The following is a 55,345-nucleotide window of genomic DNA, read 5'->3' on the forward strand; positions in this document are numbered from 1 at the left end:
GTCTCTCCTCGCGATGTTCGAGGAGTGCCCCGCGTACCGACTCGTCGTGAGCGTCTACGGCGCCAGCGAGGAGAGCTTCGACGGACTCACCCAGCGTCGGGGATCGTGGAAGTCCTTCAAGCGGGGCGTCGACGCCGCCCGCGAAGCGAATCTGCCTGTGCGGCTCAACCTCATTGTGACCGAGGACAGTGCCCGTGAGGTCGACTCCATGGTGGCGATGGCAGAGGCGTGGGGCCTGAAGCACCACGTCTACACGAACATGACCCCGACGATCTACGGTGGGCCCGAATCGCTCCTGGCGCAGTCGAGCAAGCACCTTCGCGAGCGGACTCCGTTCCAGGGCTGCAACGCGGGCCACACGTTCTTCCACGCCGACCCTCACGCCAAGGTCAGCATCTGCAAGGTCGGACGGGACGATCAGATCGACCTCATGGCCGAAGGAATCGAGGGGTTGCGGCGGCTCCCCGGGGTTGCCGACAAGTTGATGCTTCGCACCGGGGGCTGCGCAGGGTGCAAGCTGTCCGGCTCGTGCTTGGTGTGCCGGCCGCTGGCCAAGCAGTTCCAGGAGGCGAAGGCTCCGCTGGCGAACTACTGCCAGCACGGACAGCCGAAGAAGGAGATGGTGAATACATGAGCGCCGTATCCGTCAGCATCGCAAAGACCCGGCCGCCCGGCCAAGGGGCGATCGTGGCGACGCAACAGGTGGTCCAAGTAGCCGATCTGGACGACCTGTTGGAACGGGTTGAGTGCTCGTGCAGCGGAAGTGACGACAACCCTCACTAGCCGCTGACCGGACACAAACGCTCAGGCCCTGGCGCATTTTGCGCTGAGGCCTGAGTCATGTGGTGAACCCGGGTAGGGTGCCGACATGCGTTTCCGTTGGGACTGGCTTCGCCCAGTGGTGACGGTCCCCTTCGTGCCTACTATCGGCCCCGTTCACCCCTCCGTGCTCACCGAGGATCTCTTCACGGACACCCTGATTGCCGCGTCCACGGACCGGTTTCTGCGGTACGACAAAGACCTTCGCTGGTCCGACGCGAAGGACGAGACCGTTCTTGTCGAAGACGTGATCCACAAGCCGGGAGAGACCCTGATCCCGACGCTCTCGCGCCGCGGCTCCGGCACGGTCAAGGTGCACGTCTATGGCGTCCAGCCGGGCACTCTCCTCGTGGCGTCCGAGCTCGCACAGAAACTGTGCGCCGTGAACGGAGCCGCGAAGGCCCGGATCGTCCGATTCCTCGGTCCCGAGTCTCCTTGGGGACGGGGCACCCGTATCCAGCTCAAGGACTTCAGAGCCCAGCCCTGCCCACCGCCAGCCGGTCCAGTCCGCAGCTTCACGGAATGGCCCGCATCGGTGCAACGCACCTTCGCGGACTTCGCAGAAGAGATGGCTGCGGACGGCTTCGCCTTCCTCTACGGTCGGATGCAAGCCGGAGCGGTTGGCCCCGTCCTCGTCGCCTCCGCGATCGGCAAAGTGGCCGGCGCGATCGGCCCCATGGAAATCCGCCCGGATGCCATCGGCGTCCAGCAACTCATGCCGCAGTATTTCGGCGTACGAGTCGACCATCGCGGACAGGGCCTCGGGCGCCTTCTGTGGCGCGCCGCAATGCACTGGGGACAGTCACACGGTGCCGCCTACCAACTCCTTCAGACCGAGGTCGGAGGCGCCTCGGACCGGCTATGCCGCGCCGAGGGATTGCAGTCTCTCGGCTTCACCTACTCGCAGCCCGCATAAGCTGAGTTGTGCCTGCCGACAGGGCTCCGGGTCCCAAGCCCGGCACTCCCCTTGCTGGGCACAAACACTCAACGCCCGGAATAGGGCCGCACATTGCCCGTCGGCCGGTCCGCGTCTACACGGGCTGACCGATCGGCCGGATGATCAGCGTATTGACGTCGACGCCGCTCGGCTGGGTGACGGCCCAGGCGATCGAGTCCGCGATCTGGTCGGCGGTCAGCATCCCCCCGTCCGGAACGCCGCCGATCGCGTCCCAGAAGGGGGTCTCCACCCGCCCCGGGGCGATCAGTGTCACGCCGATTCCATCGGCGGTCACCAGGCGTCGGGTGTTCTCGGCGAGCCCCGTCACCGCCCACTTGGTCATCCCATAGACATTGCCCGGCGAGTTGATGAAGCCCGCGACGCTCCCCACCAGGACGATTCGTCCCCGCGATTCCTTCAGCGCGGGCAGGGCGGCCCTGATGAGCAGGGTGGGACCCAGCACATTGGTCAGGACCATCTCCCGCCAGCCGGCCGGATCCCCGTCGGCCACGCTGTCGTGGGTGGCGAAGCCCGCGTTGGCGACGACCGTGTCCAGCCGGCCGAACTCCTTGACGGTGAACTCGACGGCCGCTTCGACCGCTTCGTAGTCGGCTGCGTCTCCGGCGAGAGTACGCAGCCCGGCCGGATGGTCCAGCGTCTCGGCGAACCGGTCGAGGCGTCCCTGGTCGCGTCCCGTGACGGTGACACGGTGCCCGTCCTCGAGCAACCGGCGGGCCGCCGCCGCTCCAATGCCGGTGGAGCCGCCTGTGATCAGAGTGACAGGTGATTCAGTCATGGGGCGCACTGTAGGAGTTGGAGTTCGCTCTATGTCAACTCCCGGTCAGCTACCCGCCAGCCGCTCCACCAGCAGCAGTCCGCCGATCACGATCATCGCGGCCCCGGACACCCGCGTGACGAGGAGCGCCACCGTGGGCCGCGCCCGTAGCACCGTACGGGCCAGGGTGCCGACGCCCAGGTAGATGAAGCCGCAGGCGACCATGTGCAGCAGGCCCAGCGTGCCGGTCTGGGCGGCGACGGGCCAACTGCCGCGCCGGTCGACGAACTGCGGCAGCAGGGAGAGATACAGCAGCAGGCCCTTGGGGTTCAGGCCGCTGGTGCCCACGCCCTGGAGGAGTACCCGCAGAGGCGAGGGGGCCGTTGTGGCGGCCGTGGCGGAGGCGCCCGGAACGGCGGGCCTGGCCAGGGTGAGGACACCGAGCCGGACCAGATAGGCGGCGCCGAACACGGTCAGCGCCGTCAGCAGACTGGGGGTGGCGGCCACAATGGCCGCCACTCCCGCCACGACCACCGCCGTGAGAGCCGCATAGCCGAGCATGAGGCCGCCGACGGCCGGTATGACGGAGCGGTCCCGCAGTCCGGCGCTGATCGTATAGGCCCAGTCCGCGCCGGGGACGAGGATCAACAGCACGGATACGGTGAGAAAAGCGGCCATGGAGCCGACGGCCATGAGGGAGCCCTTTCTTCCCAATTTCCTTTCAGGGAAGGAAGGTTATGGGGATTGCCTCGGAAGGTGTTCCCAACTTTTCCCCGGCATCCAGATAATCAGGGCAGAATCTTCGCCATGGACAACGTCGACCGGAAAATCCTTGCCGAGCTGCAGCGCGACGGCCGTCTCACCGTCACCGAGTTGGCGGCGCGGGTGCGGCTGAGTGTGTCGCCGTGCCATCGGCGGCTGCGCGAGCTGGAGCGCAGCGGGGCGATACGCGGCTACCGCGCGATGGTGGACGCGAGCGCCGTCGGCTTGAATTTCGAGGCGCTGGTGTCCATCACCATGCGTCAGGAGGATCGCGGCACCGTTGCCGATTTCGAACGGGCGGTGGCGGCCATTCCGCAGGTGCTGCGGGCCGAGCGGCTCTTCGGCGATCCCGATTATCTGTTGCGCATCGTGACCTCCGACCTGAATGCCTTCCAGCGGCTGTACGACGAGCAGTTGGCCACGTTGCCGGGGGTGCAGCGGCTGGATTCCACGATTGTGATGAAGCGGGTGGTGGAGGAGCGTCCGCTGCCCGAGCGGTGACCCGGGCGCACCCGGACCGCCTGGGGTGGGGGCGGTCCGGGCGCGGTGGTCAGCCGATGTTCACCACCGCGTGGGCGCTCAGGGTCTTCATCCCGTCGGAGGTGCAGTCCGCGCCCTTGATGGCGGGGGCCACAACATCCGAGTCACCGTTCAGCGCACCGCTGGTGATGTTGCACTTGAAGGTGACGGTCCCCTTGGCCGGGTCGGTGTTCACCGTGAACGAGAGCCCGCTCTGGGTGTTGGCGGGAGACCAGGTGATCGTGCCGGTGCCCTGTGCGGTGAACAGCACCCCGCACGGCCCCGGGCCACTGGCGTTGGAGCTGGCCGTGCCGGTCGCCTGCGCCGTGCCGGATTTCAGGTTGGGGTACTTGCCGTCGGCCGAAGTGCAGCCGCTCAGCGTGCCGGTGACGCTGACGTTCGGTGTTCCGCCGGGCTTGAGCGCCGGGCTGAAGGTGAACTGGAAATCCACCGAGCAGGTCAGGTCGCCGGTGGCCGCGTGTGCCGGGACCGCGGCGGGCCCGGTGGCCAGCGCCGTGGCCAGCAGGGCGGCGGAGCCTGCCCAGCCGCCGAGTCTGCGGGCCGTCCCTCCGGACCTGAACCGCCCGGTGGTGTGTATCGGTATCTGGCGCATCATGCATCTCCCTTCGGGTTGTGCGCTACGAGTGTGTGCCGGAGCGTCGATTCCGCCACCGCGCGTGCAACGGCGCACAGGTGACCCGCCCGGCGCGTGAACCCCCAGGTGGCGCGTGCGGCGCCGGGGCGCGACCCCGCCATACCGAACGTGGCGCAAACGGAAGGGCGCTCCGGCCGAGGCGGCCGCCTGCTGTGCACTCGCGCTCGAATGGTCTTGCCCCGAACCGGAGTTCACACGGGGTGTGCGCCGGTGACCCGTACTCACCCTCCGCACACGCTCCCGTGCCGGGCCCGCACGCGATTGACTCGCCCTGTCGCACTACCCAGCAGACGGGGGCTTCCCGGAAGGAGTACGGACCGTGACCATCCATGCCGAGCACGCCGCCAAGGCAGGTGAGCTCGCGGAGCTCCGGCGCAGGGTCGATGTCGGCGTCGTCCGCATCGACGGGGACCTCGCCCTGCTCACTCAGCGCAGTGACCAGACGGAGCGCGAGATCACCGAGGTGGCCGAGCGGGTCAAGGCGTTGGAGCACGGCCGGTGGCCGTTGCCGTCACTGGCCGCGCTCACCGGCCTGGCCGCCCTGGTGCTCGCCATCTGGCAGGCGGGGGTCGGCCGGTGAGCGCGGGGGGACCATGTCCGCTTCAGCGGCTGAGCGAGGCTCAGCCGAGCCTGATGTGGTGCAGGAGCAGCAGGGCGGCCGCCATGTTGGCGGCCGGCACCTCGCCGCGGGCGATCATGTCGGGTACCAGCTTGAGCGGCACCCAAGCGCGGCGGTCCGACTCGAAGTCGTCCTCGGGGTCACCGATGTGCTCGGCCTCGTCCGTCCAGTAGATGTGGTGCCGGGCGTCGGTGAGCCCGTTGGAGGGCTCCACGGACATCAGATGCCGCAGCGGGCCGGGCCGCCACCCGGTCTCCTCCTCCATTTCGCGGGCCGCCGCGCGGGCAATGTCCTCGCCGTCCTCGACGACGCCCGCCGCCAGTTCCCAGCCCCAGTTGTCGGTGATGAACCGGTGCCGCCACAGCAGCAGGACCTCATTGGCCGCATTGACCACCGTGGCCACGGCGACGGGCCGCAGCCGGATGAGGAAGTGGTCGAGGTGACGGCCGTCGGGGAGTTGGACGTCCGCGAGGTTGACCCGGAACCACCGGTTCTCGTAGACGGTCGACTCCTTGAGATTCTTCCAACGCACGTGTCTGCCACCTTCCGCCGAGGTGGCCACCTACCCGGGCGCTGTCCTTACATGGCCGTCACAAGGGCACGCGCAACGCCCCGTCGATCATTTCGGCGGCCTCGGCGGTGGCCGCGCACCCGCTTTCGATCAGGTGCTCGCGCACCGCGCGGAGCCGGTCGCGTAAGCGCTGCGACTCCATGCCCCTCGCCTGCTCGGTCATTTCCTGAGCGGTGGCCACCGCCTTGTCCGCGTCTCCCTGACGCAGCTCGATGTGCGTGAGCATGGCGAGCCGGTGGACACGGCCCCGGTCGTGCGCGGGGGTGTCGACGGCCCGGTCCGCGTGCTCACGGGCGGGTCCGAGGTCGCCGAGGCTCAACAGGGCCTCCGCCACCTGTACGTTGACCAGGCCGGGTTGGACATAGCCGGTTTCGGCGGGTTCCTGGCCGCGGTGGATGCGCTCGGCGGCGGACTCGGCCCGGCGGATGCAGGCGAGCGCTCCGGCGCCGTCGCCGAGCCGGGCGTAGGACTTGGCCTGCATGGCGTAGAGGTCGGCGGCCAGTGCCGGGGTGAGGTGTGGGCCCGCGGATCTGAGCGCGGACTCGGCGAAGGCGACGGCCTGGCGGTACTCCCCCATGAACAGCGACTGGTTGACCAGGAGCGCTATCACATAGGCGCCCAGGCCCCGGTCGCCGCTGGCCTTGGCCAGCCGCAGCGCCTGGTGGAAGTAGCGCTGGGCGAGGCCGTGCGCATCGGAGTCGTATGCGCAGATGCCCGCGACGGCGACCAGCCCGCCGGTGGCGCGGTGGAGTTGGCGGCCGGTGGGGTCGGAGTAGCTGCCGCGTAGCAGGGGGGCGGCCTCGGCGTTGAGGAAGCCCACGACGCGGGCCCGGGTGGCGACGCCGCCGGCCTTGCGGTACATCTGCTCGTAGTGGGTGCGGGCGGCGCGCAGCATGTCGATGTCGCCCATGGAGACCCGGGTGAGGCCGCGCCGGGAGACATCGGCGTCCTCGGGCGGGTTCTCCCATTCCCAGACCGGGATCACGGCGTGGGTGCCGGTGACGGCCGGGGCCCGCACGACGTGTTCCCGCTGCTGTTCGTCGGAGCGCCACAGGGCGGTGGCCCGCTCGACGAAGCCGGACAGCGGGGTGCCGGGGGCCCGGGGGGTGCCGGGGGTGCCCAGGCCTATGTCATCGAGGGTCAGGGCGCGGTGCAGGCGCTCGCCGAGGACCTCGCAGATCAGGTCGGGAACCTGTCCGCGCGGCCGTTGGCCCTTCAACCAGCGGGCGACCGCGGTGTGTTCGTAACGCAACGCCAGTCCTCGGGCCCGGCCCGCCGCGTTGATGTGGGCGGCCAGTCCGGCGTGGGAGATTCCCGCCTCGTCCAGGACGGCGTCGAGCAGTGTGTTGGGCTCCATGCCGCACTCCGTTGCGCTCGGTGGACTCAGGGTAGTGGGGAGCTGTTCGCACGGGGTGTGAACCGGCCACGCCCTGGCGTCACTGCTGGGCGCAGGGCAGGGCCAGCGGAGTGGGTTTGCGCTGGCGGTCGTTGCGCAGGGCGAGCAGGGCGAAGTCGTCGGTGAGCAGGCCACGGGTGTGGCGCAGCAGGGCGGCCTTGACCCGCTCGACGAGCATGGCGGGCACGATGGGGGCCTGGCGGGCCGCCTCGGCAAGGGCTGCGGCGAGCGGGAAGAAGGCGCCGGCCGCGTCTCGGGCGTCCTCGGCGCCGTCGGTGTGCAGCACCAGGGCGTCGCCGGGCAGGAGTTGGGTGAGCAGCACGGGAGGGAGCTCGGCGGGCAGCGGGAAGAGCCCGAGCGGGGGCAGTGGGTCGGTGGGGGCCAGGGCCTCGGCCGCAGTGCTGTCGTCAAGGGTCCGGGAGAGCCGGTGCGGCCAGGGGTGGCCGCAGTTGAGGGCCATGACCCGGCCCTCTTCGAGCACTTCCAGCAGCAGTACGGTGGCGAACTCCTCGGATCCGCTCGGCGGGAGGGGCGTGGACAGGGCCCGCTCGTTGAGGTGTCGTTGCAGTGCGCGCTCCAAGCGGCGCAGTACATCGGGGAGTTCGGCCTCGTCGTGGGCGGCCTCGCGGAAGGTGCCGAGCAGTGCGGCGACGGTGGCGATGGCGGGGATGCCGTGGCCGCGTACGTCTCCCATGACGAGGCGCACCCCGTGCGGGGTGGAGAGCGCTTCATAGAGGTCGCCGCCGATCAGGGCCCCTTCGCTGGCCGAGAGGTGGACGCTGGCGAGGGTGATGCCCTCGAGCCGGGGCGGCAGCGGGCGCAGCACGGCCAGTTGGGCGGTGGCCGCGATCTCTCTGAGCCGTTCCAGTTCGCCGAGGATCCGCAGCCCGCGGCCGCTGGTGAGGTAGCTGGCAACGACGACGGTGAGGATGGCGCAGCAGGTGCCGAGCCTGGTGTCGGCTTCGGTGCGGGTGCCCAGTGGCAGGAGCGCGAACAGCGCGCAGGCACCGCCGAGTACCACGCATCGTTTGCGGCCGGTGCCGGCGCAGGCGATGGCGGGTGCGGCGGCGAGCAGCTGGACGAACTGCGTACCGAGGGGGCTCGCGAAGTCCCAGATCACCACGGCGAACACCCAGAGGCCGGGCAGTACGAAAACGAAGGCCCGTCGGCACCACAGAGCTCCGGTACGGATCATTCCCGTCGGTCCCCCTAGCGCAAATGACGCGCATGATTCTCGCGAGCGGTCACCGGTTTGTAAGGGCCCAACCTCCCGATTCCACCCTATTGAGTGATATTCGGAATGTGCTGACGTGACGGCTGGTGACATGCGGGAGGGGCATCCCGGCCATCGGGATGCCCCTCCTGGGTGTGACCCGCGTAACGGACGCGGAGTGTTGTGCAGGGTGTTACGCGGGAGTGTTACGCGAGGTGTTATGCGCCGCGCAGCACCGCGCCGGTGCGCTCGACGGCTTCGCGCACCGCGGCGTCGCGGGCGGCGGAGGCCTCGTCGGCGGTCAGGGTGCGGTCACCGGCGCGGAAGCGCAGGGCGTAGGCCAGCGACTTCTTGCCCTCGCCGAGTTGTTCGCCGGTGAAGACGTCGAACAGGCGGAGGGATTCGAGGAGTTCGCCCGCGCCGGAGCGCAGTGCGGTCTCGACGTCGGCGGCGGCCACCGAGGTGTCGACGACCAGTGCCACGTCCTGGGTGGCCACCGGGAAGGCGGACACCTGCGGGGCCTCGACCGGGCCGGTGCCCGCCCGCTCCAGGCGGTCGAGGTCGATCTCCATGGCGCAGGTGCGCTCCGGGAGGCCGAAGGCCTTGATGACGCGCGGGTGGAGCTCACCGGCGTTGCCGACGAGCACCTCCTCGCCGTCGGTGATGGCGAGGAGTGCGGCGCAGCGGCCGGGATGGAAGGGTGCCTGCTGGTCCTGGCGGACGATCAGCTCGACGCCTGCCGCCCGTGCCACCGTACGGCCCGCCTCGACGGCGTCGGCCCAGGTGGCGGGGCGGCCCTGGCCCCACCAGCCGGTGCGCTCGCGCGCTCCGGCGAGGACTGCAGCGGCGCGGCGCGGCTGGTCGGGCAGCGCGGCGTCCAGTCCGGCGATCTCCTCGTCGGTGGGGCGGCGGTCCACGGGGAGGCGGGCGGCGGGGCGCTCGTCGCCGGTGGGCCGGAAGACCAGGCCGGTCTCGAAGAGGGCGAGGTCGTGCTCGCCGCGGCTGTCGTTGCGGCGCAGCGCGGCGAACAGGCCCGGCAGCAGGGTGGTGCGCAGCGCGGGCTCGGCCTCGGAGAGCGGGTTGGCCAGGCGCACGGTGAGGCGGCGCGGGTCGTCGGTGGCCAGGCCGAGGTGGTCCAGGGCCCAGTCGCCGATGAAGGGGTAGTTGAGGGCCTCGACATATCCGGCGCCGGCCAGCGCCCGGCCGACGCGGCGGTGCAGGCGCTGCCGCTCGGTCAGGCCGCGGCCGGCGGGCGGCTGCGGGAGGGTGGCGGGGAGGTTCTCATAGCCCTCGAGCCGGATGACCTCTTCGGCGAGGTCATTGGGGTCGGTGAGGTCGGGGCGCCAGCTGGGCACGGTGACGATGAGTTCGTCCTGGCCGTAGACGTCGCAGCCGACCTGCTGGAGGCGGCGGACGACGGTCTCGCGGCCGTAGTCCATCCCGGCGACCCGGTCCGGGTGGTCGGCGCGCAGCGCGATGGTGCGGGGGGCGCTGGGGGCGGTGAACTCGGTGACGCCGGCCTCGGGGGTGCCACCGGCCAGCAGCACCAGCAGGTCGACGGTGCGCTGGGCCGCGGCGGAGGCGGCGGCCGGGTCGACGCCGCGCTCGAAGCGCTTGGCCGCCTCGGAGGTGAGCTTGTGGCGGCGGGCGGTGCGGGAGATGGAGACGGCTTCGAAGTGGGCGGCCTCGATGACCACTTCGGTGCTGCCCCGGCCCTCGGTGTGGTCCGCGATCTCGGTGCCGGCTCCGCCCATCACACCGGCGAGCCCGATGGGGCCGCTGTTGTCGGTGATGACGAGGTCCCCGGCGTCCAGGATCCGCTTGGTGCCGTCCAGGGTGGTGAGCTTCTCGCCCTGTTCGGCGCGCCGGACGCCGATGGGTCCGTCGAGGCGGGAGCGGTCGTAGGCGTGCAGTGGCTGGCCGAGTTCGAGCATCACATAGTTGGTGACGTCGACGGCCAGGGAGACCGGGCGCATGCCGGCCTTCTGCAGGCGGCGCTGGAGCCAGATCGGGGAGCGGGCCTCGGGGTCGAGGCCGGTGACGGTGCGGGCGGTGAAGCGGTCGCAGCCGGCCGGGTCGGCGATGTGGACCGGGTGGCCGTGGGCGTTGGGCGCGGGCACGTCCAGCAGGGCCGGGTCGCGCAGCGGCAGGCCGTAGGCGGTGGCGACCTCGCGGGCGATGCCGCGCATGGACATGCAGTAGCCGCGGTCGGGGGTGACGTCGATGTCGAGGACCTCGTCGACGAGTTCGAGCAGCTCGATGGCGTCGGTGCCGGGCTCGTACTCGGGCGGCAGCACGATGATGCCGCCGGTCCCTCCCCCAGACTCCGTCTGGGGGGACCCCCAGTCGCCCATGCCCAGCTCCTCGCCGGAGCAGATCATGCCGTGCGAGACCTTGCCATAGGTCTTGCGGGCGGCGATCGCGAAGTCGCCGGGCAGCACGGCTCCGGGCAGCACCACGACGACCTTGTCGCCGACGGCGAAGTTGCGGGCGCCACAGACGATCTCCTGTGGCGCGCCGGTGCCGTTGGCGGTACCGACGTCGACGGTGCAGAAACGGATCGGCTTGCGGAAGCCCTCCAGCTCCTCGATGGTGAGGACCTTGCCGACGACCAGCGGGCCGGTGAGGTCGCCGCCGAGGTGCTCGACTCGCTCGACCTCGAGGCCGGCCGCGATGAGCTCGGCCTGTACCTCACGGCCGGTGGCACCGGCCGGCAGGTCGACGTATTCCCGCAGCCAGGAAAGCGGGGCGCGCATCAGATCTCCATCCCGAACGGCCGGGTGAAGCGCACGTCACCCTCGCCCATGTCTCGCATGTCCTCGACGTTGTGGCGGAACATCAGCATTCGATCGATGCCGAACCCGAAGGCGAATCCGCTGTACTTCTCCGGGTCGATGCCGGCCGCGACCAGCACCCGCGGGTTGACCGTGCCGCAGCCGCCCAGCTCGATCCAGCCCTCGCTGGAGCAGGTGCGGCAGGGGCGGTCGGGGTTGCCGACCGACTCACCGCGGCAGACATAGCACTGCATGTCCAGCTCGGCGGACGGCTCGGTGAACGGGAAGTAGTGCGGGCGCAGCCGGGTGGTGAGGCCCTCGCCGAACAGCGAGCGGACCATGTGCTCGATGGTGCCCTTGAGGTCGGCCATGGTCAGGCCCTCGTCGACGGCGAGGAGCTCGACCTGGTGGAAGACCGGGGTGTGGGTGGCGTCCAGCTCGTCGGTGCGGTAGACGCGGCCGGGGCAGATCACATAGATGGGGGGCTCGCGGTCGAGCATCGTACGGACCTGCACCGGGGAGGTGTGGGTGCGCAGCACGACCCCGGTCTCGTCCTGGGGCTTCTTGCCCGCGACGAAGAAGGTGTCCTGCAGGGCTCGGGCCGGGTGGTCGGGCTCAAAGTTGAGGGCGTCGAAGTTGAACCACTCCGCCTCGACCTCGGGTCCCTCGGCGACCTCGTAGCCCATGGCGACGAAGACGTCCTCGACGCGCTCGGAGAAGGTGGTCAGCGGGTGGCGGGCACCGGCCGGGACCCGGTCGTAGGGCAGGGTGACGTCCACTGCCTCCTCGACCAGCACCCGGGCGTCGCGCTCCGCCTCCAGCTCGGCCTGGCGGGCGCCGAAGGCCTTGTTCACGGCGCCGCGGGCCATGCCCACGCGCTTGCCCGCCTCGGCCTTGGCCTGCGGCGGCAGGGCGCCGATCTCGCGGTTGGCGAGCGCGAGCGGGGAGCGGTCGCCCAGGTGGGCGGCCTTTGCCTCGCGCAGGGCTGCGAGGTCGGTGGCCGCGGCGAAGGCGGCGAGCGCCTCGTCCCGCCTGCGCTCGATCTCTTCCGGTTTCAGTGCCTCGACCTCAACAGGGTCGTACGACTTATTGGGTGCCGACATCTCTTCCCGTGCTTCCGGTTGGCTGGTTTGGCGTGGCTTGGCTGCGCGCCCGCGCTCGAGTGCTCGGTGCGCCCGACAGCTTTGGTGCCGAAGAGGCTGGTGCCAAAAAGGTGCCAAAGGTCGAGTCTAAGGGGCGCCGGGGGCCGGGTGAGCCCGTGGGGCGGCCCGTCAGCTCTGGGAGAGGAAGGCCGGGGCACCCACGGGCAGGGTAAATCGGAACCGGGCGCCACCGTGGGCGGCCCGCCCCACCGTGACCGTGCCACCGTGCGCCTCGACGATGCCCTTGACGATGTAGAGGCCCAGGCCGGTGCCGCCGCGCTTGCTGCCGCGCCAGAAGCGGGTGAAGACGCGGGTCATCGATTCCTCGGGGATACCGGGGCCCTCATCGCTCACGGTGACCGCCGTCCCCTCCATGCGGGTGTGTGTCAGTGCCGGTGACACCTCCATGGTCACCGTTCCCTCCCCGTGGCGCACCGCATTTTCCAGGAGGTTGCCGAGCACCTGGTCGATCTTGTCCGGATCCGCCCACAGCGGGGGCAGCGGCTCCGCAACCTTGATCACAAACCGGTCGGGCCGCTGCCCGCCGGTGACATGGGCCCGTACGTGCCGGCGTACGGCGGCCGCCATGTCGACGGGCTGGCGGCGCACCTCCAGCCGTCCGGAGTCGATCCGGGAGATGTCGAGCAGCTCGGCGATGAGCCGGGTGACCCGGTCGGCGTCGGCGTCGACGGTCTCCAGCATCAGCCGCTTCTGGTCGTCGGTGAACCGCTCCCACTTGGCCAGCAGCGTGGCGGTGAAGCCCTTGACGGAGGTCAGTGGCGAGCGCAGCTCATGGGCGACGGTGGCGATCAGCTCGGCGTGGCTGCGCTCGGTGCGGCGCCGGGCCTCGGTGCCGCGCAGCTGGACGACCAGCCGCAGCACGGGCCCGTTCGGCCGCTCGCGCACATAGCGGGCGGAGACCAGCACCTCGCGGCCGCCGGGGAGCAGCAGATTGCGCTCGGGCTGGCCGACCCTGGTGGTGAGCCCGCCATAGGGGTCGGTCAGCGCCCACCAATGGCGGCCGTCCAGGTCCTCCAGCGGCAGGGCGCTCTCCAGCGGACGGCCGAGCGCATCCTGCGGGCGCGTCGCGGTGATGCGGGCGGCGGCGGCGTTGAAGCAGGTGACGCGGCCGGTGGCGTCGGCGACGACCAGGCCGTCCGGCAGGTCGTCGGGGTGCAGCCCGCTCGCGGCGGTGTGGTCCTCGGTCGTGCGGTCCTCCACCGTGGCGGCCACGCTCTTCGACGACATGTGCACACTCACACCCGGCACCCCCTTCCGCCCCCGCGGCGACACCCTACTAGCTGGAGGTCACGGAGCGGCACCCGCCGGACGCGCGCTGCGCACGGGCGGACGCGTACAGGCAGACGGCGGCGGCCGTGGCGAGGTTGAGGCTCTCGGCCTTGCCGTGGATCGGGACCCGCACCACCTCGTCCGCGAGCGCCCGGGTCTCCTCCGGCAGGCCCCAGGCCTCGTTGCCGAAGATCCAGGCGGTGGGGCCGCCCATGGTGCCGTGGTCCAGCTCGTCGTCCAGGTCGCGCTCGCCCGCGCCGTCGGCGGCGAGGATCCGTACGCCCGCCTCGGCCAGGCCGTGCACCGCCCGCTCCACGGGGACGCCGACGGCCACCGGCAGGTGGAAGAGCGAACCGACGGAGGCCCGGACCGACTTGGGGTTGTAGAGGTCCACCGAGGCGTCGGTGAGCACCACGGCGTCGGCCCCGGCGGCGTCGGCGCAGCGCAGGACCGTGCCGGCGTTGCCGGGGTCGCGTACATGGGCGAGGACGGCGACCAGGCGGGGACGGGCGGCGAGGATCTCCTCGAACGGCGAGTCGAGGAAGCGGCAGAGTCCGACCAGCCCCTGCGGGGTGACGGTTTCCGACATCTCCGCGATGACCTCGTCGGTGGCGGTCAGCACGGGCACCCCGGCGGCGCGCACGGCGGTCACGATGTCCGCGTGCCGCCCGGCCGCGTCCGGCGTCGCATAGAGCTCGATGAGGTGCTCCACCGCCTCCCGGACGGACTGCGGGCCTTCCGCCAGGAAGCGGCGCTCCTTGGCGCGGAAGTTGCGCTTGGCAAGACGGCGGGCCGCGATGACACGGGGCGATCGCAGGGACGTCAGCTCGGGGGCCGCCATGGGCTCGCTTTCGGTTGCGGGGCGCCCGGCACGAGGCCGGTTGCTCATCGTGGTGGGGTGTTCCGGGGCCGGACACGACCGGACCCGCAGGCCCAAGGCCTGCGGGTCCGGTCGTTGGCCTGCGGCGCCGGGATCAGGCGGCGGCCTTCGGCGCGTTGACGTCGGCCGGCAGCGCCTTCTGGGCCACCTCGACGAGCGCGGCGAACGCGTTCATGTCGTTGACCGCGAGCTCGGCCAGGATCTTGCGGTCCACCTCGATGTTGGCGGCCTTCAGACCCTGGATGAGGCGGTTGTAGGTCATGCCGTTCTGGCGGGCAGCGGCGTTGATGCGCTGGATCCACAGCTGACGGAAGTCGCCCTTGCGCTTCTTGCGGTCGTTGTAGTTGTAGACCAGGGAGTGGGTGACCTGCTCCTTGGCCTTGCGGTACAGACGCGACCGCTGGCCGCGGTAACCGCTGGCCTGCTCGAGGATCGCCCGGCGCTTCTTGTGCGCGTTGACTGCGCGCTTGACGCGTGCCACTTGTTAACTCCTTGTAGCGGGGCCGCGGTTGACTCACACGGCCCGGAAACGATTGGGTCCCGGTTTCCGACGCACACCCCGGGCTCCGAGGAGCGGGGTGCGAAGCGTCACTTGCCGAGAAGCTTCTTGATCTTCTTGGCGTCGCCCGGGGCCATCTCGGCGTTGCCGGTCAGGCGACGCGTCAGACGGGACGACTTGTGCTCGAGGTAGTGGCGCTTGCCGGCGCGCTCGCGCAGGACCTTGCCGGAGCCAGTGACCTTGAAGCGCTTGCTGGCACCACTGTGCGTCTTGTTCTTCGGCATCGCGCCGTATCTCCTCGTCGGTGGCGCCCCCGGCCCGCGGTGCGGGCGCATGGGAGCGTCAGCTGTATCGATTGCTGGCCGGGACCTCACGGACCCGGAGGTGAACCGGGGCCAGGCCCCGGAATCACGCCTCTGCGGCTTCCTCGGTGGCGTCCGCCGCGGCGGGTGCGCCCTGGCGCTCCGCCTTGCGGGCGGCCTGTGCCTCGCGGGCTTCGGCCATCGCCTCGGTCTTCTTCTTGTGCGGACCGAGGACCATGATCATGTTGCGGCCGTCCTGCTTGGGGTTCGACTCGACGAAACCCAGCTCCTGAACGTCTTCCGCGAGCCGCTGCAGCAGTCGGTAGCCCAGCTCGGGCCGGGACTGCTCGCGACCACGGAACATGATCGTGATCTTGACCTTGTCGCCCTGCTTGAGGAACCGGACGACGTGACCCTTCTTGGTGTCGTAGTCGTGCGGGTCGATCTTCGGCCGGAGCTTCATCTCCTTGATGACCGTGTGCGCCTGGTTCTTGCGCGCCTCACGGGCCTTCATGGCCGACTCGTACTTGAACTTCCCGTAGTCCATGAGCTTGCAGACCGGCGGGCGTGCATTTGCCGCCACCTCGACCAGGTCGAGGTCGTACTCCTGCGCAAGCTCCAGGGCCTTGGCAAGCGGCACAATGCCGACCTGCTCGCCGCTGGGACCGACAAGTCGCACCTCGGGAACGCGAATCCGGTCGTTGATGCGGGGCTCGGCGCTGATGGATCCTCCTCGGTAGCACCACACGGCGGCCTGGCAGACTGCCGCGTAACGTCTTTCAGTAAGACCAACCGCGCCGATGCACAAAAAATGCCCCGGACGGGACACAGGCGGGGCTCCATACAAACCGGAACACCGCCACGGTGATCCCGTGGGGCGCTATCGGACGGCTTCCATCGTCCGTACGGAACGATGGGCGCCGCCTGACCGGAGACCTGTCGGCCCGGGGCCGGCGAGGTGGGAGTTCGGAGCCTCCACTTGTGGGCCGGGCACGCGAGTGTCCGGCCGGTCGCAGTCCAGCATAGCAGCGCCCCGGGGTGGTCGCTCCCCGGGAGAGCCCTGGCCATAGGCTGAGGCCACAGTTCCAGTGGAAACCAGCGGAAGAGCGACCATGAGCGACCCCACTCCCGAGACGGCCGGCACCCCGGACTCCAGCGACATCACCCGGGACATCGCGGAGGTGCCCGCCGTCGAGGTGATCACAACGGTCGCGGTGCACCTGATGAGCGCGGCCGCCGTCAACCTCGGCCTCGCCGAGGAGGGCGACCGGCACCAGGACCTGGACGAGGCCCGCAAGCTGATCACCGCACTCGCCGGGCTGGTCACCGCGGGCGCCACCGAGGTCAGCAACTTCCATGCGGGGCCGCTGCGCGACGGCCTGCGCTCGCTCCAACTGGCCTTCCGCGAGGCCTCGCTGGTGCCGGACGAGCCGGGCCAGGGGCCCGGCGAGAAGTTCACCGGGCCGGTCTTCGGCTGAGCGGCGGCTCAGCCGTCGCCGACGTCGTCGTCGCGCCCGGGCTCGTCCCGCAGCTCCTCGTGCCGGTGACCGGGCACCGCGCGCTCGTCCGCGATCAGGACGGGCGCGCCCCGGGGCTGGGTGATCTGGTGCGCCACGGCCGCGAGCGCCCCGCCGATCAGCGGGGCGACGATGAACAGCCACAGCTGGGACAGTGCGCCCCCGGTCGCGAAGAGCGCCGGGCCGATGCTGCGGGCCGGGTTCACCGAGGCGCCGGTCAGCGGGATGCCGACCAGCTCGACCACCACCAGCGCCAGCCCGATGGGGAGCGCTCCAAAACCGACCACGGCGACCTTGTGCGTCACCGCCAGCCAGACGAACACCAGCAGGAAGGTCAGCACGACCTCGGCGAGGAACGCTCCCCCGGTACCGAGGTGCACCGCCGACCGGTCGGCGTAGCCATTGGTGCCGAAGGCACCGTGGGTCTTGAGCCCCGGCACCTGCTTGGCGAGCAGGAGCAGCAGCGCCGCGCCGACGATGGCACCGAGCAGCTGGGCGATCCAGTACTCGATGGCCGTGCGCAGCGCGATCCGGCCCTCCAGCAGGAAGCCGAGGGTCACCGCCGGGTTGAGGTGGCAGCCCGAGACCGGGCCCAGCGCATAGATGAGGGCCACCAGAGTGAAACCGAAGGCGAGGGCGATGCCGAGCGCACCGATGTAGTCGGCCGCGAGGACCGCGGAGCCGACGGCGAAGAAGACCAGCAGCAGGGTGCCGATGAATTCCGCCGCCACGGTCCGTGTCTCCACGGGGTCCAGCTTCCAGGTGTCCAGCTTCACGTCCATGGCGTCCTCCCGGGGAAACTCGTGGACTGTCCTCGCATTGTCGGACGGTCCACTCCCGGGCGCCTGTCGGAGATCAGCCGCCGCGACGGCCGCTCAGCGGCGCAGCAGCGGCTCCTCGGGCAGCTCCACCCCCGGATTGAGCAGGGCCAGGTCCAGGCCCCGCACCAGCCGGGTGCGCAGCACCTCGTCGGTGGCCAGCACCTTGACCACCCGCTCGACGATCGGGGGCGGGAAGGCGCCCTCGGCGAGGCCGAGGGTCAGCGTCCCGTCGACGTCCTCGCCCGGGGTGAGATAGGCGCGCACGACGTCCGGCTCGGCCGCCAGCGCCTCGCGCAGCACCGTGGTGACGGCCGGGTCGGCCAGCGGATCGGCGCTGGTGCGGCCCTCGGCCACCGCCAGCAGCGCCGGGCCGGTCAGCGAGTAGGCCACCGGACCGGCGAGGTCGAGGACGATGGTGTCGGCCTTCTCGTGCGCGGCCGCCTGCAGCGCCTGGTGCAGGGGCACGGCCACCGGCCGGGCGTCCGCGCGCCAGCGCGCCAGCGACCCCACCGAGGTGAAGGCGGGCAACGCCCGGCGGCCGTCCGGCGCCTGGAGGGTGGGGACGGCCATGTCGCTGGTCTTCTCCCGCTTGAGACCGTCCGGTCCCTCCTCCGCCTCGCCGAGCACGGCCACCACGGGAACCAGCAGCCGCGCACCGGGCAGGGCCGCCAGCACCTGTGGCTCGGCGGACCGGTCGGCGGACCAGGCGGCCAGCGCCTCGGTCAGCGCGGGGTCGGCGGAGCCGTCGTCGTCGGAGAATCCCGGATCGGGGATGTTCTTGAGCGCCACCCGCCGAGCGTATCCAGGCCGGCCGCTCCGCTACGACCAGGGGTCGCGCCGCCGCCCGCCCCGCCACAGCACCACCGCGGTCACCAGCAGCACCGCCCCCGCCGCGCCGAGGGCGAGCGACACCGGGCCGGGACGCCGGCCGTCCGGGCGGGCGGGGACGGGACGGGGCCCGCCACCGAAAAACCGCGGGGCGGACGGCTGCGCCCCGGGCGCCGCCTGGAAAGCACGGGCCCGGGCGATGGCCGCCGCCGGATCGACCAGGCCCGCGCCCAGCGCATCGCTGCGCCCGCCGACCGGGGCGTCCTGCGCGGTCTCGGCCAGCAGCCGGCGCACCCGGTCCGGCCCCAGGCCGGGATACGCGGAGCGGACGAGCGCGGCGGCCCCCGAGACGAACGCGGCCGCGGCGCTGGTGCCCCAGCCCTCGTAGTAGCGCCGGTCGGGGTCGGCGATGACCACATCGACCCCGGGCGCGCTGACGGCGGCGTACCAGCGGCGGGTGGAGAACGGCGCCCGCTCGCCATAGCGGTCGACGGCGGTCACCGCGAGCACGCCCGGGTAGGCGGCCGGATAGGAGGCGCGGTCGCCGTGCTCGCCGCCATTGCCCGCCGACGCCACCACCACGGCGCCCTTGTCCAGCGCATAGCGCACGGCGGCGTCCTCGCCCGGGTCCGGGTGCGCGGTGTCGCTGTCGTCCCCCAGCGACAGGTTGATCACATCGGCACCGTGGTCGGCGGCCCAGCGGATGCCCTCCGCCAGCGCGCCGCCGCGCGCCCCGCGCGCCTTGGGCCGTGAGGGGTCGGCCTCCTCCAGGATCACCCGCACCGGCAGGATCCTCGCCTCCGGCGCCACCCCCACCACCCCGTCCGTGTCGCCCGTGCCATGCCCTCGCCCCGCGATGATCCCGGCCATCGCGGTCCCGTGCCGCGCCCAGGCCCGCTCCCCGCGCCCGGCACCGAACCCGACGAGGTCCTTGCCCGGCAGAACCCGCCCCCGCAGATCGGGATGGTCCGTGTCCACCCCGGTGTCGAGCACCGCGACCGTCACCCCCGCTCCCCTGGTCGTCCGCCAGGCCTCCTCGATGTGCAGGGCGTCAAGTCCCCACTCCTGGGCCCTTATCGCATCGGCCCGCGCAGGCGCGGTGCCGACCGCGGCGAAGGCCACGGCGAGCGCCAGCAGCCGCACCCGCTTCACCGGCGCGCCTCCCGCCCCGGCTCGCGGGCCGCCGCCCGGTAGCCGCGCTCGATCCGTTCGGCGAGCGCCGTCGCGTCATGGCCGAGCCCCGCCTGTGCCGCGGCGGTCGTCGCACCGGGGCTGACCGCCTGTGCGGCGGGCTGCGGCGGAGTGCCGGTACGGGCGTCGGCGAACCCGGTCACGGCGTACACCACCACGGGAACGTCCGTCAGCACGCCGACCCGCCAACTGGCGCGCTGCGCATCGCCGAAACGCTCGGCGACGGTGCCCCGGGGAGCGTACGGGCGGGGCATCAGATCGCTGCGTTCGCCGAGCCGTTGGCCGTCGAACCGCTTGCGCAGCGCGCGCATGCCGCTCTCCTCGGTGTCCGTGATGAGCAGGCCGACCGTGGTGACGCTGGTCGACGTGGCATCGGTGTAGGTGGCCCGCAGCAGGCGCTTGCAGCCCACCGGGGCCAGCGCCCTGGCCAGCGGCGGGTCGAGGGCGCCTGCACAGCCGCCGTCGGGAGCCACGCCGAGCCGCGCCCAGTCGCGGGCCGCGCCGCCGGGGCCCGCGTCGGCGGAGTGCACGGTGCGGGGGAAGAGCTCGTCCACGGGTATGTTCTGCCAGAGCGTGCCGCCGCGCTCGTAGGAGGCCTCGGCGGCCGTCGGTTCCGGCGGCCTGGTGAGCCAACTCCCGGCCGCCGCCCCACCAATGAGGCCCGCCCCGAGCACCGCGCACACCACGGCGGCGGCCCGGCGGCCGCCCCGGGCCGGTGGTCCCGTCAGCGGCGCGTGACCGGGAGGCGGGGGCACAAACACCGGCACCTGGTCCGCTTCGGCGCTCACCCTGCGCTCCCCCTCGCAAGCTCGCCGTACCGCCCGATCGCCTTTCGGGGCAGGCCGGTTCGTATCCGGACATCCCGCCACGGGGTTGTGATCCACGGCAGGTACGCCACTTTACGGGCCGGACCGCCGCCAGGCCATTCGCCCGGCCCACTCCTCTACCCACCGGTAATTCGCTCTGGCAAGCTGCGCGCATGTCGCCCGCGATAGCACATGCCGTCGGCCCCGTCATGGACCGGGCCCGCTACGACCGGGCCACCGCCCATCTCGACGCCCCACTGGCGGTGGTCGACCTCCAGGCATTTGACGCCAATGCCGCCGATCTGGTGCGGCGGGCACGGGGCAAGCCGGTGCGGGTGGCGACCAAGTCCCTGCGCTGCCGGGCGCTGTTGGAGCGGGTGCTGGCGCGGGACGGATTCGCGGGAGTGATGAGTCATACGCTCGCCGAGTCCCGGTGGCTGGCCCGGTCCGGGATCGACGACATCCTGCTGGCCTATCCCTCGGCCGACCGGGCGGGGTTCGCCGAACTGACCTCGGACCCGGCCCTGGCCCGGGCGGTCACCGTGCTGATCGACGACCCGGCCCAGCTGACCCTGATCGATTCGGCCCGGACGGGGCGCGAACGGGTCAGGGTCTGCCTGGAGTTGGACACCTCGCTGCGCCTGCTCGGCGGCCGGATCCGCATCGGCGCCCTGCGCTCACCACTGCACGACCCCGGCCGGCTGGCGGAACTCGCCCGCGCCATCGACCGCCGTCCCGGCTTCCGGCTGGTCGGGCTGATGGCCTACGAGGCGCATATCGCCGGGGTCGGTGACACGGTGGCCGGACGCCCGGTCACCTCCCGTGCGATCCGGCTGCTGCAGACCGTCTCCCGGCACCAACTGGCCGTGCGGCGCGCCGAGGCGGTGCGTGCCGTACGGGCCGTGGCGGAGCTGGAGTTCGTCAACGGCGGTGGTACGGGCAGCGTGCAGCACACCGCCGCCGAGCCGGCGGTCACCGAGGTCGCCGCCGGGTCGGGGCTGTATGTTCCGCACCTGTTCGACCACTACTCCGCGTTCCGGGGCCGCCCGGCGGCCCTGTTCGCCCTGCCGGTCGTCCGCCGCCCCGGCATCGGAGTGGTCACCGTCCTGGGCGGCGGCTACCCCGCCTCCGGCCCGGCGGGCCCGGACCGGCTCCCGGTGCCCTGCCTCCCGGAGGGACTGCGCCTGGCCCGGCGGGAGGGCGCGGGCGAGGTGCAGACCCCGCTGCTGGGCACCCCGGCGGACGACCTGCTGATCGGCGACAAGGTGTGGTTCCGCCACGCCAAGGCGGGCGAGCTGGGCGAACGCTTCGCGGAGCTGCATCTGATCGACGACGACCGGCTGGTGGGGACGGTCCCGACCTACCGGGGCGAGGGGCATACGTTCCTGTAGACCGCTCGCCCCGGCAGAACACGGCCAAGGGTCAACCCCGGGAATATCGCACACAACGGGCAATGCGCCCCATACGTGTCCGGCGAACGCGCCGGTCGTTTTACGTCGAGGAGCCCGTCTCCGGATCTCCATCTCCACATCCCTGACTCCACACCCCGAAGGAGCCTTGATGCGACGAGTCCTGACGGCAGTCACCATGGCCGCGGCCGCCATGTCCCTGGGGTCGGCCTCCGCCGCCCAGGCCGCCCCCCTGCCCAAGCTCACGGACCTGACCGGGCTGGCCGCCATCGACGCCGGCGGCCTGGGCGACACGGTGGACACGGCCGCGGAGCGGTCGACCCGGACGGTGGGCGAGACCGGGGGCAACGCGCTGCGCAGGGTGGTGCCCGCGGCAGGCCGGACGGGCGGTACGGCGGTGCGGAAGACCACCTCCGCGGTGCGGCGGGCGACGGGCGACACCACCGGCTCGGCCCGCGAGATCCTGGGCGAGACGGCCAGGGCCGCCGGGCCCGATGTGCTGCCCCCACCGGGCCTCCCCGCCGCGGGCCGGCTTCCGGCCAGGGGCCTGTCCGGCCTGGGTTGATGCCCACCGGGGCCCGGCTGCGGCGCGCAGGCAGCCGGGCCTCGGCACTCAGCCGGCCAACAGCCGCAGCAGCGCGGTCACCACGACCGCGCCCAGGAGCGCCACCAGCAGCGGGGCCCGGAGCAGTCGCAGTGCGAGCACGGCGGCGAGCCCGGCGGGCAGGGCGGGGTCGACGGCGCTCCAGCCGGGCCCGGCGATGTCCACCACGATGAACCCGGCGAGCAGTGCCGGGGCGAGGAGCGCGATCACCGACCGGACGCGTGGCGGCAGTTCGCGGCCGCCCAGGGCCGCGGGGCCGGCGGCCTTGAAGGTGAAGCTGAGCAGGGCGACGGCGGCTATCGCGAACCAGAGGGTCATGCCTCGGCCTTTCCGGCGCAGGCGACAAGCGCCGCCATCGCCGCACCGACCAGGGCCGGGCCGCTGGGCAGGACGAAGATCAGGCTCGCCGCGATCGCCCCACCGAGCAGGGCGGGCAGCCGGTGTGTACGAGCCCTGCGCACCTCGTCGAACAGGAGCGCGGCGAACAGCGCCGGGGTGAGCACATCGAGGCCGAGCGAGCGCAGCAGCCCCGGATCCGGGGCCAGGAAGACGCCCACCGCGGTGCCGGCCACCCACGCGGGCCACTGGATCAGGGTCGCCCCGAAGAGTACATACCGGTCGAACCGCCCATCGCCGAGATGCGCGGCGGCCCAGGAGGCGTCCACCACCGCCTGGCCCTCCAGGGCCCGGCGCAGCCGGCCGCCGCGCAGGTCACCGGCGACGGCGATGCCCATCGGAAGAAAGCGGCTGTTGATCAGTGCGGCCGCCGTGACGGCCGCGGCCGGACCGCCACCGGCACCCAGGGTGCCGACCAGGGCGAACTGCGCCGATCCGGAGAAGACCAGCAATGAGCAGAGCACCGGGGCGAGTTGGCCCCAGCCCTGCGTCCGGGTGATCGCGCCGAAGCTGATGGCCAGCAGGAACGAGGCCGCGGCCAGACCGGACCCGATCCTGAGACCGGCGAGGAAACGCTCGCGCGGCACAGCATCGGCCCGCACCGTCGGTGATCTCTCCATATCCGAGAGGCTAACACCCATAAGCGCTTTTGGGCATTAGTTCCGTACCATGGCACCGTGACCGATGAGTCGAACAAAGCCGGGGTATCGCTGGTGGGCGGGCATCCGGTGCTGGATTTCGCCAACACCACGGCCTGGCGCACGGACCCGGCCCGCCGCATCGAGCGGGTGTCCGGCGCGGCGGGCTGGCTGCGCTGGGCAGTCGCCGCCGGACTGCTCACCCCGCACCAGTGCGCGGCCCTGCGGCGGTCCACGGCGGCGGCCGAACCCGGCCTCGTGCAAGGCGAACTCGCCGCTCTCGAGGAGCTGCGCACGGCGCTGTGCGCCATCCTGGACGCCCTGGTAGACAATGAGCCACCGCCGTCCGGCGCTTGGCGGGCCTTCGCCCGGGCCATCCTGCTGGCGCGCGAGAACGCCCGGCTCCCGCCCGCCTTCCCGCTGCGCTGGCAGCCCGGCACGGCCCGGCTCTGCGACCTCGGTCACACACTCGCCCTGCAGGCGGAGGAGCTGCTGGCGGGAGCCTCCACATCGCGCATCCGCCGCTGCGAGGGAAGCGGCTGCGGCTGGTTCTTCCTCGACCGCAGCCGCAGCGGCTCCCGCCGCTGGTGCAGCTCCGGCGACTGCGGCAACCGCGCCCGCGCCCGCCGCCACTACGCGCGCACCCGCGGGGTCACCGGGCAGGGAAACTGAGGCACCGCTTCCGGCGTGCGCCGATCGCGGAGTCGATCGGGCCAAACGCCGGTGGCGTCGTACGCCAAGTCCCGTACGACGCCACCGGAATGCGGTCACCCGCGCGGTGCGATCTCCGCCAACTCATCAACCGTGCCGGACATGATGACCCGAACATGCTCCGTGATGTGCTCCGCCGGCCAGTCCCACCACGCCAGTTCCAGAAGGCGGGCGATATCGGCGTCGCTGTAGCGGGTACGAATCAGCTTGGCCGGGTTGCCGCCGACGATGCCGTAGTCGGGGACGTCGTCGACGACCACCGCACCGGAGGCGATGATCGCGCCGTGTCCGATACGGACACCGGGCATCACCATGGTGTTGTAGCCGAACCAGACATCGTTGCCGACGACGGTGTCGCCCCGACCGGGCAGACCGCCGAGCAGGTCGAAATGCTCGGCCCAGGAGCCGCCCATGATGGGGAAGGGGAAGGTGGACGGGCCGTCCATACGGTGGTTGGCGCCGTTCATGATGAACCGGACCCCGGTCCCGAGCGCGCAGAATTTGCCGATGACCAGCCTCTCCGGCCCGTAGTGGTAGAGCACGTTGCGGGTCTCGAACGCGGTCGGGTCGTCCGGGTCGTCGTAGTACGAGTACTCCCCCGCCTCGATGAGTTCGGAGGTCACCAGCGGTTTCAGCAGCACCACGCGTGGCTGGTCGGGAAACGGGTGCAGGGCCGTCGGGTCGGCGGGAATACGGGTCATGGCAGCACTTTCGGCGATTGCGGGCAACAGTCGGTCTCGCATGGCCCCCTGAGGAGAATCCGGGGAGGATGAGCACGGCTTCAACTCCTCCAGGTAGGCCGCGAGACCACCGACCATAATGCGCCCTACTGTTATGAATCGAGCAATCCGGGCGACGCAACCTGAACCGCTCCGACCACAGACTCCAGGCGGTCGACGTAGGCGAACCTCGGTGCGGCTCCGGCGACTGCGGCAACCGCGCCCGCGCCAGCCGCCACTGCGCGCGCACCCGCGGGTTACCGGACGGGGGGCCTGAGGCTCCGGATGCCACTGCCGGGTGGCCGCCTGCCAGGACCGGCAGGGATCACTCTTGGCCGTACAAGGCAGCCAGATGGACCAGTTGGACATCGGAAGAGCCCTCGGCGGCCGCACGGGCCTTGTCATTGAAGCCTGCTCCGCTGAAGCAGATCAGCCGGGTTCGGGCGGTGTCGTAGCGTCCGGCCCGGGAAATCAACTCGCGGATGTGCCAGAGACGTTCGATGTGGGCGATGCCGATGGTGTCGTTCCACTTGGCTTCACCGATGGCGAGCAAGGGCGGCTTGGCGCCGTCGGCGATGCCGACGACGGCGACGTCGACCTCATGGCCGGTATGCGCCCGGGAGTCGTGGACGATGCCGTGTCCGACGCGGGCGGGCAGGCCGCCGATCAGGTCGGGGTCGGCGTGGTGCAGGGCCCAGTCGCGGCAGACCTGCTCGAAGTGCGGGCCCAGGATATTGCTGACGAAGCGGCGGCGGCTCGCTTGCCAGACCCGGGCGGCGCTGCCGGGGCGCTCCAACTGGTCCCAGACCGGGCGCATGATGGCGTGATAGAAGCCGATCAGCGGTTCGGCGATGCGGTAGGTGGGCCGGTTGTCCCGGAAGGCATCCGCATCCCGGTGCAAGAGTCCGGCGTCCTCGAGGACGTTGATGGGGTGCGCGATATCAGTGGCCTTGCGTTCCAGGTAACCGGCCATGCCTCCGCGAGTGGCGTTGCCATCGGCGACGGCGGCGAGAACGGACAGATACAGTGCCGTGTCCCGCAGGTCGGGCTCCTCGGCCAACAGGTAACGAGCCTCACGGAAGAGCGGGGTTTCCGGATTGAGGACCGTACGAATCACCCAGTCGTCGAAGTCCTCCGGCCCTGCGGGGCTGTCGCCGCGCGCGAACTCCCGGCGGTAGGCGGGGGTGCCGCCGACGATCGCATTGACCTGCAGGGCCAGCCGGGGATCGGTGATGTTCCAGAACTCGGCGGCCAGACGGTGGTCGAGTGGGCGAACAACCAGCTCAAGCCCGGACCGGCCGCGCAGCGGGGCATTGCCGGACAGCAACCGCCCCATGAAGGACAAGGCCGACCCGCAGAGCAGCAGTCGGGTACGGGACCGGGTCCGCTGCTCACGCAAGGGACGCAGTGCCTCCTGGATGATCGACGGCAGTTCCGGATCGGCCTTGGCGAGGTAGGGGAACTCGTCGATCACCACGGGAACAGGCCGCTCGGAGCCGAGGGCGAGGAGCGCATCCACCGCCTCCGACCAGTTGGCAAAGTGATAGGGGCTCGCGGGGCGGACATGGTCCGTGAGTGAGGAGCTGATCCGGCGCAGGGACTCGGCACCGGTGGCCTCGGTGGCTCCGAAATAGAACCCTCCCGCAGCACGACAGGCCGCAGCGAGCAGGAAGGTCTTGCCCTGGCGGCGCCGCCCGGAGACGACGCCGAGGGTCGCGCCCGGCTGGTCATCGGCGATGAACCGGCCCAGGGCCGACCACTCGTGGTCGCGGTCGAACATCTCTGCGGGCTTGTCCACGGTGGCCGCTCCGGTCCCGAGAAAGTAGGGGTACGTTTCCATAAAGCGTACTCCTGCTTTCAGGCGATCACCTTTAATGGCAGGAAGCAGCAGACACCGGGACCGGCGCGGAGGTGCGCCGGTCCCGGCGTCGATCACGAACCCTGCAGCGGGGCGGCCCTACAGCGGGGTGACATACGCCCCCGAGATGCCCCCGTCGACCAGGAACTCGGCGGCGTTGACGAACGACGCGTCATCGCTGGCGAGGAAGGCGACGGCGGCGGCGATCTCCTCCGCCTCGGCGAACCGGCCCACCGGGACATGGACGAGCCGGCGTGCGGCCCGCTCCGGGTCCTTGGCGAACAGTTCCTTGAGGAGCGGGGTGTTGACCGGGCCCGGGCACAGCGCATTGACCCGGATGCCCTCGCGGGCAAACTGCACGCCCAGTTCGCGGGACATCGCCAGTACACCGCCCTTGGAGGCGGTGTAGCTGATCTGGGAGGTGGCGGAGCCCAGGACGGCCACAAAGGAGGCCGTGTTGATGATGGATCCCTTGCCCTGGCGCTGCATATAGGGAAGCGCCGCCTTGCAGCACAGGTACACCGAGGTGAGGTTGACGTCCTGGACGCGCTTCCAGGCGTCGAGACCGGTGGTGAGGATGGAGTCGTCCTCGGGCGGGGAGATGCCCGCGTTGTTGAAGGCGATGTCGACCGAGCCATGGGTGTCGAAGGCGGCCTTGAAGAGGGCCTCGACCTGTTCGGCGTTGGTGACGTCGGTGCGGACGAAGAGGCCGCCGACCTCCTCGGCGGCGGCCTTGCCCGCCTTCTCGTCGATGTCGGCACAGACGACATGGGCGCCCTCGGAGGCGAGCCGCCGGGCAGTGGCCAGGCCGATGCCGCCGCCGGCTCCGGTGATGACGGCGGTACGGCCGGTGAGCCGGCGGCAGACTGGGGTCTGGTCGGTCATTCAACGCTCCTCGGTGCTGATGAAGACGTTCTTGGTCTCGGTGCAGGCGGTCAGCGCGTCGGGGCCCAACTCCCGCCCCAGGCCTGACTGTTTGAAGCCGCCGAACGGCGTCCAGTAGCGGACGCTGCTGTGCGAGTTGACGGAGAGGTTGCCCGCCGCGACGGCCCGGGACATGCGCAGGGCGCGGGAGATGTCGCGGGTCCAGATCGAGCCGGCCAGGCCGTGCTCGGTGGCATTGGCGATCCGTACCGCCTCGTCCTCGTCCTCGAAGGGGATGACGACGGCGACCGGGCCGAAGATCTCCTCCTGGGCGGCGCGGTCGTCCGGGGAGCCCTCGAGGACGGTGGCGGGGTACCAGAACCCCTTGCCGGCCGGGGCCGCGCCGCGGATCGCGGCGGGGGCCGTCTCCGGGACGTAGGACCGTACCCGCTCCCGCTGCGCGGCGGAGATCAGCGGGCCCATCTGGGTGGCCGGGTCGCCGGGGTCGCCGACGGTGACGGCCCGGACGGCGGGCTCCAGGAGCTCCAGGAAGCGGTCGTAGACGCCGCGTTGGACCAGGATGCGGCTGCGGGCGCAGCAGTCCTGGCCGGTGTTGTCCAGGAACGACCCGGGTGCGGTGGCCGCGGCGCGCTCGAGGTCGGCGTCGGCGAAGACGATGTTGGGGCTCTTGCCGCCGAGTTCCAGGGTCACGCGTTTCACCCGGGCCGCGCACTTGGCCATGATCTGCTTGCCGACGGCGGTGGACCCGGTGAAGACGATCTTGGCGACGCCGGGGTGCTCGACCAGGGCGTTGCCCGCGACCGGTCCGGTGCCGGGGAGGACTTGCAGGAGTCCTTCCGGAAGGCCTGCCTCCAGGGCGAGTTCGGCCAGTCGCCGTGCGGTGAGCGGGGTGGTCTCGGCGGGTTTGACGAGGACGGCGTTGCCGGCGGCGAGCGCGGGGGCGAAGCCCCAGGCGGCGACGGGCATCGGGAAGTTCCACGGGACGATCACGGCGATGACGCCGAGCGGCTCATGGAAGGTGACGTCCAGGCCGCCGGCCACCGGGATCTGCCGGCCGCTCAGCCGTTCCACTCCCCCGGCGCAATAGTCCAGCAGGTCACGGGCGTTGCCCGCCTCCCAGCGGGCATTGCCGATGGGGTGGCCTGCCTCGCGGACCTCGAGCGCGGCGAGTTCTTCCAGGTGGTCGTCGACGGTGGCGGCGAAGCGCCGCAGCAGGCGGGCCCGGTCGCCGGGGGGCAGGGCGGCCCAGGCCGCCTGCGCGGCGGAGGCCTTCCGGACGGCGGTGTCGACGTCCGCCGGGGTGGCGGCGGGGACGGTGGCGATGACCTCTTCGGTCGCCGGGTTGAGGATTTCGAGGAGGCCGGGGTTCTCGTGCACAGCGAAGCATCCTTACCTGCGTTACATGCGCTCAAAGGAGCGGAACCGCTCCCAGTCCGTCACGGCGGTGTCATACGCCTCCTGCTCGACCCGCGCCATGTTGAGGTAGTGCTCGACCACCTCGTCGCCGAAGGCGGCGCGCGCCAGTGAGCTGTTCTCCCACAGCCGCGCGGCCTCGCGCAGGGTGGCGGGCACATGCTCGGCGTCACCGGCGTAGGCGTTGCCGGTGCAGGCCTCGGGCAGCTCCAACTCCTTCTCTATGCCGTGGAGTCCGGCGGCGACCATGCCCGCGACGGCCAGGTAGGGGTTGACATCGCCGCCGGGCAGCCGGTTCTCGAAGCGGTGCGAGTGACCGCGGCCCACGACGCGCAGCGCACAGGTGCGGTTGTCCGGTCCCCAGGCGACGGCGGTGGGGGCGAAGGAGCCGGGGCGGAAGCGCTTATAGGAGTTGATGTTGGGGGCGTAGAGAAGAGTGAACTCCCGCAGGGCGGCGAGCTGTCCGGCCAGGAAGTGCCGCATGGTCTTGGACATGCCGTACGGGCCGCCGTCATCGGCCAGCACCGGGCGCCCCGCCTCGTCGCGCAGCGAGAGGTGGATATGACAGGAGTTGCCCTCGCGCTCGTCGTACTTGGCCATGAAGGTGAGTGCCATGCCCTCCTGGGCAGCGATCTCCTTGGCGCCGGTCTTGTAAACGGCGTGCTGGTCGCAGGTGGTGAGCGCCTCGGCATAGCGGAAGGCGATCTCGTGCTGGCCCAGGTTGCACTCGCCCTTGGCGGACTCGACGGTCATCCCGGCGGCGCCCATCTCATTGCGGATGCGGCGCAGCAGGGGCTCGACGCGGCCGGTGCCCAGGACGGAGTAGTCCACGTTGTACTGGTTGGCGGGGGTGAGGCCGCGATAGGCGCCGGTCCAGGCCTGCTCATAGGTGTCTTTGAAGACCATGAACTCCAGCTCGGTGCCCGCATGGGCGCTCCAGCCGTGCTCGGCGAGCCGGTCGAGCTGGCGGCGCAGGATCTGGCGCGGTGAGGCGAGGACGGGTGAGCCGTCGTGCCAGGCGAGGTCGGCGGTCATCAGGGCGGTGCCGGGGTTCCAGGGGGTGCGGCGCAGGGTGGCGAGGTCGCCGTGCATGGCGAAGTCGCCGTAGCCGCGCTCCCAGGAGGACATGGCGTAGCCGTCGACGGTGTTCATCTCGGTGTCCACGGCGAGCAGGTAGTTGCAGCCCTCGGTGCCGTGGTCCAGGACGTCGTCGAGGAAGAACCGGGCGGCGAACCGCTTTCCCTGGAGCCGCCCTTGCATGTCGGTGAAGGCGAGGACGACGGTGTCGATCTCCCCGGTGTCGACGAGCCGGCGGAGCTCGTCGACGGTGAGCGGGGGCGTGCGGTCTGCCACGGGAAGTGCCTCCCTGTTGGTGCGGCCGGAGGTCTTAAGGTATTCCGGTAGACCATTGATTGGGAAGGGTTTCCGATGAACGGGAGTGCGGTGGACCGGCTGTCGCCGGTGCTGCGACCGGTCCGGGCGGGCAATGGCTTCGAAGAGGCCCTGGAGCGGATACTCCAGATCATACGGCTCGGCCTGGTGGCCGACGGCGAACGGCTGCCCGCCGAACGTGAGTTGGCGGAGCGGCTGCGGATCAGCCGGGTGACCCTGCGTGAGGTGCTGAAGGTGCTCCAGGAACAGGGCCTGGTGGAGAGCCGGCGGGGCAGGTACGGAGGGACGTTCGTCCGCTCCCATACGGCCGCGGCGGACATCCCGGATCCGGTGGACGTCGAGGACACCCTGCGCTTTCGCGAGGTGCTGGAGGTGGGTGCGGCGGAGCTGTGCGCGGCGCACGAACTGACGGACGAACAGTCCGGGTTGCTGCGCGACGCCCTGGCGGCGACCCAGGACGCGCCGGCGGCGGACTACCGCCGCCGGGACACCATGCTGCACCTGGCACTGGCCGAGCTGTCCGGGTCGCCCTCGCTGGCCGCGCAGTACGCCGCCGTCCGGGCCTCGGTCAATGAACTCCTGGACCGCATCCCGCTGCTGGTGCGCAACCTCGAGCACTCCCAGCGGCAGCACACCGCGCTGGTGGAGGCGGTGCTGGACGGAGACACCGACGGGGCGCGCGAGATGATGCGCGAGCACTGCGCGGGCACCGCGGCGCTGCTGCGGGGGTTCCTCGGATGAGCAAGGGGTATGCGGCGGGCGGGGGTTGCACGGTGATCTCCGGGGAAGCAAAGGTAGCGGTGAAAACCATTGATCCACTGAGCCCAGGGGGACGAGGACCTTGCCCAGTCAGCCGTTGATCGGCGTCACCACCTATTTCACCCGGGCCCGCTGGGGCGTCGCCTGGGACCTGCCGGCGGCGCTGCTCCCGGCCGACTACTCGCGGTATGTCCAGCAGGCCGGCGGTCTGGCCGTACTGCTGCCGCCGGACGACCCGGCCGCCGCCGCGTCCGTCGTCCGGCGGCTCGACGGCCTGGTGCTCGCGGGCGGCGAGGACCTGGACCCGGCGCTCTACGGCGAGCGGCCGCACCCGCGCGCGGGCAGCCCGGTGCCGGAGCGCGACCACTGGGAACTGGCCCTGCTGGACGCCGCGTTGGAGCAGGGCGTGCCGGTGCTGGGCATCTGCCGGGGGATGCAGCTGATGAATGTGCACGCGGGCGGCGCGCTCCATCAGCATCTGCCGGAGACGGTGGGGCACAAGGGCCACAATCCCCGGGTCGGCACGTTCGCCGAGCATCTGGTGGAGGCGGCGCCGGGCACCATGCTGGAGCGGCTGATGCCGGGGGCGGTCGATGTGGCGACCCATCACCATCAGGGGGTGTCGCAGCTGGGGAAGGGGCTGATCGCTTCGGCCCATGCGGAGGACGGGACGGTGGAGGCGATCGAGTACGCGGCCCACGGGGGCCGTTTCGCGCTCGGCGTGCAGTGGCATCCGGAGGTGGGCGGTGATCTGCGGGTGATCCGGGCGCTGGTGGGGGTGGCGGCCGAGCGCCGGTAGGGCGTGTCCCCCGGGCCGGTGCGGGGCACACGGCGTCCGCCGCGACCCGTAGGGGGTGTCTGCGAAGCCGCTACGCGGCCCCGCGGGTCAGCCCCAGCAGGTCCCGGGCCGGGCCGGCCGGCCGGGCGCCCAGCGGCCAGACCGCGCGCAGGTCCCGTCGCAAGCACACTCCCCCGACCGGGATCTCCACCACCCTCCGCCCCGCCAGCTCCTCCCCGACCGCCAGCTCGCTGAGCACCGACGGCCCCGCCCCGCTCACCACGGCCGCCTTCACCGCCGTGGTGGAGGCGAGCTCGAGCAGCGGCGGGGCCAGGCCACCCCGCGAGGCCAGCGCGGCGTCCAGCACCTGCCGGGTGCCCGAGCCCGGTTCGCGCAGCACCAGCGGGGTGGCCGCCAGCTCCCCGGCATCCAGCGGTGAGCGCCGCCTGGCCCAGGGGTGTGCCGGGGCGGTGACCACCAGCAGGCGGTCCTGGCCGATGACCGCGCCGTCCAGACCTGCCGGGAGCTCCAGGCCCTCGACAAAGCCGAGATCCGCCTCCCCGGCCAGCAGCCGGGCCGCGACGGCGGCGGAGTTTCCCGCGAACAGCGAGACCGCGGTGCCGGGCCGCTCGGTGCGCAGCGCTATCAGCCAGCCGGGCAGCAGATACTCGGCGATGGTCATGCTGGCCGCCACCCGCAGCCGGGAGTCCCGGCGGGTGCGCAGTGCCTGGGCTCCGGCGTCGAAGGCCTCGGCCGCCTCCACGATCCGCCGCGCCCAGTCGGTGACCAGCACTCCGGCGGCGGTCAGCCGTGACCCGCGCGGGGAGCGCTCCACCAGGGCCACCCCCAGCAGGCGTTCCATGCTGCGCACCCGGCCACTGGCGGCAGGCTGGGTGATGCCCAGCTCGCGGGCCGCCCGCCCGAGGCTGCCGAGCCGGGCGACGGCGAGCAGCAGCTCCAGCGCCCCGAGGTCGGGCACCCGGTGCGCCAGCGGCATACGGTCCTCGCTCATCAGTTCAGCTTATGCCCTCATAGGTGAGTGCTCCCTGGTGAGAGCCCGGGGGCCGGGAGACGGTGGAGGCATGACCACGCTCGCGCCCCCACGCCCCCTGGCTCCCTCTCGTTCCACCGAAGGGCTGCGGCAGCTCGGGCCCAACTGGTACGCCACGGTCATGGGCACCGCGATCGTCGCCACCGCCGGTGCCGCCCTGCCCGGCCGTTTGCCGCCCGGGCTGCACGGTGCGCTCCAGGCCGTCTGGGCGCTGTCCGCGCTGGCGCTGACCGTGCTGCTGGCCGCCCGCGCCGGGCACTGGGCGCGCCATCCGGACCAGGCCGGACGACACCTGGCCGATCCGGCGGTGGCCCCGTTCTACGGCTGTCTGGCGATGGCGCTGCTCGCCGTCGGCGGGGCGACGCTGTCCGTGGGGTCGGCGGTCATCGGCCAGGGACCGGCGGTGGCCGCCGACGCGGTGCTGTGGGTGGCGGGCACGGTGACCGGGCTGGTCGCGGCGGCGGGCATTCCGTACCTGATGGTGACCCGGCACCGCATCGAGGTGGGCAGCGCCTCCCCGGTGTGGCTGCTGCCGGTGGTCGCCCCCATGGTCTCCGCCGCGCTCGGCCCGGCGCTGGTGCGCCATCTGCCGGCCGGGCAGTGGCGGGAGGCGATGCTGCTGGGCTGCTATGCGATGTTCGGGCTGAGTCTGCTGATGACGCTGGTGATGCTGCCGGTGGTGTTCTCCCGGCTGGTCCACCACGGCCCGCTGCCGCTCGCCCTGACGCCCACCCTCTTCCTGGTGCTCGGCCCGCTGGGCCAGTCCACCACCGCCGTGAACAACCTCGCCGATGCGGCGCGGGGCGCCATCGCGGCCCCGTACCCGCAGGCGATGTCGGCCTTCGCGGTGCTGTACGGGGTTCCGGTGCTGGGCTTTGCGCTGCTGTGGCTGGTGTTCGCGGCCGCCCTGGTGGTGCGCGCCGCCCGGGGCGGGATGGGCTTCGCGATGACCTGGTGGGCGTTCACCTTCCCCATCGGCACCTGTGTCACGGGCGCCGCCGCCCTCTCGCGCCACACCGGGCTGCACGCCTACACCTGGCTGGCGGTCGGGCTGTATGCCCTGCTGGTGCTCGCCTGGGCGGTGGCGGGAGTCCGTACGCTGGGCGGGCTGTTCAGCGGGCGGCTGCTCGCAGCGCCGCGCCCAGCACCTGCGGCGCCCGCCCCAACGACGGCCCGTACCAGGTGAGATGACGGCCGCTGACCAGTGCGGACGGCAGCCCCGGGAAGGCCTCGGGGCCGTCGTCGCGGGTGAAGCGGTAGGGCTCGTCCGGCAGCACGACCAGCTCGGCGCCGCAGGCGTTCAACTCCTCGAGGGGGACGCGCGGATAGCGCTCGGCGTGCTCCGCGAGGACGTTGACCACCCCGAGCCGGGCCAGCAGATCACCGGCGAAGGTGTCCCGGCCGAGCACCATCCAGGGCCTGCGCCACACCGGCACAACGGCCCGCAGTGCGGGCCCGGTTGCCGTCGTCTCCCGCCAGGCGTCCCGGGCGTCCGCCAGCCAGCCGGGCCGGGGCAGCCCGCAGCCGTGCACCAGCACCCGCTCCAGCTCGCCGAACGCCTGCTCAAGAGTGCGCACTTCGGTCACCAGGACCGCCAGCCCGGCGGCGCGCAGCGCGGCCAGGTCAAGGGCGCGGTTCTCCTCCTCGTTGGCGATCACCAGATCGGGGGCGAGGGCGGCGATGCGGGCCACATCCGGGTTCTTGGTGCCGCCGATCCGTACCACGTCCAGCCCGGCCGGGTGGTCGCACCAGTCGGTGGCCCCGGCCAGCAGGGCGGGCTCGGTGGCGGCCACCGCCTCGGTGAGCGAGGGGACGAGCGAGACGACGCGGCGTACGGCAGGACGGCTGATCACCGTCCCACCGTACGCCGCGTCGGGTGATGTTCCGTCAGGAGCCGTTGACGGGCGCCAGCTTGTCGACCAGGCCGGGGCGTTCGTCCAGCCAGTGCCGCGCGGATTCCTTCTCCTTGTTCTTGCCGCCCTGCTGAATCGCGGCCTCGAGCGAGGAGAGGTCCTGCTCGGACATCTTGAAGTTCTTCACCCAGTCCGTGATGCGGGGGAAGTCCTTGGCGAAGTCCTTCTTGCCGACGGCGTGGATCTGCTCGCCGCTGCCCCAGGCGCCCTTGGGGTCCTTGAGCTTCTTCAGCTCATAGGTGCCATAGGCCCAGTGCGGCGACCACAGGGTGGTGACGATGGGCTCCTTCTTCTTGATGGCCCGGTCCAGCTCGGCCAGCATGGTGGCGGTGGAGGAGGAGACGACCTTGTACTCCCCTTCCAGGCCATAGGCCTTGAGGACCTTGTCATTGAGCGTGCCCATCATTCCGGCGCTGGCCTCAATGCCGATGATCTTGCCGCCGAACTGCCCGCTCCTGCCCTTCAGGTCCGCCAGCGAGTCGATGCCCTTGACATAGGAGGGCACGGTCAGCTCCAGCGAGGTGGGCCCGTACCAGGAGCCGAGGTCGGAGAGCCGGTCACGGTAGCGGTCCATATATTGCTTGTGCGTGGTGGGCAGCCAGGAGTCGAACTGCACATCCATCTGGCCCTGGGCGAGCGCGGTGTACAGCGGGCCCGGGTCGAGCTGCTTGACGTCGGGCCGGTAGCCGCGCTGTTCCAGGATGTTCTGCCACAGATAGGTGGAGGCGACGGCCTCGTCCCAGGGGAAGTAGCCGAGCTTGATCCGCTTGCCCTGGCCGATGTTCTTGCCCGCGGCGACGCTCTCCCGGTCGCTGTCGCCCTGGACCAGGTGCATGCCGCCCGCGACCAGGGCGAGGACGACGACCCCGACGGCGGCGACGGCGGTGGCCGGCCGGTGGCGCAGCACACCCGCCGCCGGGCGTGCGGTGGCCGCCTCCTTGGCGGTGGCCCGGCGGCCGAGCGGGGAGACCCGCTTGCCGAGGGCACCGGTCATCCGGTCCAGGTACATGGCGAGGACGACCACGGCGAGGCCGCTCTCCACCCCGGCGCCGATGTCGACCTTGGTGACGGCCGAGTACACGGCCTCGCCGAGACCGCCCGCACCCGCCATGCCCGCGATGACGACCATGGACAGCGCCAGCATGATGACCTGGTTGACGCCCGCCATGATGGTGGGCAGGGCGAGCGGCAGCTGGACCCGGAGCAGGGTGTCGCGCGGGGTCGTCCCGAACGCCCGCGCGGCCTCGACGAGTTCGCCGTCGACCTGGCGGATGCCGAGCTCGGTCATCCGGACGCCGGGCGGCATCGAGAAGACGATGGTGGCGATCAGGCCCGGGATGGGCCCGATGGAGAAGAACATCACGCCGGGGATCAGATAGACGAAGGCCGGCATCGTCTGCATGACGTCCAGCACCGGCCGCAGCACCCCGCTCACCCGCTGGTCGCGGGCCGCCCAGATGCCCAGCGGCACGGCCATCAGCAGGGTGAGGACGCTGGCCACCAGGACCAGCGAGAGGGTGGCCGTCGCCTGGTCCCACAGGCCCAGGGAGTCGATGAGGGCGAAGCCCGCGAAGGCGAGCAGCGCGGCGAGCAGCCCGCGCAGCCACCAGGCGACCACCGCGAGGATGCCCGCCATCAGCAGCGCGCCGGGGGCGCCGAGCACCGCGTGGACGCCGTCGTACATGCCGGTCAGCACCGTGCTGATGGCGTCGAAGAGCCAGGAGAGGTGCGACTGCAGCCAGTCCACGGCGCTCTGCACCCAGTGGCCGATCTTGATCCTAGGCATGGGCCGTCACCTCCTCGGCGGCCTCGGTTCCCAGTACGGCCAGCAGCCGGTCACGGGTGACGATCCCGGCGAGGCGGCCCTGGTCGTCGGTGACGGCCACCGGGGCGTCGCTGCGGGAGCAGGGGGCGAACAGCTCGGCGAGGGGAGTCCGTACGCCGACGGTGGCGCCGGTGTCCCCAGCGGCCGTTCCCGGCTTTTCCATGATCGCCCCGGCGGTGAGCACCCGGGAGCGGTCCACGTCCTGGATGAAGGAGGCCACATAGTCGTTGGCGGGCCGGACCAGGATGTCCTCGGCGGTGCCGTTCTGGACGATCCGGCCGTCGCGCATCACGGCGATCCGGTCGCCGAGGCGCATGGCCTCGTTGAGGTCGTGGGTGATGAAGACGATGGTCTTCTTCAGCCGCTTCTGCAGGTCCAGCAGCTGGTCCTGCATATCGCGGCGGATCAGCGGGTCGAGGGCGCTGAAGGACTCGTCCATCAGCAGCAGGTCGGCATCGGTGGCCAGGGCGCGGGCGAGCCCGACGCGCTGCTGCATGCCGCCGGACAGCTCGTCGGGCCAGGAGTCCTCCCAGCCGCCCAGGCCGACGAGTTCCAGGGCCTCGGCAGCGCGCTCCGCCCGTTCGGCGCGCGGCAGGCCGCGCACCTCCAGGCCATAGGCGGCGTTCTCCAGCACGCTGCGGTGCGGGAAGAGGGCGAAGTGCTGGAAGACCATGCTGATGTTGCGCGAGCGCACCTCGCGCAGCTCGGCCGGGGACAGGGCGGTCAGATCGCGCCCGTCGTAGTGGACTCGTCCGGCGGTCGGTTCCAGCAGTCCGTTGAGCATCCGCAGGAGGGTGGACTTGCCCGAGCCGGACAGACCCATCACCACGAAGATCTCACCGGCCTCGACCTCGAACGAGGCGTCGATCACGGCTGCCGTGGTGCCGTCGGCACGCAGCTCGTCGCGGCTCGCGCCGCCTTCGAGCCGCTTGACGGCGGCTTCGGGTCGTCTGCCGAACACCTTGTACAAGCGCTCGGCTCTCAGCCTGGACACATATACCTCTCGGGTCGAAATACACTCCGGCGCCGCGCCTGCCCAGACCTATTCAGGGCAAACCGAACAGTGGTCCACTTCACATGTCGTCATGGTCGACGGGGCTGCGGCATCATCGACCGCGTGACGCGACGCCTGATGCTCCTCGACACCTCCTCCCTGTACTTCCGCGCCTATTTCGGTGTGCCCGAGTCGGTGAAGGCCCCCGACGGCACTCCGGTGAACGCCGTGCGCGGCCTGCTCGACTTCATCGCCCGGCTGGTCCAGGACCACCGGCCGGACGAGCTGGTCGCCTGCATGGACTTCGACTGGCGCCCGCAGTGGCGGGTGGAGCTGATCCCGTCCTACAAGGCGCACCGGGTGGCGGAGGAGGCTGCCGGGGAGCCCGGTGCCGAAGCCGCCGAGGAGATCCCGGACACCCTCTCCCCCCAGGTGCCGGTGATCGACGAGGTGCTGGACGCGATCGGCATCGCCCGGGCCGGCGCCGAGGGGTACGAGGCGGACGATGTGATCGGCACGCTCACCGGGCGGGCGGCGGGCCCGGTGGATGTGGTCACCGGCGACCGCGATCTCTACCAGCTGGTCGACGACCGGCGCGGGGTGCGGGTGCTCTATCCGGTCAAGGGCGTCGGCACCCTGCAGGTGGTGGACGAGGCGCTGCTGCGCGAGAAGTACGGGGTGGACGGCCCCGGCTACGCCGATCTCGCGCTGCTGCGCGGCGACCCCAGCGACGGGCTGCCGGGGGTGCCGGGGGTCGGCGAGAAGACGGCCGCCAAGCTGCTGGCCTCCTTCGGCGATCTGGCCGGCATCATGGCGGCCGTCGACGACCCCGCGGCCGGGCTGACCCCGGCGCAGCGCAGGCGGCTGGCCGAGGCCCGCCCGTATCTGGCCGTGGCGCCCAGGGTGGTGCGGGTCGCCTCCGATGTGCCGCTGCCGGACTTCGACCCGGCGCTGCCGTCGGCGCCGCGCGATCCCCGGGCCCTGGAGGCGCTCGCCGCGCGCTGGGGCTTGGGGGGATCTTTGCAGCGGCTGCTTTCCACCCTGACCCACTGAATGTTAGGTTAGGCAGTCCTAATTTTTTCTCAGGATTTTTGACTCAGGCGGGGAGACGGCAGGCATGGCAGAGCGCCCCAACCGCAAGCAGGCCCGGCTCACCCGGGCCCGGGTGGTCCGTACCGAGCGGCTGACGCCCCATATGGTGCGGGTGGTCCTGGGCGGCGAGGAGCTCGCGGAGTTCGGCGCCGGCGAGCACTCCGACCACTACATCAAGCTGCTCTTCCCGTCGGCCGGGGTCGACTACCCGGAGCCCTTCGACATGGAGGTCATCCGCCGGGATCTGCCGCGCGACCAGTGGCCCCGGACGCGCACCTACACCGTGCGCTCCTTCGACCGGGCGGCGCGTGAGCTGACGGTCGACTTCGTGGTCCACGGCGACCAGGGCCTGGCCGGGCCCTGGGCCGCGCGGGTCGAGCCGGGTGCCGAGGTGCTGTTCCTGGGCCCCGGCGGCGCCTACTCCCCCGACCCGGCCGCCGACTGGCATCTGCTGGCCGGCGATGAGAGCGCACTGCCCGCGATCGCCGCCTCCCTGGAGCGCCTGCCCGAGGGGGCCACGGTGCGGGCCTTTGTCGAGGTCGCCGATGAGCGGGAGGAGCAGAAGCTGGCTCTCGCGCCCGGGATCGAGGTCGTCTGGCTGCGCCGAAACGGTTCGCCGGTGGGTCAGGCGCTGGTCGAGGCGGTGCGTTCGCTGGAGTTTCCGGCCGGTGACGCCCAGGTCTTCGTCCATGGCGAGGCCGGCTTCGTCAAGGAACTGCGCCGTCATCTGCGCCTGGAGCGGCAGATTCCGCGTGACCGGCTGTCGATTTCCGGCTACTGGCGCCGGGGCCATGACGAGGACGGCTGGCAGGCGTCCAAGCGCGAGTGGAACCAGCAGGTGGAGGCGGAGCAGGAGGCACCGGCCGCGGCCTGATCCTCCCTCACCCGAACGGCCGGGTAATGTTCCCGCATGAACCCTGCCCGGACAGCTCTGGCGAGCATAGCCACGGCGGCCCTCGTTCTGACGACGGCCGCCCAAGCTTCGGCCGATTCCACCGGCTCCGGCTCGAAACTCCAGTTTTCCAACCTCACCAGCCCCGACCACCAGCGGGGCCGGGAGGTCGCCTTCACCATCACGACGGACCCGTCCTCGCTGAAGGGCCAGAGCGCCCTCGCCCTGCAGTCGCCCGCCTTCTTGGAGAAGGTCAAGCGCAAGGCGTCGAACTTCGAGAAGGGCAAGAACGGACTGCTCTACACCGAGATCGCGGCCATCATCCGCTGTGATACCAAGCCCGGCACCTACGCCGTGGACCTGGTGGGCGACGACGGGGACTCCCCGCTGGACTCGGTGAAGCTGACGGTGTCGTCCGCCTGGGACCCGGGCAACCGCGACTTCTGCCAGGGGCCCCAGAACTACTCTTACGACCAGACGTCCGAGACGGCCCCCGACGGCAAGGGCGGCGACGAGACCACCGACGGCAGCGCCGACACGACCTCCGAGACCGCGGCCACGTCCGAGGGCAAGGACGACGGGCTCGGCACCGGTGCGGTCGTCGGCATCGCGGGCGGCGCCGCCCTGGTCGCCGCCTCCGTCGCGGCGGGCGGCACCTATCTCGTCATCCGACGGCGCCGCCGCCTGGAGGGGGCCGACGACTCCTGGTGAGCGACGGCCCCCCAGGGGGTGTCCGACGGACGCGGTGCTAGACCGACCGCTGGTACAAACGGAACGTCCGGGTGGAGAGCCACATCGCGACCGTCGCCGCCGCCAGCAGAGCCCCGCCCCGGCCGAGCACCTGGCCCCAGTCCGGGTCGGCCGACATCGCCGAACGGGCCGCGGTCAGCGCCCAGTTGACGGGGTTGAAGTCCGCGACGTGCCGCATCCACGAGGGCATCAGCGCGGGCTTCATAAAGGCCGAGGACAGGAAGGTCAGCGGGAGCAGCAGGAAGGTGTTGATCCCGATGATCGACTCGCGCTGCCGGGTCAGCATGCCGATGGCGTTGGAGAACGCCCCCATCAGCGTGGCGAGCAGAATCGAAGCGAGCAGGAGGACCGCCAGACCCCCCACGCCGCCCGGGTAGTCCGCGCCGCCCGCCTTTCCGAGCAGCACGATGACGACCGACTGCACCGCGGTGCTGATGTTCTGGTTCAGAACGCTCGCGTTCATCAGGGCGCCACGGCTGACGGGGGTGACCAGGAAGCGGTTGAGCGTGCCGCGCTCGATCTCCTCCATGGTGCCCATGCCCACCCACATGGCACTGGAGAGCGCGCTCATCACGACCACTCCGGGCACCAGGTAGTCGAGATAGCTGCCGCCGCCGAACCCGGGCAGCTCGACCACCTTGCGGAACAGTGCCCCGAAGAGGAAGAGCCAGATCACCGGCTGGATGAGGGTGATCACCATAAAGGCGGGCTGCCTGAGGAGCGCCTTCAGCTGACGCTGGGTCATGTACCAGGTGTGGTGGAGGGCGAGGCTCATCGGGCACCCCCCGCCAGGGCCGGGGTGCCGGCTTCGGAGTAGCGGCGTCCCGCGTGGCGCAGATAGACGTCGTCGAGCGACGGCCGGGCGACGGTCACCGATGCCACTCGCACGCCTTCCCGGTCCAGGACGGCCAGCACACCCGGCACGGCCGCGCCGCCGTCATCGGCGCGGGCGCTGAGCCGCGGCCCGTCGAAGGTGATGTCGCGCACACCGGCGAACTCCATGAGGGCGGCGGCCAGCAGCTGTCCGCCCACCGGATCGACCGGTGCGTGCAGCTCCACATGGACGGCGTCACCGCGCAGTTCGCCCTTGAGGGAGTCGGGTGTGCCGACGGTGACGACACGGCCCCGGTCGACGATCGCGATGCGCTCGGCGAGCCGGTCCGCCTCGTCCAGATAGTGGGTGGTGAGCAGGATGGTCAGACCCTCGCCCCCCGCCAGCCGGGCGATCTCCTCCCACATGGCCGTGCGGGCCTCGGGGTCGAGCCCGGTCGTCGGCTCGTCGAGGAAGAGCACCTGGGGACGGTGCACCAACCCGATGGCGACATCGAGGCGGCGCTGCATGCCGCCCGAGTACCCCTTCACCGGGCGGCCCCCGGCCTCGGCGAGCGCAAAGCGGTCCAGCAACTCATCGGCCCGCCTGGTGAGTTCGGTGCCGCGCAGCCCATACAACCTGCCCTGGAGCAGCAGGTTCTCCCGGCCGGTGGCCACCGGGTCGGCACCGGACCGCTGGGCGACGACGCCGATGGCGCGCCGTACCCGGTCGGGGTGGCGCAGGACGTCATGGCCGGCCACGGTGGCGGTGCCGGAGTCGGGCCGGGCGAGAGTGGTGAGGATCTTGACGGTGGTGGATTTTCCGGCGCCGTTGGGACCCAGCAGCCCGAAGATGGCACCGGGCCGCACCGCGAGGTCCAGCCCGTTGAGGGCGGTGACGTCACCGGGATAGGTCTTGATCAGTTCGCGCGCCTCGACGGCGTGCGGGTGTGCGCTCATGGCTGAGCCGCCTCCGTGTTTCGGTGTTCGGGGTATGTCGATGTACTCCGAACCGATCTACGGGGAAGTGCCGGGCTATCCTGGGTGTGCCGCACCTCGAGCGCCCGGTCTGCCTCGCCGCAGACCCGTTCGGGGACCGGGGACCCCGGCGGAGGCTGTTGACGCAGCGTCCGCCGGGGCCCTTCTCTTATATCTGGTTCGTAAGTTTTGTCAGAATCTCCATCTCCTGGGGAACCTTCCCCGTCTCGCTCATCTCGCGCCACCCATCGACGCCGCTGATCCCACCCTCGTCCAGCTCCTTGCAGAAGCCCCGGAGCCAGGCGACCTCGGCCTGGACCATGTGCAGTTGATACTCCGCCTCGATCAGCAGCACCCCCGGCAGGATCTCCTTCCACTTGGCGAGGTCCTCGCCGATACCTGCCGCCTGCGCTTCACGGAGGGCCAGCCGCTCGTCCAGCAGCCTGCGCGCCTCGTCGAACGGGAGAGCCAGGATCAGCGCGAGCGCGGTCTCGAAGAGGGGGTACTCCCGGGCCGGGACCGCCACCAGATGACTCAGCCAGTCGTGCATCTCCGCGCGGCCGGCGGGGGTGAGCGCATAGAGCGTCCGCTCGGGGCGGTTGCCCTCCTGCTCGGTGCCGGCCGCCTCGACGAAACCATGCCGCTCCAGGTTCTGGACCACGGTGTAGAGCGAGCCAAAGTTGATCTTGATGCTGTGATCCTTGCCGCGCGTCTTGAGCAGGCGCGCGATCTCATACGGATGCATGGGCCGCTCCACCAGCGTGACCAGGATGGCCAGCGCCAGGGGGTTGCTCAGCTTGCGACGCTTCACAGCCACGACTCCTCGCTTCCGTATATTCGTGAGCGAGCATATCGCGGTTCACCCTCCTTGCCAATACGCGATGTATCGCAATCCTGGCAAGACAAAGCCCGCCCCCGGAAGACCCGGGGACGGGCTTGGTGCAACCGGGCCTCAGCCCACCGACGAGTACGCCACCACGCCGCGCAGCAGGCCGTCCACCGCCTTGCGCGCATTGCGCGCCACCGCACTGCCCGGCGGGGCCGCGGCCGCGATCTGGCCCAGGACGTCGATCAGTTGCTTGCACCAGCGCACAAAGTCGCCGGCCGGCATCTCGATCTCCCGCAGCACCTCGTCCAGGCCGTGGCCGGACGCCCAGCGGTACGCGGCCCAGGCGAAGCCGAGGTCGGGCTCGCGCTGGCCCACCCCCTCCGCCTGGTTGATCTGGTGCTCCTCCTCCAGCGCATCCAGCCGCCCCCAGATGCGGACCATCTCGCCCAGCGCCGCCTTAGCCGCCCCCGAGGGCAGCTTGGGCGGCACCGCGTCATCGGCCAGCCGCGCCTCGTAGACCAGCGCGGAAGCACAGGCCGCCAGATCCGCCGGACCCAGCCCCTCCCAGACGCCCTCGCGCAGGCACTCGGAGGCCAGCAGGTCCAACTCGCCATACAGCCGGGCCAGTCGGTGACCATGCTCGGTCACCTCATCCCCCCGCAGATAGTCAAGGTCGGTCAGCAGACGGCAAATACGGTCGAAGGTCCGGGCGATGGTGTTGGTACGGCCCTCGATGCGCCGCTCCAGCTGACGGGTGTCCCGCTGCAGCCGGTGGTAACGCTCCGCCCAGCGGGCGTGATCCTCGCGCTCGGCACAGCCATGGCAGGGGTGCGCGCGGATGGCCGAGCGCAGCCGGGCGATCTCGGTGTCGTCGACGGCCGCCGAGCGCGCCCGGTGGTGCCGCTCGGGCTCCAGGTGCCCGGCCTTCGTCCGCAGCGCGGAGGCCAGATCACGCCGCGACTGCGGACTGCGCGGATTGAAGGAGCGGGGCACCCGCATCCGCTCCAGCGCCTCCACCGGCACCGGGAAGTCGATCGCGGCCAGCCGCTTGACCTGCCGCTCGGCGGTGAGGACCAGCGGGCGCGGACCGTCCTGGTCGGCATAGCCGCGGTGCCGGTCGCTGCGCCCGGACAGCCCCGGGTCCAGCACCAGGGCGAGGCCCGCATACTTGCCGGTCGGCACATGGATGACATCGCCCGGTCTGAGCTTCTCCAGCGCGGCCATGGCGGCGGCCCGGCGCTGGGTGGCTCCCTGCTTCGCCAGCTGAGTCTCACGGTCCTTGAGCTCACGGCGCAGCCGGGCATACTCCTCGAAGTCGCCGAGGTGGCACTCGATGGCCTCGCGGTACCCCGCCAGGCCCTCCTCGTTGCGCTGCACCTGACGGGAGATGCCGACCACCGACTTGTCCGCCTGGAACTGGGCGAAGGAGGTCTCCAGCAGCTCCCGCGAGCGGTGCCGGCCGAACTGCGAGACCAGGTTGACCGCCATGTTGTAGGAGGGCTTGAAGCTGGAGCGCAGCGGATAGGTGCGAGTGCCCGCCAGCCCGGCGAGCGCGCCCGGGTCCATGGCACGCTGCCAGAGCACCACCGCATGGCCCTCGACGTCGATGCCGCGCCGGCCGGCCCGCCCGGTCAACTGGGTGTACTCGCCGGGGGTGATGTCGGCGTGCTGCTCGCCGTTCCACTTGACGAGCTTCTCCAACACCACCGAACGGGCGGGCATGTTGATGCCCAGCGCCAGGGTCTCGGTGGCGAAGACCGCCTTGACCAGGCCCTTGACGAACAACTCCTCGACGACCTCCTTGAAGGTCGGCAGCATCCCCGCGTGGTGCGCGGCGATGCCCCGCTCCAGGCCCTCCAGCCACTCGAAATAGCCCAGGACGTGCAGGTCTTCGTCGGGAATGGAGGCGGTGCGCTCCTCGACGACCGCCCGCACCGTACGGCGCGCCTCGTCGTCGTTCAACCGCAGGCCCGCGTACAGGCACTGCTGGACGGCGGATTCACAGCCCGCGCGGCTGAAGATGAAGGTGATGGCGGGCAACAGCCCCTCGGCGTCCAGCCGTTCGATGACCTCGACGCGGCTGGGCGTCCAGATCCTGCTGCGCTGCCGGCGCTCGCGCTCGCGGTCCGCCTCGCGCAGATTGCGCCCGCGCCGCTTGTCCCGCCCGCCCAGCGGGCGGCTGTTCTCCATCCGGGCCAGCCGCACCAGGTCGGGGTTGACCTCGCGGCGGGTGCCCTGGGAGCCGGATTTCTCCTCGAAGAGGTCGTACATCCGCCGGCCGGCGAGCACATGCTGCCACAGCGGTACCGGCCGGTGCTCGGAGACGATCACCTCGGTGTCACCGCGCACGGTGTCCAGCCAGTCGCCGAACTCCTCGGCGTTGGAGACCGTGGCCGACAGGGAGACCAGGGTCACCGACTCGGGGAGGTGGATGATCACCTCTTCCCAGACCGCACCCCGGAAGCGGTCGGAGAGGTAGTGCACCTCGTCCATCACCACATGGCCGAGGCCGAGCAGCGCCTGCGACCCGGCGTAGAGCATGTTGCGCAGCACTTCGGTGGTCATCACCAGCACCGGGGCGTCCCCGTTGATGCTGTTGTCGCCGGTCAGCAGGCCTACCTTGGCGGCGCCATAGCGCCCCACCAGGTCGTTGTACTTCTGGTTCGACAGCGCCTTGATGGGGGTGGTGTAGAAGCACTTGCGGCCCTGGGACAGGGCCAGGTGGACGGCGAACTCGCCGACGATGGTCTTTCCGGAGCCGGTCGGCGCCGCGACCAGCACCCCCTTCCCCTCCTCCAGTGCCTGGCAGGCAGCTATCTGGAAGGGATCCAGCTCGAAGTCGTACATTTCGCGGAAGGGGGCCAGTGCGGTGGCCTGCTCCGCGGCGCGCTGCCGTGCCAGGGCATAGCGCTCAGCAGGGGACATGTCCTCGGTCATCTTGGTTACGAGCCTACCGGTGCCCTCCGACAACCACCCGATCTTTATCCCGCCCCCAGCAGCCGCACGGCTCCGGGCACGGTCTCGGCAGCGAGCGGCAGCGGCCCAAGCGGCTCGCCGTCCGCGTAGCCGGTGACGCCGTCGGCGGCGAGCGTCACCCGGGCCGCCCGGTGCACGGTGACCCGGGGGTGGCCGAGGTGGGTGCCCCGGTAGACCCTGGGGAACACGGTGAGCAGGGTGGTCCGGCTGCAGGGACCGACGACCGTGATGTCGAACAGCCCGTCGTCCGGGTCGGCCTCCGGGCAGATGCGCATGCCGCCGCCGTAGCAACTGCCGTTGCCCACCGCGATCAGCGTGGCCTCGACGGTGTGTTCCGGTCCGTCGTCGAGCCGGATCCGGTACCGGATCGGCCGGAGCGCGGCCAGCTCCGCGAGCAGGGCCACGTTGTAGCGCATCCGCCCGCGCGGGAAGCGCAGGCGGTTGCCGCGGTCATTGACCCGGGAGTCCAGGCCGGAGGCGAGGACGGTGCCGAACCAGGTGCCGCCCACCCTGCCGAGATCGCGGGCGCGGCCGCCGTCCCCCTTGAGCGCCTCGGCGATGCCCCGGGCCGCCGCCACCGGATCGCGCACCGGCAGGCCATGGGCACGGGCGAAGTCATTGCCGGTGCCGACGGCCACCACCCCCAGCGGGGTCGGTGTCCCGGCGACCGCCTGGAGCGCCAGGGAGGTCATGCCGTCCCCGCCGACGGCTATCAGGGCGCCCGTCCCGGCCGCCACCGCCTCCCGGGCCCGCCGCAGCGCGTCGGGGGCGTCCACGCCCAGGACCGTACGGACCGAGTGGCCGGCCGAACGCAGCACCCGGGCGGCCGGCAGGGCCGCGCGGGCACCGCGGCCACGGCCCGCGGTGGGATTGACGAAGAGCGTGATATCGCTGGTCACGCGCCGGACCCTACCGGCAGCCGCCGGATCAGGTCACGTCGTCGTAGCCGGTGCGGCGGCCGGAGTGCCCGTCGCCGTCCGGCTCGGCCGGCTGCTCCAGGGCGGGCAGCGGCTCGACATCGCCGACGGACTCCGGGGTGAGGTCGATCGAGGAGGCCTCGTCGTCGGAGAGCAGCGCATCGGGGTTGGCCCGCTGCCTGCGCTTGTCGTTGAGGAGCGAGATGCCGACGGCGATGAAGTACAGGGCGATGATCGGCCCGGCCAGGGCGAACATCGAGATGGGGTCGACGGTGGGGGTGGCCACCGCCGCGAAGACCGTGACGCCCATGACCATGCCGCGCCACCAGCCCAGCATGCGCCGTCCGGTGAGCACTCCGCCGAAGTTGAGCATCATCAGCAGCAGCGGCAGCTCGAAGGAGAGCCCGAAGACCACCACGAGGCGGGTGATCAGGTCGATGAGATCGCCGAGGTTCACCAGGTTGGTGACCCCGCTCGGCGAGAGGTCGATCAGCATCCTGGCGGCCTGGGGAAGGATCGTGTACGCGAACCAGCCGCCCGCGACGAACAACGGCACCCCGGCGGCGACGAAGCTCAACGCGTACTTCTTCTCATTACGGTGCAGGCCGGGGGCGAGAAAGGCCCACAGCTGGTACAGCCAGATCGGGCTGGACACCACCAGACCCGACACCAGGGACACCTTCACGGCAAGGGTGAACGCCCCGGTGAGACCGTTGATCGTGATGTTGGCGCACTTCGCGTCTTTGTTGTGGTGCGCAGTGTCCCGCCAGGAGAAGTCGCACCCGATCGCCTTCTGGACAGGGTGCTGGAAGATGTCGATGATGTCCCGGTAGAAGAAGGCAGCCACGATCATCACCACCACGATCGCGATGACCGACTTCGCCAACCGGTTGCGCAGCTCACGGAGGTGTTCCGCGAGCGGCATCCGCCCCTCGGGGTCCTTCTCCTTCTTGCGGGCGGACTTCAGCAACCCACATCCCTATCTCGTGCGGCGGACGGACGCCTTTGGACGGCCGTCTCGGTCGTCCTGGATCAGCGCTGCGTCGTGTGGTCGGCAGTCTCCCGCACCGGGCGGGAGGTCACATCGCCGGGGGCGGCCTTGATCGTACGCGCTGTGGCGTCCTTGGCATCCGCGGCCTCGGCGGGCGGGTCGGACGGGGCGGCGGCCGTGTCCTTGCCCTCCGAACGCATGGCCTTGGCCTCGCTCTTGAGGATCCGTGCCGACTTGCCGAGGGAACGCGCCATGTCGGGGAGCTTCTTGGTGCCGAACAGCAGAACGACAACGACGAGAATCAGGAGTATCTCGGGCCATCCGAGCTTTCCGAACAACATATGTGTGCGCCTTCTCACCGAAGCCTATGGGGGGTGGTACTGCCGACCGCTGAGACATTTGTCCACCAGCCGTACGGCAGCGATCGTAACGCGCAGGGGTGAACGGGGGGCAATCCCCGTGCGTACACCCGGCCCAGCCTACCGCCCGCGAACCGGCAGCAGCAGACGGCCTGGCGCACCGTGGTCAGTCCTGACGCAGGGTGTGCGCGGCCTGGGTGGCCAGCGGGGTCGCGGCCCGTTCGAGGTCCTCGGTGGCCCGGGTGATCCGGCGCGAGCTCTCGGCGACCTGCCGGGCCAGCCGACGCGTTTCCAGCAGGACACGTGCGGCGAGCATCCCGAGCACGGCGATGCCGCAGAAGCCGAGGGCGATGGCGATCATGGGCCAGAGCATGGGGAACCTATCGAGCCAGGGGGATCAGACGGTCGAGTGCAGCCGCAGGGTGCGCACCCCGCCGCCGGTCAGCAGCTCGATGATGCGCTCTCCGGCGGGCTTGCGGACCGAGGAGCCGCAGTCGGGGCAGGTGAAGGAGTAGAAGGTGGTGCGGCGGCTGGCACCGATCGCCAGCCGCAGCGCACCCGCGGCCAGTTCGAAGCGGCCCCGGCAGTCGGGGCAGGCGGCCTTGAAGATCGCGGCGGCGGTGACCTCCCTCATCCGCTTCACTCCCCGTACGCCGCGAGGGCGGCCAGGGCCGCGGCCCGGGCGCCGGCGGCCAGGGCGGGCGGCGAGACGATCCGGCCGTCCCGGCCGAGCCGCAGCGCGAGCCTGCGCAGGGAGGCCGGGTCGGGGGTGCGCAGGGTGATCCGCAGACCGCCCTCGGGCAGTTCCTCGGCGCTGTCGTGCGGGTAGTACTCGGCGACCCAGCGTCCGCCGGGGCCCACCTCGATGATCACCTCGGGGTCCTCGGCGGCGGGCTGCACCAGCCCCGCCGACAGGTCGCGCAGCTCGACGGGCGGCGGATCGGAGGACTCGTCGAGGAGTCGGATTTCGGCCACCCGGTCGAGGCGGAAGGTGCGCCGCGCCTCGGACAGCCGGCACCAGGCCTCCATATAGGTGTGGCCGACGGCGAACAGCCGGATGGGGTCGACCTCGCGCTCGGTGAGCTCGTCGCGGGCGGGCGAGTAGTAGCGGACCCACAGTCGGCGGCGTTCGGCGATGGCCCGGTCGACGTCGGCGAAGACACCGCCCTCGGATTCGAAGGTGACCGAGAGCCGGGAGCTGGCACCGGCCGCCTCCCCGGCCGCGGCCTCGATCTTCGCGGTGGCCCGGACCAGCGCCTGCCGGTCGCTCTCCCGCAGCCCGGGCAGGGTGGCCACGGCCCGGGCGGCCACCAGCAGGGCGGTGGCCTCGTCGGCGGCGAGCCGCAGGGGCTCGCCGGTGCTGGTGCCGGAGGCATCGGGGTTGTGCCACCAGATGCGGTCGCCGTCGGTGTCGATGTCCAGCAGGTCACCGCCGCGGAAGCTGGTGCCGCACATCGGCAGCACATCGAGGTCGCCGATCAGTTCGTCCTCGGTGATGCCGAACGCGCGCGCCACATCGGCCACGCGGGCGCCGGGGCGCTCTCGCAGATAGGTGACCAGCGACAGCATCCGTCGCGTCTGGTCAATGGCATTTCCGGCCATGGAGGTTCGGTCCCGTCCTCTTTCGCTCTGGTCAGCCCTTGGCCACGGCACGCAGCCGGTCGAGCACATCGGCCCGCAGTTCGGCGGGTTCCAGTACGAGCACATCGGGGCCGAACTCGGCGAGCCAGGCGTCCAGACCGTGCCCGTAGGGGATCTCCAGCTCGTCCCAGCCGTCCCCGAGGTCGCGGGTGGCCAGGGCACTGGTGCGCAGCGGATAGCCATGGCCGCCGCGCACCTTGATCCGGGCGGTGCCGGTGGCCGTCTCACCCGCCCAGGTCTCCACCGTCTCCCGCACGGTGACGTGGTCGGGCACCGGGGCGGTGAAGGGCAGGGCACGGGAGCGGACCCGGCCGGTGATCCGGGAGAGCCGGAAGACCCGCTCGGCCTGGCGGTCGCGGTCCCAGCCCGCGAGATACCAGTGCCCCCGCCAGCACTCCAGGGTCCACGGTTCGACCTGTCGCTGCTCCGGGCGGGCGGCATTGGCCTTGCGGTAGTCGAAGACGACCGGGCGGCGGTCGCGGGCGGCGAGCATCAGCGGTTCAAAGGCCGCCTCATGGACCGGGATGTGCGTCTCGAGGGCACTCTGGCGGCCGTATGGATCCTCGGCCAGCGGCATTCCGGCGGCGCGCAGCTTCTGCAGCGCTCCGCTGGCGGCCCCGGCGAGGCGGGCCTGCTGCCAGACCTTGGCGGCCAGGCCGAGGGCGGCGGCCTCCTCGACGTCCAGGGTGATCGGGGGGAGGCGGTTGCTGTCCCGGCGGGCGAGGTAGCCGGTCTCGCCGTCGGCGCCCTCCACGGTCTCGATGATCAGGCCGAGTTCACGAAGGTCCTCCTTGTCGCGCTCGAACATCCGGTTGAAGGCTTCATCGCCGCCCTGGGCGGCGACGGAACCGGATGCGACGCCGTGGCCCGCCCCCGTGCCTCCGGGGCCGAAGGCCTGGAGGTAGGCCTCGATGGACGCCCGCAACTCCCGCTTGCTGAGCGGACGGCGCGCCCCCAGCAGGCACAGCGCCAGATTCATCAGCCGCTCGGCCTTGGCAATCGCCATCGGCGCCCTCTCACCCCGTCCTCATGTTGTCTCAACCGATGACCGTACCGCCCACCGGTCGCACGGCAAAAGCCGAGGGCCCGCACGCCATCGCGCACGAGCCCTCGGCCTGCGATACCGCTGCCTCAGACGGCGACCAGGTCGCAGACGAAGATCAGCGTCTCGTTCGGCTTGATCTTGCCGCCGCCGGCGCCGCGCTCGCCATAGGCGAGGTGTGCGGGGATGGTCAGGCGACGGCGGCCGCCGACCTTCATGCCCTGCACGCCCTGGTCCCAGCCGGCGATGACCTGGCCGGCGCCCAGCTGGAACTCCAGCGGGTTGCCCCGGTTCCAGCTCGAGTCGAACTCCTCACCGGAGTCGAAGGAGACCCCGACGTAGTGGACCTTCACTTGGTCCCCGGCCTTGGCCACCGCGCCGTCGCCCTCCCAGAGGTCGACGATCTCCAGCTCGGTCGGCGCGGGGCCCTCCGGAAAGTCGATCTCGGGCTTCTCGATGTTCACCTAAGTGCTCCTACGAACGAATCCTGTGGACAACCGTGCAAGTTTCGCAGACGGTCGGTCAGACCTTGCCCACGATGTCCACAACAAAGACGAGCGTGGCGCCCTTGGGGATGGTGTTGCCCGGCGGCGGGTTGTCACCGTAGGCCAGGTTCGCCGGGATCACCAGCTCCACCCTGTCCCCCACGTGCTTGCCGACCAGCCCCTTGTCCCAGCCCGGAATGACCGAGCCGACCCCGATCTGGAAGGCGGTGGGGCCGGGCGGCTGGTGGTCCCAGGAGGAGTCGAACTTCTTTCCGCCGTCCCACATCACTCCGGTGTACTGGGCGATCAGCCCGTCGCCCGCCTTGACCTCGGGACCGGTGCCCTTGATCAGCACCTGCTGCTTGAGCTCGGACGGCGCCTTCTCACCCTTGGGGATGGCGATCTCCGCGGCCTTCTGGGACTCCGCCTTGACCTCCGGCATGCCCGGATCCGGCTTGGCCTGGTCGCCCTTGACCTCGGCCTTGGCCTCGGTCTTCTGGGCCCCGACCACATCGAGGACCCACAGGATGCCGTCCTCGGGGTTGAGCTGGCCCTGCGAGGCCTGCTCACCGAGCATCGCCTTCACCGTGCCCTCGATCCGGACCCGGGAGCCGATCTTCTGCCCCTCCAGGGCGTCCAGCACCTTGGGCGGCACCGGCTGACCGTTGGCCTGGCCGAGCTGCTGCACCGCCTGGCGGCGCACTCCATTGCCGACCTGGGACTGCTGCGCCCACGACCCGTCGAAGGTCTTGCCGTCCTTTATGGTCTGCGCCGCGTAGTCGGCGCGGACAAAGGCCCCCTTCTCCACCTTCGGGCCACTGCCCTCGCTCACCACGGTGACCGTGAGCTTGTCCGTCGCCTTGGCGTCCTTCGGCCCGGAGATCATGGGCTTCTCGCCGAACTTGCCCTCCACGCTGACCTTGCCGGAGCCGCCGCTGTCGGACCCGCACGCCGCGGCGGTGAGCAGCAGGACGGGCACGGCCAGCGCCGTCGCGAGGCGACGGGCCTTCCTGGGGTTCTTGGGGTTCGGAGACAGGTGCGGGGTTTGTGCCCCGGTGAATCGCAGCATCGGTCCAACTCGGGCTAGGGGGGTGGCTGAACAGTGCCCGCCACTCTACGGCCTGAGCCTCCCGGATCAACTCCGCCCGACACGGGGATGCGCCGGATCCGGCGACCGGCGCATCCTTCCGTCACATTCCGGCGATCAGCTTTTCCACCCGGTCGTCGACCGACCGGAAGGGGTCCTTGCACAACACGGTGCGCTGCGCCTGGTCATTGAGCTTGAGATGCACCCAGTCAACGGTGAAATCCCGGCGCTGTTCCTGCGCGCGGCGGATGAAATCCCCGCGCAGCCGGGCGCGAGTGGTCTGCGGCGGTACCGACTTGCCTTCGAAAATCTTCAGGTCATTGCACACCCGGGCAGCCTGGCCGCGCCGTTCGAGAAGGTAGTAGAGCCCGCGGCGGCGGTGGATGTCGTGGTAGGCCAGGTCTATCTGGGCCACTCTCGGGTGCGACATGGTGATGTTGTTCTTCGCCCGGTACCGCTCGATCAGCTGGTACTTCATCACCCAGTCGATCTCGGTGGAGATCCGGTCCAGGTCCTCGTCCCGGATGGCCTCCAACGACCGGCCCCACAGCTCGAGTACGCGCTCGACCGTGCCGGTGCGAATGCCCCGGCGCTCGCAGAAGTCCACGGCCTTCTCGTAGTACTCCTGCTGGACTTCGAGCGCGGAGGCCTCCCGGCCGCTGGCGAGGCGCACCTTGCGCCTGCCCGTTATGTCATGGCTGACCTCGCGGATGGCCCGGATGGGATTCTCCAGGGTCAGGTCGCGCATCACGGTGCCGGCCTCGATCATGCGCAGCACCAGGTCGGTGGCGCCGACCTTGAGCAGCATCGTGGTCTCCGACATGTTGGAGTCGCCGACGATGACATGCAGCCGGCGGTAGCGCTCGGCGTCGGCGTGCGGCTCGTCCCGGGTGTTGATGATCGGGCGCGAGCGGGTGGTCGCGGAACTGACGCCTTCCCAGATGTGCTCGGCACGCTGGCTGACGCAGTAGACCGCGCCGCGCGGGGTCTGCAGGACCTTGCCGGCGCCGCACAGCAGCTGCCGGGTCACCAGGAAGGGGATGAGGATGTCCGCGAGGCGGGAGAACTCCCCGTGTCTGGCCACGAGATAGTTCTCATGGCAGCCGTAGGAGTTGCCCGCCGAATCGGTGTTGTTCTTGAAGAGATAGACGTCGCCCGCGATTCCCTCCTCGTGCAGGCGGCGTTCGGCATCGACGAGCAGGCCCTCGAGAATGCGCTCGCCCGCCTTGTCGTGGGTGACCAGCTCGGTCACGTTGTCGCACTCGGGAGTTGCGTATTCCGGATGCGAGCCCACATCGAGGTAGAGGCGGGCGCCGTTGCGCAGGAAGACGTTGCTGCTGCGGCCCCAGGAAACGACACGGCGGAAGAGGTAGCGCGCCACTTCGTCAGGCGACAGTCGGCGCTGTCCCCTGAACGTGCACGTGACGCCGTACTCGTTCTCCAGCCCGAAAATGCGGCGGTCCATGCCTGAACACTACGCCTGATGCCCTGCCGTGAAACCGGGTTCGACCGCACCGTTCCGATCATTTTCCGGCTGGATCCGCACCACCCGCGAGGCCTTGGGAGCCACCAGGATTCCTCGCGTCGCGAGGAGGACGAGCAGGGCCGCCACACCACCGCCCGCGGCGACCGTGAACCCGGCCGCCGCACCGCCGCGTTCGACGGCCGGGCCGACGACGGCGGTGCCGATGGAGGCGCCGACGCCGAAGGAGGTCACCAGCCAGGAGAACGCCTCGGTGGCCGTACCGCGCGGCGCATGCCGGTCCACCACCACGAACGCACAGGCGAGACACGGCGCGAGGAACACCCCGGCCGCCCCGGCGAGCACCGTCATGGCGACGACCCCCGGCACCAGCGGCAGCGGCAGGTAGCAGACCGCGAGGGCGCCGATGAGCACCCGCAGCCGCCGCTCCGGGTCCCCCGGCCACTGCCGGGCCCCGTAACCGACACCGCCGATGAGCGCACCGACGCCGAGCGCGGACAGGAGACAGCTCGAGACCATGCCGCCGCCGTGCGCATCGGCGTAGGCGACCGAGGCGACGGCTATGGAGCCCAGCGCCGAACCGACGAAGAAGAACGTCCCGAGCACCACCAGCAGCCCGCGCGAGCGCAGGGCCCCCAGCCAGTGCGCCTCGCGCGGCTCGCTGCGCCACCGGCGGGACGGCGGCGAGGTGACGACCGCCAGCGCGCCCAGCACCCCCAGCGCATTGACGACCAGCAGTGCGGCGGCCTCGGACCACTCGCGGACCAGCAGCATGACGATCAGCGGGCCGGCCGCATACATCACTTCCTGGGCGACGGCGTCCAGCGCGTACGCGGCATGGATGCGGTCCTCGCGCTTCAGGACGGACGGCCACAGCGCACGCAGCCCGCCCTCCAGCGGCGGGGTGAAGAAACCGGCGACGACCATGGCCGCACAGGCGACGGACAGCGGCTCCAGGCCGGTCACGGCGAACAGCACCATGCCCAGCGCGGACAGCACGGCCGAGGGCAGCATCACGCGCGGCTGGCCGTAGAGGTCGACGGCCCGGCCGAGCAACGGCTGGCCGATGGCGTTGGCCACGCCGTATGTGGCCGAGAGCGCACCGGCGAGGGTGTAGCTGCCGCCCTCGGCGCGGGCGAACAGCACGATCGCCAGCGCGGCGGTGGCGGTGGGCAGCCGCCCCACCAGCGTGCCCACGAGCAACCGCGCCGCGTACCGCGCCCTGAGCATCTCGCCGTAGCCCGCCGCCATCGTCTGCCTCTCACTCGACCACACTGGTGTGGTTTTACGTATAACTGAAGGCGTTATACGTATCATGGCCGCAGCTCACGGGTCCAGCCGTGAGCGGAGAG

At 71.2% G+C, this 55,345-nt stretch carries 57 protein-coding genes (1 of these 57 running past the window's edge); 14 read left to right on the forward strand and 43 right to left on the reverse strand.

Annotated elements, in window-relative coordinates; all coding sequences use genetic code 11:
• Nucleotides 1-634: the 3' portion of a radical SAM protein gene (locus ABCR83_RS00270; RefSeq protein WP_462692079.1), read on the forward strand. It extends 497 nt beyond the left edge of the window; 634 of the gene's 1,131 nt are visible here — the last part of the coding sequence; its start codon lies beyond the left edge, outside the window; it ends in the stop codon at nt 632-634.
• A gap of 234 nt (nt 635-868) precedes the next feature.
• Nucleotides 869-1,735, forward strand: coding sequence for a GNAT family N-acetyltransferase (locus ABCR83_RS00275; RefSeq protein WP_462692080.1), 867 nt, complete (start codon nt 869-871; stop codon nt 1,733-1,735).
• Between the two features lie 115 nt (nt 1,736-1,850).
• On the opposite strand, the gene ABCR83_RS00280 is transcribed toward ABCR83_RS00275, so the two are convergent.
• Nucleotides 1,851-2,552 carry an SDR family oxidoreductase gene (locus ABCR83_RS00280; protein WP_462692081.1) on the reverse strand — a complete coding sequence of 234 codons (702 nt, stop codon included), beginning with the start codon at nt 2,550-2,552 and terminating at the stop codon, nt 1,851-1,853.
• Nucleotides 2,553-2,597: 45 nt separating this feature from the next.
• Nucleotides 2,598-3,224, reverse strand: coding sequence for a LysE family translocator (locus ABCR83_RS00285; protein WP_462692082.1), 627 nt, complete (start codon nt 3,222-3,224; stop codon nt 2,598-2,600).
• A gap of 114 nt (nt 3,225-3,338) precedes the next feature.
• Here ABCR83_RS00285 and ABCR83_RS00290 point away from each other — a divergent pair, with 114 nt between their 5' ends.
• A complete protein-coding gene (locus tag ABCR83_RS00290; RefSeq protein ID WP_462692083.1) occupies nt 3,339-3,794 on the forward strand; it encodes an Lrp/AsnC family transcriptional regulator in 456 nt (151 codons plus the stop codon).
• A 49-nt stretch (nt 3,795-3,843) separates the two neighbouring features.
• Here the strand turns inward: ABCR83_RS00290 and ABCR83_RS00295 are convergent, their stop codons facing one another.
• On the reverse strand, nt 3,844-4,428 hold the full coding sequence (locus tag ABCR83_RS00295) for a hypothetical protein (RefSeq protein ID WP_462692084.1): 585 nt from the start codon (nt 4,426-4,428) through the stop codon (nt 3,844-3,846).
• Nucleotides 4,429-4,786: 358 nt separating this feature from the next.
• Between ABCR83_RS00295 and ABCR83_RS00300 the strand changes: the two genes are divergently transcribed.
• Entirely contained in the window at nt 4,787-5,047 is a 261-nt protein-coding gene (locus ABCR83_RS00300) for a hypothetical protein (protein ID WP_462692085.1), read from the forward strand.
• Between the two features lie 40 nt (nt 5,048-5,087).
• Here ABCR83_RS00300 and ABCR83_RS00305 read toward each other — a convergent pair whose 3' ends face one another.
• From ABCR83_RS00305 to infC, 10 genes are all read right to left on the reverse strand, one after another.
• Nucleotides 5,088-5,618 (reverse strand): NUDIX hydrolase, encoded by a 531-nt coding sequence (locus ABCR83_RS00305; protein WP_462692086.1) that lies wholly within the window; start codon nt 5,616-5,618, stop codon nt 5,088-5,090.
• Nucleotides 5,619-5,676: 58 nt separating this feature from the next.
• Nucleotides 5,677-7,014, reverse strand: coding sequence for a tetratricopeptide repeat protein (locus ABCR83_RS00310; RefSeq protein ID WP_462692087.1), 1,338 nt, complete (start codon nt 7,012-7,014; stop codon nt 5,677-5,679).
• 79 nt (nt 7,015-7,093) lie between these two features.
• A complete protein-coding gene (locus ABCR83_RS00315) occupies nt 7,094-8,248 on the reverse strand; it encodes a PP2C family protein-serine/threonine phosphatase (RefSeq protein WP_462692088.1) in 1,155 nt (384 codons plus the stop codon).
• A gap of 236 nt (nt 8,249-8,484) precedes the next feature.
• Nucleotides 8,485-11,022: a phenylalanine--tRNA ligase subunit beta gene (pheT, locus tag ABCR83_RS00320; protein ID WP_462692089.1), complete on the reverse strand. Its 2,538-nt coding sequence runs from the start codon at nt 11,020-11,022 to the stop codon at nt 8,485-8,487.
• Nucleotides 11,022-12,143, reverse strand: a complete 1,122-nt coding sequence (gene pheS, locus ABCR83_RS00325; protein ID WP_462692090.1) for a phenylalanine--tRNA ligase subunit alpha — start codon at nt 12,141-12,143, stop codon at nt 11,022-11,024. The genes pheT and pheS overlap by 1 nt, the downstream gene beginning before the upstream one ends.
• A gap of 168 nt (nt 12,144-12,311) precedes the next feature.
• A complete protein-coding gene (locus ABCR83_RS00330) occupies nt 12,312-13,442 on the reverse strand; it encodes a sensor histidine kinase (protein WP_462692091.1) in 1,131 nt (376 codons plus the stop codon).
• Nucleotides 13,443-13,479: 37 nt separating this feature from the next.
• Nucleotides 13,480-14,313: a TrmH family RNA methyltransferase gene (locus tag ABCR83_RS00335; protein WP_462692310.1), complete on the reverse strand. Its 834-nt coding sequence runs from the start codon at nt 14,311-14,313 to the stop codon at nt 13,480-13,482.
• Nucleotides 14,314-14,446: 133 nt separating this feature from the next.
• Nucleotides 14,447-14,833 (reverse strand): 50S ribosomal protein L20, encoded by a 387-nt coding sequence (gene rplT / locus ABCR83_RS00340; RefSeq protein WP_004944290.1) that lies wholly within the window; start codon nt 14,831-14,833, stop codon nt 14,447-14,449.
• A gap of 107 nt (nt 14,834-14,940) precedes the next feature.
• Nucleotides 14,941-15,135, reverse strand: coding sequence for a 50S ribosomal protein L35 (gene rpmI, locus ABCR83_RS00345; protein ID WP_462692092.1), 195 nt, complete (start codon nt 15,133-15,135; stop codon nt 14,941-14,943).
• Between the two features lie 124 nt (nt 15,136-15,259).
• Nucleotides 15,260-15,901, reverse strand: a complete 642-nt coding sequence (infC, locus tag ABCR83_RS00350) for a translation initiation factor IF-3 (RefSeq protein ID WP_462692093.1) — start codon at nt 15,899-15,901, stop codon at nt 15,260-15,262.
• Between the two features lie 364 nt (nt 15,902-16,265).
• Between infC and ABCR83_RS00355 the strand changes: the two genes are divergently transcribed.
• On the forward strand, nt 16,266-16,631 hold the full coding sequence (locus ABCR83_RS00355) for a DUF1844 domain-containing protein (RefSeq protein ID WP_462692094.1): 366 nt from the start codon (nt 16,266-16,268) through the stop codon (nt 16,629-16,631).
• Nucleotides 16,632-16,639: 8 nt separating this feature from the next.
• On the opposite strand, the gene ABCR83_RS00360 is transcribed toward ABCR83_RS00355, so the two are convergent.
• The 4 genes from ABCR83_RS00360 to ABCR83_RS00375 all read right to left on the reverse strand — a co-directional run bounded on the left by ABCR83_RS00360 (nt 16,640) and on the right by ABCR83_RS00375 (nt 20,298).
• Nucleotides 16,640-17,416: an MIP family channel protein gene (locus tag ABCR83_RS00360; RefSeq protein WP_462692312.1), complete on the reverse strand. Its 777-nt coding sequence runs from the start codon at nt 17,414-17,416 to the stop codon at nt 16,640-16,642.
• A gap of 129 nt (nt 17,417-17,545) precedes the next feature.
• Nucleotides 17,546-18,280, reverse strand: coding sequence for an SseB family protein (locus ABCR83_RS00365; protein ID WP_462692095.1), 735 nt, complete (start codon nt 18,278-18,280; stop codon nt 17,546-17,548).
• Nucleotides 18,281-18,310: 30 nt separating this feature from the next.
• Entirely contained in the window at nt 18,311-19,471 is a 1,161-nt protein-coding gene (mycP, locus tag ABCR83_RS00370) for a type VII secretion-associated serine protease mycosin (protein ID WP_462692096.1), read from the reverse strand.
• Complete coding sequence (locus ABCR83_RS00375; protein ID WP_462692097.1) at nt 19,468-20,298, reverse strand: hypothetical protein; 831 nt, start codon at nt 20,296-20,298, stop codon at nt 19,468-19,470. Before ABCR83_RS00375 ends, mycP begins: the two co-directional genes overlap by 4 nt.
• A gap of 191 nt (nt 20,299-20,489) precedes the next feature.
• Here ABCR83_RS00375 and ABCR83_RS00380 point away from each other — a divergent pair, with 191 nt between their 5' ends.
• Together ABCR83_RS00380 and ABCR83_RS00385 are read left to right on the forward strand one after the other, a co-directional pair.
• Complete coding sequence (locus ABCR83_RS00380; RefSeq protein WP_462692098.1) at nt 20,490-21,707, forward strand: amino acid deaminase/aldolase; 1,218 nt, start codon at nt 20,490-20,492, stop codon at nt 21,705-21,707.
• A gap of 169 nt (nt 21,708-21,876) precedes the next feature.
• Nucleotides 21,877-22,290: an ATP-binding protein gene (locus ABCR83_RS00385; RefSeq protein ID WP_462692099.1), complete on the forward strand. Its 414-nt coding sequence runs from the start codon at nt 21,877-21,879 to the stop codon at nt 22,288-22,290.
• A gap of 48 nt (nt 22,291-22,338) precedes the next feature.
• Here ABCR83_RS00385 and ABCR83_RS00390 read toward each other — a convergent pair whose 3' ends face one another.
• Entirely contained in the window at nt 22,339-22,647 is a 309-nt protein-coding gene (locus tag ABCR83_RS00390) for an AzlD domain-containing protein (RefSeq protein ID WP_462692100.1), read from the reverse strand.
• Nucleotides 22,644-23,345 carry an AzlC family ABC transporter permease gene (locus ABCR83_RS00395; protein WP_462692101.1) on the reverse strand — a complete coding sequence of 234 codons (702 nt, stop codon included), beginning with the start codon at nt 23,343-23,345 and terminating at the stop codon, nt 22,644-22,646. The genes ABCR83_RS00390 and ABCR83_RS00395 overlap by 4 nt, the downstream gene beginning before the upstream one ends.
• 57 nt (nt 23,346-23,402) lie before the next feature.
• Between ABCR83_RS00395 and ABCR83_RS00400 the strand changes: the two genes are divergently transcribed.
• Nucleotides 23,403-24,035: a CGNR zinc finger domain-containing protein gene (locus ABCR83_RS00400; RefSeq protein WP_462692102.1), complete on the forward strand. Its 633-nt coding sequence runs from the start codon at nt 23,403-23,405 to the stop codon at nt 24,033-24,035.
• Nucleotides 24,036-24,130: 95 nt separating this feature from the next.
• Here ABCR83_RS00400 and ABCR83_RS00405 read toward each other — a convergent pair whose 3' ends face one another.
• From ABCR83_RS00405 to ABCR83_RS00425, 5 genes are all read right to left on the reverse strand, one after another.
• A complete protein-coding gene (locus tag ABCR83_RS00405; protein WP_462692103.1) occupies nt 24,131-24,775 on the reverse strand; it encodes a CatB-related O-acetyltransferase in 645 nt (214 codons plus the stop codon).
• A 343-nt stretch (nt 24,776-25,118) separates the two neighbouring features.
• Nucleotides 25,119-26,591, reverse strand: a complete 1,473-nt coding sequence (locus ABCR83_RS00410) for an AAA family ATPase (RefSeq protein ID WP_462692314.1) — start codon at nt 26,589-26,591, stop codon at nt 25,119-25,121.
• A gap of 159 nt (nt 26,592-26,750) precedes the next feature.
• The gene (locus ABCR83_RS00415) at nt 26,751-27,536 is read right to left on the reverse strand and encodes a 3-oxoacyl-ACP reductase (protein ID WP_462692104.1); all 786 of its coding nucleotides are present in this window, start codon (nt 27,534-27,536) and stop codon (nt 26,751-26,753) included.
• Entirely contained in the window at nt 27,537-28,913 is a 1,377-nt protein-coding gene (locus ABCR83_RS00420) for an aldehyde dehydrogenase family protein (RefSeq protein ID WP_462692105.1), read from the reverse strand.
• A gap of 21 nt (nt 28,914-28,934) precedes the next feature.
• Nucleotides 28,935-30,302, reverse strand: coding sequence for a glutamine synthetase family protein (locus ABCR83_RS00425; RefSeq protein ID WP_462692106.1), 1,368 nt, complete (start codon nt 30,300-30,302; stop codon nt 28,935-28,937).
• 75 nt (nt 30,303-30,377) lie between these two features.
• Here ABCR83_RS00425 and ABCR83_RS00430 point away from each other — a divergent pair, with 75 nt between their 5' ends.
• Nucleotides 30,378-31,082 (forward strand): FadR/GntR family transcriptional regulator, encoded by a 705-nt coding sequence (locus ABCR83_RS00430; RefSeq protein WP_462692107.1) that lies wholly within the window; start codon nt 30,378-30,380, stop codon nt 31,080-31,082.
• A 100-nt stretch (nt 31,083-31,182) separates the two neighbouring features.
• Nucleotides 31,183-31,899, forward strand: coding sequence for a gamma-glutamyl-gamma-aminobutyrate hydrolase family protein (locus ABCR83_RS00435; protein ID WP_462692108.1), 717 nt, complete (start codon nt 31,183-31,185; stop codon nt 31,897-31,899).
• A gap of 70 nt (nt 31,900-31,969) precedes the next feature.
• Here the strand turns inward: ABCR83_RS00435 and ABCR83_RS00440 are convergent, their stop codons facing one another.
• Complete coding sequence (locus tag ABCR83_RS00440; protein ID WP_462692109.1) at nt 31,970-32,890, reverse strand: LysR family transcriptional regulator; 921 nt, start codon at nt 32,888-32,890, stop codon at nt 31,970-31,972.
• A gap of 70 nt (nt 32,891-32,960) precedes the next feature.
• Here ABCR83_RS00440 and ABCR83_RS00445 point away from each other — a divergent pair, with 70 nt between their 5' ends.
• Nucleotides 32,961-34,115 carry a TDT family transporter gene (locus ABCR83_RS00445; protein ID WP_462692110.1) on the forward strand — a complete coding sequence of 385 codons (1,155 nt, stop codon included), beginning with the start codon at nt 32,961-32,963 and terminating at the stop codon, nt 34,113-34,115.
• Here ABCR83_RS00445 and ABCR83_RS00450 read toward each other — a convergent pair.
• Genes ABCR83_RS00450 through ABCR83_RS00460 form a run of 3 tightly spaced genes read right to left on the reverse strand, consistent with a single transcriptional unit; the run spans nt 34,042 to nt 37,661 of the window.
• Nucleotides 34,042-34,782: a helical backbone metal receptor gene (locus ABCR83_RS00450; protein ID WP_462692111.1), complete on the reverse strand. Its 741-nt coding sequence runs from the start codon at nt 34,780-34,782 to the stop codon at nt 34,042-34,044. The two genes, ABCR83_RS00445 and ABCR83_RS00450, sit on opposite strands and share 74 nt — an antisense overlap.
• Before the next feature lie 34 nt (nt 34,783-34,816).
• Complete coding sequence (locus ABCR83_RS00455) at nt 34,817-36,628, reverse strand: ABC transporter permease/substrate binding protein (protein WP_462692112.1); 1,812 nt, start codon at nt 36,626-36,628, stop codon at nt 34,817-34,819.
• Entirely contained in the window at nt 36,621-37,661 is a 1,041-nt protein-coding gene (locus ABCR83_RS00460) for a quaternary amine ABC transporter ATP-binding protein (protein WP_462692113.1), read from the reverse strand. The genes ABCR83_RS00455 and ABCR83_RS00460 overlap by 8 nt, the downstream gene beginning before the upstream one ends.
• A 138-nt stretch (nt 37,662-37,799) precedes the next feature.
• Between ABCR83_RS00460 and ABCR83_RS00465 the strand changes: the two genes are divergently transcribed.
• The 3 genes from ABCR83_RS00465 (at nt 37,800) to ABCR83_RS00475 (ending at nt 40,356) form a co-directional block, all read left to right on the forward strand.
• On the forward strand, nt 37,800-38,714 hold the full coding sequence (locus tag ABCR83_RS00465) for a 5'-3' exonuclease (RefSeq protein ID WP_462692316.1): 915 nt from the start codon (nt 37,800-37,802) through the stop codon (nt 38,712-38,714).
• Between the two features lie 64 nt (nt 38,715-38,778).
• Nucleotides 38,779-39,627 carry a siderophore-interacting protein gene (locus ABCR83_RS00470; RefSeq protein WP_462692114.1) on the forward strand — a complete coding sequence of 283 codons (849 nt, stop codon included), beginning with the start codon at nt 38,779-38,781 and terminating at the stop codon, nt 39,625-39,627.
• A 36-nt stretch (nt 39,628-39,663) separates the two neighbouring features.
• On the forward strand, nt 39,664-40,356 hold the full coding sequence (locus tag ABCR83_RS00475) for a hypothetical protein (RefSeq protein WP_462692115.1): 693 nt from the start codon (nt 39,664-39,666) through the stop codon (nt 40,354-40,356).
• A 37-nt stretch (nt 40,357-40,393) separates the two neighbouring features.
• Here ABCR83_RS00475 and ABCR83_RS00480 read toward each other — a convergent pair whose 3' ends face one another.
• The 15 genes from ABCR83_RS00480 to ABCR83_RS00550 all read right to left on the reverse strand — a co-directional run bounded on the left by ABCR83_RS00480 (nt 40,394) and on the right by ABCR83_RS00550 (nt 55,244).
• Complete coding sequence (locus tag ABCR83_RS00480) at nt 40,394-41,170, reverse strand: ABC transporter permease (RefSeq protein ID WP_462692116.1); 777 nt, start codon at nt 41,168-41,170, stop codon at nt 40,394-40,396.
• Complete coding sequence (locus ABCR83_RS00485) at nt 41,167-42,165, reverse strand: ATP-binding cassette domain-containing protein (protein WP_462692117.1); 999 nt, start codon at nt 42,163-42,165, stop codon at nt 41,167-41,169. Before ABCR83_RS00485 ends, ABCR83_RS00480 begins: the two co-directional genes overlap by 4 nt.
• Before the next feature lie 187 nt (nt 42,166-42,352).
• A complete protein-coding gene (locus tag ABCR83_RS00490) occupies nt 42,353-43,000 on the reverse strand; it encodes a PadR family transcriptional regulator (protein WP_462692118.1) in 648 nt (215 codons plus the stop codon).
• A gap of 135 nt (nt 43,001-43,135) precedes the next feature.
• Nucleotides 43,136-45,949, reverse strand: a complete 2,814-nt coding sequence (locus tag ABCR83_RS00495) for a DEAD/DEAH box helicase (protein ID WP_462692119.1) — start codon at nt 45,947-45,949, stop codon at nt 43,136-43,138.
• 44 nt (nt 45,950-45,993) lie between these two features.
• The gene (locus ABCR83_RS00500) at nt 45,994-46,887 is read right to left on the reverse strand and encodes a diacylglycerol kinase (RefSeq protein WP_462692120.1); all 894 of its coding nucleotides are present in this window, start codon (nt 46,885-46,887) and stop codon (nt 45,994-45,996) included.
• A gap of 28 nt (nt 46,888-46,915) precedes the next feature.
• Complete coding sequence (tatC, locus tag ABCR83_RS00505) at nt 46,916-47,875, reverse strand: twin-arginine translocase subunit TatC (protein ID WP_462692121.1); 960 nt, start codon at nt 47,873-47,875, stop codon at nt 46,916-46,918.
• A gap of 62 nt (nt 47,876-47,937) precedes the next feature.
• Entirely contained in the window at nt 47,938-48,234 is a 297-nt protein-coding gene (gene tatA / locus ABCR83_RS00510; protein ID WP_462692318.1) for a Sec-independent protein translocase subunit TatA, read from the reverse strand.
• Nucleotides 48,235-48,421: 187 nt separating this feature from the next.
• The gene (locus tag ABCR83_RS00515; protein ID WP_462692122.1) at nt 48,422-48,628 is read right to left on the reverse strand and encodes a hypothetical protein; all 207 of its coding nucleotides are present in this window, start codon (nt 48,626-48,628) and stop codon (nt 48,422-48,424) included.
• 24 nt (nt 48,629-48,652) lie between these two features.
• Nucleotides 48,653-48,889 carry a hypothetical protein gene (locus tag ABCR83_RS00520; protein WP_462692123.1) on the reverse strand — a complete coding sequence of 79 codons (237 nt, stop codon included), beginning with the start codon at nt 48,887-48,889 and terminating at the stop codon, nt 48,653-48,655.
• Between the two features lie 5 nt (nt 48,890-48,894).
• Complete coding sequence (locus ABCR83_RS00525) at nt 48,895-49,857, reverse strand: helix-turn-helix transcriptional regulator (RefSeq protein ID WP_462692124.1); 963 nt, start codon at nt 49,855-49,857, stop codon at nt 48,895-48,897.
• 31 nt (nt 49,858-49,888) lie between these two features.
• Nucleotides 49,889-50,902, reverse strand: coding sequence for a helix-turn-helix transcriptional regulator (locus tag ABCR83_RS00530; protein WP_462692125.1), 1,014 nt, complete (start codon nt 50,900-50,902; stop codon nt 49,889-49,891).
• A 125-nt stretch (nt 50,903-51,027) separates the two neighbouring features.
• Nucleotides 51,028-51,402: an FKBP-type peptidyl-prolyl cis-trans isomerase gene (locus ABCR83_RS00535; RefSeq protein WP_462692126.1), complete on the reverse strand. Its 375-nt coding sequence runs from the start codon at nt 51,400-51,402 to the stop codon at nt 51,028-51,030.
• 58 nt (nt 51,403-51,460) lie between these two features.
• Nucleotides 51,461-52,492 carry an FKBP-type peptidyl-prolyl cis-trans isomerase gene (locus ABCR83_RS00540; protein WP_462692127.1) on the reverse strand — a complete coding sequence of 344 codons (1,032 nt, stop codon included), beginning with the start codon at nt 52,490-52,492 and terminating at the stop codon, nt 51,461-51,463.
• Between the two features lie 121 nt (nt 52,493-52,613).
• Nucleotides 52,614-53,975, reverse strand: a complete 1,362-nt coding sequence (pafA, locus tag ABCR83_RS00545) for a Pup--protein ligase (RefSeq protein ID WP_462692128.1) — start codon at nt 53,973-53,975, stop codon at nt 52,614-52,616.
• Between the two features lie 9 nt (nt 53,976-53,984).
• A complete protein-coding gene (locus ABCR83_RS00550; RefSeq protein ID WP_462692129.1) occupies nt 53,985-55,244 on the reverse strand; it encodes an MFS transporter in 1,260 nt (419 codons plus the stop codon).
• Between the last annotated feature and the right edge of the window lie 101 nt (nt 55,245-55,345).

Source organism: Streptomyces xingningensis (assembly GCF_054957865.1).

Coding starts and splice junctions, on each gene's coding strand:
- ABCR83_RS00455 (WP_462692112.1), bottom strand. CDS start 36,628: ATGCCTAGGATCAAGATCGGCCACTGGGTGCAGAGCGCCGTGGACTGG.
- pheT (WP_462692089.1), bottom strand. CDS start 11,022: ATGCGCGCCCCGCTTTCCTGGCTGCGGGAATACGTCGACCTGCCGGCC.
- ABCR83_RS00295 (WP_462692084.1), bottom strand. CDS start 4,428: ATGATGCGCCAGATACCGATACACACCACCGGGCGGTTCAGGTCCGGA.
- ABCR83_RS00445 (WP_462692110.1), top strand. CDS start 32,961: ATGACCACGCTCGCGCCCCCACGCCCCCTGGCTCCCTCTCGTTCCACC.
- ABCR83_RS00480 (WP_462692116.1), bottom strand. CDS start 41,170: ATGAGCCTCGCCCTCCACCACACCTGGTACATGACCCAGCGTCAGCTG.
- ABCR83_RS00280 (WP_462692081.1), bottom strand. CDS start 2,552: ATGACTGAATCACCTGTCACTCTGATCACAGGCGGCTCCACCGGCATT.
- ABCR83_RS00415 (WP_462692104.1), bottom strand. CDS start 27,536: ATGACCGACCAGACCCCAGTCTGCCGCCGGCTCACCGGCCGTACCGCC.
- rpmI (WP_462692092.1), bottom strand. CDS start 15,135: ATGCCGAAGAACAAGACGCACAGTGGTGCCAGCAAGCGCTTCAAGGTC.
- ABCR83_RS00485 (WP_462692117.1), bottom strand. CDS start 42,165: ATGAGCGCACACCCGCACGCCGTCGAGGCGCGCGAACTGATCAAGACC.
- pafA (WP_462692128.1), bottom strand. CDS start 53,975: ATGGACCGCCGCATTTTCGGGCTGGAGAACGAGTACGGCGTCACGTGC.
- ABCR83_RS00465 (WP_462692316.1), top strand. CDS start 37,800: ATGCTCCTCGACACCTCCTCCCTGTACTTCCGCGCCTATTTCGGTGTG.
- ABCR83_RS00495 (WP_462692119.1), bottom strand. CDS start 45,949: ATGACCGAGGACATGTCCCCTGCTGAGCGCTATGCCCTGGCACGGCAG.
- ABCR83_RS00315 (WP_462692088.1), bottom strand. CDS start 8,248: ATGATCCGTACCGGAGCTCTGTGGTGCCGACGGGCCTTCGTTTTCGTA.
- ABCR83_RS00285 (WP_462692082.1), bottom strand. CDS start 3,224: ATGGCCGTCGGCTCCATGGCCGCTTTTCTCACCGTATCCGTGCTGTTG.
- ABCR83_RS00385 (WP_462692099.1), top strand. CDS start 21,877: ATGCGACGAGTCCTGACGGCAGTCACCATGGCCGCGGCCGCCATGTCC.
- ABCR83_RS00515 (WP_462692122.1), bottom strand. CDS start 48,628: ATGCTCTGGCCCATGATCGCCATCGCCCTCGGCTTCTGCGGCATCGCC.
- ABCR83_RS00390 (WP_462692100.1), bottom strand. CDS start 22,647: ATGACCCTCTGGTTCGCGATAGCCGCCGTCGCCCTGCTCAGCTTCACC.
- ABCR83_RS00540 (WP_462692127.1), bottom strand. CDS start 52,492: ATGCTGCGATTCACCGGGGCACAAACCCCGCACCTGTCTCCGAACCCC.
- ABCR83_RS00470 (WP_462692114.1), top strand. CDS start 38,779: ATGGCAGAGCGCCCCAACCGCAAGCAGGCCCGGCTCACCCGGGCCCGG.
- ABCR83_RS00310 (WP_462692087.1), bottom strand. CDS start 7,014: ATGGAGCCCAACACACTGCTCGACGCCGTCCTGGACGAGGCGGGAATC.
- ABCR83_RS00335 (WP_462692310.1), bottom strand. CDS start 14,313: ATGGCGGCCCCCGAGCTGACGTCCCTGCGATCGCCCCGTGTCATCGCG.
- ABCR83_RS00475 (WP_462692115.1), top strand. CDS start 39,664: ATGAACCCTGCCCGGACAGCTCTGGCGAGCATAGCCACGGCGGCCCTC.
- ABCR83_RS00380 (WP_462692098.1), top strand. CDS start 20,490: ATGTCGCCCGCGATAGCACATGCCGTCGGCCCCGTCATGGACCGGGCC.
- pheS (WP_462692090.1), bottom strand. CDS start 12,143: ATGTCGGCACCCAATAAGTCGTACGACCCTGTTGAGGTCGAGGCACTG.
- ABCR83_RS00395 (WP_462692101.1), bottom strand. CDS start 23,345: ATGGAGAGATCACCGACGGTGCGGGCCGATGCTGTGCCGCGCGAGCGT.
- ABCR83_RS00275 (WP_462692080.1), top strand. CDS start 869: ATGCGTTTCCGTTGGGACTGGCTTCGCCCAGTGGTGACGGTCCCCTTC.
- ABCR83_RS00525 (WP_462692124.1), bottom strand. CDS start 49,857: ATGGCCGGAAATGCCATTGACCAGACGCGACGGATGCTGTCGCTGGTC.
- ABCR83_RS00290 (WP_462692083.1), top strand. CDS start 3,339: ATGGACAACGTCGACCGGAAAATCCTTGCCGAGCTGCAGCGCGACGGC.
- ABCR83_RS00405 (WP_462692103.1), bottom strand. CDS start 24,775: ATGACCCGTATTCCCGCCGACCCGACGGCCCTGCACCCGTTTCCCGAC.
- ABCR83_RS00550 (WP_462692129.1), bottom strand. CDS start 55,244: ATGGCGGCGGGCTACGGCGAGATGCTCAGGGCGCGGTACGCGGCGCGG.
- ABCR83_RS00520 (WP_462692123.1), bottom strand. CDS start 48,889: ATGAGGGAGGTCACCGCCGCCGCGATCTTCAAGGCCGCCTGCCCCGAC.
- ABCR83_RS00430 (WP_462692107.1), top strand. CDS start 30,378: ATGAACGGGAGTGCGGTGGACCGGCTGTCGCCGGTGCTGCGACCGGTC.
- ABCR83_RS00355 (WP_462692094.1), top strand. CDS start 16,266: ATGAGCGACCCCACTCCCGAGACGGCCGGCACCCCGGACTCCAGCGAC.
- ABCR83_RS00530 (WP_462692125.1), bottom strand. CDS start 50,902: ATGGCGATTGCCAAGGCCGAGCGGCTGATGAATCTGGCGCTGTGCCTG.
- ABCR83_RS00440 (WP_462692109.1), bottom strand. CDS start 32,890: ATGAGCGAGGACCGTATGCCGCTGGCGCACCGGGTGCCCGACCTCGGG.